Annotated in this window: 49 protein-coding genes, 9 tRNA genes and 1 pseudogene (1 of these 59 only partly in view); 44 read left to right on the forward strand and 15 right to left on the reverse strand. The window is 59.5% G+C overall.

Annotated elements, in window-relative coordinates:
- On the forward strand, positions 1-1,209 hold a 1,209-nt coding region (locus KGB27_RS04645), incomplete at its 5' end, for a nucleobase:cation symporter-2 family protein (protein ID WP_223553333.1).
- A gap of 212 nt (positions 1,210-1,421) precedes the next feature.
- Here KGB27_RS04645 and KGB27_RS04650 read toward each other — a convergent pair.
- A tRNA-Asn gene (locus tag KGB27_RS04650) sits at positions 1,422-1,497 on the reverse strand.
- 227 nt (positions 1,498-1,724) lie between these two features.
- Between KGB27_RS04650 and KGB27_RS04655 the strand changes: the two genes are divergently transcribed.
- Entirely contained in the window at positions 1,725-1,955 is a 231-nt protein-coding gene (locus KGB27_RS04655) for a hypothetical protein (protein WP_008007186.1), read from the forward strand.
- Here KGB27_RS04655 and KGB27_RS04660 read toward each other — a convergent pair.
- Both KGB27_RS04660 and KGB27_RS04665 read right to left on the reverse strand, forming a co-directional pair.
- A complete protein-coding gene (locus tag KGB27_RS04660; RefSeq protein ID WP_008028325.1) occupies positions 1,952-2,161 on the reverse strand; it encodes a hypothetical protein in 210 nt (69 codons plus the stop codon). The two genes, KGB27_RS04655 and KGB27_RS04660, sit on opposite strands and share 4 nt — an antisense overlap.
- A 236-nt stretch (positions 2,162-2,397) precedes the next feature.
- The gene (locus tag KGB27_RS04665; protein WP_008028323.1) at positions 2,398-3,594 is read right to left on the reverse strand and encodes an amino acid aminotransferase; all 1,197 of its coding nucleotides are present in this window, start codon (positions 3,592-3,594) and stop codon (positions 2,398-2,400) included.
- A gap of 338 nt (positions 3,595-3,932) precedes the next feature.
- Here KGB27_RS04665 and uvrB point away from each other — a divergent pair, with 338 nt between their 5' ends.
- Complete coding sequence (gene uvrB / locus KGB27_RS04670; RefSeq protein WP_223553334.1) at positions 3,933-5,948, forward strand: excinuclease ABC subunit UvrB; 2,016 nt, start codon at positions 3,933-3,935, stop codon at positions 5,946-5,948.
- Positions 5,949-6,090: 142 nt separating this feature from the next.
- Here uvrB and KGB27_RS04675 read toward each other — a convergent pair whose 3' ends face one another.
- Both KGB27_RS04675 and KGB27_RS04680 read right to left on the reverse strand, forming a co-directional pair.
- Positions 6,091-7,581, reverse strand: coding sequence for an MDR family MFS transporter (locus KGB27_RS04675; protein ID WP_192226583.1), 1,491 nt, complete (start codon positions 7,579-7,581; stop codon positions 6,091-6,093).
- Positions 7,582-7,630: 49 nt separating this feature from the next.
- The gene (locus KGB27_RS04680) at positions 7,631-8,680 is read right to left on the reverse strand and encodes an HlyD family secretion protein (RefSeq protein ID WP_192416862.1); all 1,050 of its coding nucleotides are present in this window, start codon (positions 8,678-8,680) and stop codon (positions 7,631-7,633) included.
- A 220-nt stretch (positions 8,681-8,900) separates the two neighbouring features.
- On the opposite strand from KGB27_RS04680, the gene gltX reads away from it, so the two are divergent.
- From gltX to KGB27_RS04730, 10 genes are all read left to right on the forward strand, one after another.
- Positions 8,901-10,382, forward strand: coding sequence for a glutamate--tRNA ligase (gene gltX, locus KGB27_RS04685; RefSeq protein ID WP_223553335.1), 1,482 nt, complete (start codon positions 8,901-8,903; stop codon positions 10,380-10,382).
- 239 nt (positions 10,383-10,621) lie between these two features.
- Positions 10,622-10,697, forward strand: a tRNA-Ala gene (locus KGB27_RS04690).
- 79 nt (positions 10,698-10,776) lie between these two features.
- A tRNA-Glu gene (locus KGB27_RS04695) sits at positions 10,777-10,852 on the forward strand.
- A gap of 53 nt (positions 10,853-10,905) precedes the next feature.
- Positions 10,906-10,981, forward strand: a tRNA-Ala gene (locus KGB27_RS04700).
- A gap of 80 nt (positions 10,982-11,061) precedes the next feature.
- Positions 11,062-11,137 (forward strand) — tRNA-Glu (locus tag KGB27_RS04705).
- A gap of 183 nt (positions 11,138-11,320) precedes the next feature.
- The gene (locus KGB27_RS04710; RefSeq protein ID WP_008037648.1) at positions 11,321-11,860 is read left to right on the forward strand and encodes a TetR/AcrR family transcriptional regulator; all 540 of its coding nucleotides are present in this window, start codon (positions 11,321-11,323) and stop codon (positions 11,858-11,860) included.
- A gap of 31 nt (positions 11,861-11,891) precedes the next feature.
- On the forward strand, positions 11,892-12,725 hold the full coding sequence (locus KGB27_RS04715) for an alpha/beta fold hydrolase (RefSeq protein WP_008037646.1): 834 nt from the start codon (positions 11,892-11,894) through the stop codon (positions 12,723-12,725).
- Positions 12,726-12,773: 48 nt separating this feature from the next.
- Positions 12,774-13,211: an acyl-CoA thioesterase gene (locus KGB27_RS04720; protein WP_008037643.1), complete on the forward strand. Its 438-nt coding sequence runs from the start codon at positions 12,774-12,776 to the stop codon at positions 13,209-13,211.
- A 195-nt stretch (positions 13,212-13,406) separates the two neighbouring features.
- A complete protein-coding gene (locus KGB27_RS04725) occupies positions 13,407-14,366 on the forward strand; it encodes a tRNA dihydrouridine synthase (RefSeq protein WP_223553338.1) in 960 nt (319 codons plus the stop codon).
- 119 nt (positions 14,367-14,485) lie between these two features.
- Positions 14,486-14,932: an Hsp20 family protein gene (locus KGB27_RS04730; protein WP_008028306.1), complete on the forward strand. Its 447-nt coding sequence runs from the start codon at positions 14,486-14,488 to the stop codon at positions 14,930-14,932.
- Positions 14,933-15,097: 165 nt separating this feature from the next.
- Here KGB27_RS04730 and KGB27_RS04735 read toward each other — a convergent pair whose 3' ends face one another.
- Both KGB27_RS04735 and KGB27_RS04740 read right to left on the reverse strand, forming a co-directional pair.
- On the reverse strand, positions 15,098-18,376 hold the full coding sequence (locus KGB27_RS04735) for a PAS domain S-box protein (protein WP_008028304.1): 3,279 nt from the start codon (positions 18,374-18,376) through the stop codon (positions 15,098-15,100).
- 66 nt (positions 18,377-18,442) lie between these two features.
- On the reverse strand, positions 18,443-19,333 hold the full coding sequence (locus KGB27_RS04740) for a LysR family transcriptional regulator (RefSeq protein ID WP_008028303.1): 891 nt from the start codon (positions 19,331-19,333) through the stop codon (positions 18,443-18,445).
- Between the two features lie 146 nt (positions 19,334-19,479).
- Here KGB27_RS04740 and leuC point away from each other — a divergent pair, with 146 nt between their 5' ends.
- The 7 genes from leuC to KGB27_RS04775 all read left to right on the forward strand — a co-directional run bounded on the left by leuC (position 19,480) and on the right by KGB27_RS04775 (position 28,910).
- Positions 19,480-20,898: a 3-isopropylmalate dehydratase large subunit gene (gene leuC, locus KGB27_RS04745; protein WP_008028300.1), complete on the forward strand. Its 1,419-nt coding sequence runs from the start codon at positions 19,480-19,482 to the stop codon at positions 20,896-20,898.
- 10 nt (positions 20,899-20,908) lie between these two features.
- A complete protein-coding gene (leuD, locus tag KGB27_RS04750) occupies positions 20,909-21,553 on the forward strand; it encodes a 3-isopropylmalate dehydratase small subunit (RefSeq protein WP_008028298.1) in 645 nt (214 codons plus the stop codon).
- Positions 21,554-21,701: 148 nt separating this feature from the next.
- Entirely contained in the window at positions 21,702-22,469 is a 768-nt protein-coding gene (locus KGB27_RS04755) for a class I SAM-dependent methyltransferase (RefSeq protein ID WP_008037641.1), read from the forward strand.
- Positions 22,470-22,548: 79 nt separating this feature from the next.
- Positions 22,549-23,631, forward strand: coding sequence for a 3-isopropylmalate dehydrogenase (gene leuB, locus KGB27_RS04760; protein WP_192226354.1), 1,083 nt, complete (start codon positions 22,549-22,551; stop codon positions 23,629-23,631).
- A gap of 68 nt (positions 23,632-23,699) precedes the next feature.
- On the forward strand, positions 23,700-24,812 hold the full coding sequence (gene asd / locus KGB27_RS04765; RefSeq protein ID WP_008037636.1) for an aspartate-semialdehyde dehydrogenase: 1,113 nt from the start codon (positions 23,700-23,702) through the stop codon (positions 24,810-24,812).
- Between the two features lie 245 nt (positions 24,813-25,057).
- A complete protein-coding gene (locus KGB27_RS04770) occupies positions 25,058-26,068 on the forward strand; it encodes an aspartate-semialdehyde dehydrogenase (protein WP_223553341.1) in 1,011 nt (336 codons plus the stop codon).
- 208 nt (positions 26,069-26,276) lie between these two features.
- Positions 26,277-28,910, forward strand: coding sequence for a FimV/HubP family polar landmark protein (locus tag KGB27_RS04775; RefSeq protein ID WP_223553343.1), 2,634 nt, complete (start codon positions 26,277-26,279; stop codon positions 28,908-28,910).
- Between the two features lie 162 nt (positions 28,911-29,072).
- On the opposite strand, the gene KGB27_RS04780 is transcribed toward KGB27_RS04775, so the two are convergent.
- Complete coding sequence (locus KGB27_RS04780) at positions 29,073-29,732, reverse strand: M24 family metallopeptidase (protein WP_223553472.1); 660 nt, start codon at positions 29,730-29,732, stop codon at positions 29,073-29,075.
- A gap of 190 nt (positions 29,733-29,922) precedes the next feature.
- Here KGB27_RS04780 and truA point away from each other — a divergent pair, with 190 nt between their 5' ends.
- The 15 genes from truA to KGB27_RS04855 all read left to right on the forward strand — a co-directional run bounded on the left by truA (position 29,923) and on the right by KGB27_RS04855 (position 43,648).
- Positions 29,923-30,747 (forward strand): tRNA pseudouridine(38-40) synthase TruA, encoded by an 825-nt coding sequence (gene truA, locus KGB27_RS04785; RefSeq protein WP_032828713.1) that lies wholly within the window; start codon positions 29,923-29,925, stop codon positions 30,745-30,747.
- 63 nt (positions 30,748-30,810) lie between these two features.
- Positions 30,811-31,434 carry a phosphoribosylanthranilate isomerase gene (locus KGB27_RS04790; RefSeq protein WP_223553346.1) on the forward strand — a complete coding sequence of 208 codons (624 nt, stop codon included), beginning with the start codon at positions 30,811-30,813 and terminating at the stop codon, positions 31,432-31,434.
- Between the two features lie 209 nt (positions 31,435-31,643).
- The gene (gene accD / locus KGB27_RS04795) at positions 31,644-32,564 is read left to right on the forward strand and encodes an acetyl-CoA carboxylase, carboxyltransferase subunit beta (protein WP_008028281.1); all 921 of its coding nucleotides are present in this window, start codon (positions 31,644-31,646) and stop codon (positions 32,562-32,564) included.
- Entirely contained in the window at positions 32,561-33,868 is a 1,308-nt protein-coding gene (gene folC, locus KGB27_RS04800; protein ID WP_223553348.1) for a bifunctional tetrahydrofolate synthase/dihydrofolate synthase, read from the forward strand. The genes accD and folC overlap by 4 nt, the downstream gene beginning before the upstream one ends.
- Positions 33,852-34,517, forward strand: coding sequence for an SPOR domain-containing protein (locus KGB27_RS04805; RefSeq protein ID WP_008037624.1), 666 nt, complete (start codon positions 33,852-33,854; stop codon positions 34,515-34,517). Before folC ends, KGB27_RS04805 begins: the two co-directional genes overlap by 17 nt.
- 99 nt (positions 34,518-34,616) lie before the next feature.
- Complete coding sequence (locus KGB27_RS04810; protein ID WP_008028275.1) at positions 34,617-35,177, forward strand: CvpA family protein; 561 nt, start codon at positions 34,617-34,619, stop codon at positions 35,175-35,177.
- A gap of 41 nt (positions 35,178-35,218) precedes the next feature.
- Positions 35,219-36,724, forward strand: coding sequence for an amidophosphoribosyltransferase (purF, locus tag KGB27_RS04815; RefSeq protein WP_007935163.1), 1,506 nt, complete (start codon positions 35,219-35,221; stop codon positions 36,722-36,724).
- A gap of 147 nt (positions 36,725-36,871) precedes the next feature.
- On the forward strand, positions 36,872-38,083 hold the full coding sequence (locus KGB27_RS04820; protein ID WP_192416852.1) for an O-succinylhomoserine sulfhydrylase: 1,212 nt from the start codon (positions 36,872-36,874) through the stop codon (positions 38,081-38,083).
- Complete coding sequence (locus KGB27_RS04825; RefSeq protein WP_008037619.1) at positions 38,080-38,856, forward strand: SDR family oxidoreductase; 777 nt, start codon at positions 38,080-38,082, stop codon at positions 38,854-38,856. The genes KGB27_RS04820 and KGB27_RS04825 overlap by 4 nt, the downstream gene beginning before the upstream one ends.
- 234 nt (positions 38,857-39,090) lie before the next feature.
- Positions 39,091-39,166: transfer RNA gene (locus tag KGB27_RS04830), tRNA-Val, on the forward strand.
- A 54-nt stretch (positions 39,167-39,220) separates the two neighbouring features.
- Positions 39,221-39,297: transfer RNA gene (locus tag KGB27_RS04835), tRNA-Asp, on the forward strand.
- A 102-nt stretch (positions 39,298-39,399) separates the two neighbouring features.
- Positions 39,400-39,476, forward strand: a tRNA-Asp gene (locus KGB27_RS04840).
- Between the two features lie 248 nt (positions 39,477-39,724).
- On the forward strand, positions 39,725-40,234 hold the full coding sequence (locus tag KGB27_RS04845) for a sigma-70 family RNA polymerase sigma factor (protein ID WP_223553350.1): 510 nt from the start codon (positions 39,725-39,727) through the stop codon (positions 40,232-40,234).
- Positions 40,231-41,178, forward strand: a complete 948-nt coding sequence (locus KGB27_RS04850; protein WP_223553352.1) for a FecR domain-containing protein — start codon at positions 40,231-40,233, stop codon at positions 41,176-41,178. The genes KGB27_RS04845 and KGB27_RS04850 overlap by 4 nt, the downstream gene beginning before the upstream one ends.
- A 67-nt stretch (positions 41,179-41,245) precedes the next feature.
- Positions 41,246-43,648 carry a TonB-dependent receptor gene (locus tag KGB27_RS04855; RefSeq protein WP_223553354.1) on the forward strand — a complete coding sequence of 801 codons (2,403 nt, stop codon included), beginning with the start codon at positions 41,246-41,248 and terminating at the stop codon, positions 43,646-43,648.
- Positions 43,649-43,701: 53 nt separating this feature from the next.
- On the opposite strand, the gene KGB27_RS04860 is transcribed toward KGB27_RS04855, so the two are convergent.
- Positions 43,702-44,985, reverse strand: coding sequence for an NAD(P)/FAD-dependent oxidoreductase (locus KGB27_RS04860; RefSeq protein WP_223434820.1), 1,284 nt, complete (start codon positions 44,983-44,985; stop codon positions 43,702-43,704).
- A 183-nt stretch (positions 44,986-45,168) separates the two neighbouring features.
- On the opposite strand from KGB27_RS04860, the gene KGB27_RS04865 reads away from it, so the two are divergent.
- Positions 45,169-45,245: transfer RNA gene (locus KGB27_RS04865), tRNA-Val, on the forward strand.
- A 543-nt stretch (positions 45,246-45,788) separates the two neighbouring features.
- Here KGB27_RS04865 and KGB27_RS04870 read toward each other — a convergent pair.
- Positions 45,789-46,811 (reverse strand): acyltransferase family protein, encoded by a 1,023-nt coding sequence (locus tag KGB27_RS04870; protein WP_223553356.1) that lies wholly within the window; start codon positions 46,809-46,811, stop codon positions 45,789-45,791.
- A gap of 75 nt (positions 46,812-46,886) precedes the next feature.
- On the opposite strand from KGB27_RS04870, the pseudogene KGB27_RS31520 reads away from it, so the two are divergent.
- Positions 46,887-46,994 (forward strand): annotated as a pseudogene (locus tag KGB27_RS31520) (glycoside hydrolase family 19 protein); the annotation flags it as partial.
- Positions 46,995-47,241: 247 nt separating this feature from the next.
- On the opposite strand, the gene KGB27_RS04875 reads toward KGB27_RS31520, so the two are convergent.
- Positions 47,242-48,189 (reverse strand): SGNH/GDSL hydrolase family protein, encoded by a 948-nt coding sequence (locus KGB27_RS04875; RefSeq protein WP_223553358.1) that lies wholly within the window; start codon positions 48,187-48,189, stop codon positions 47,242-47,244.
- 239 nt (positions 48,190-48,428) lie between these two features.
- Here KGB27_RS04875 and KGB27_RS04880 point away from each other — a divergent pair, with 239 nt between their 5' ends.
- Positions 48,429-48,884: a DUF2214 family protein gene (locus KGB27_RS04880; RefSeq protein ID WP_192226585.1), complete on the forward strand. Its 456-nt coding sequence runs from the start codon at positions 48,429-48,431 to the stop codon at positions 48,882-48,884.
- Between the two features lie 182 nt (positions 48,885-49,066).
- Here the strand turns inward: KGB27_RS04880 and csrA are convergent, their stop codons facing one another.
- On the reverse strand, positions 49,067-49,258 hold the full coding sequence (gene csrA / locus KGB27_RS04885) for a carbon storage regulator CsrA (RefSeq protein ID WP_008028241.1): 192 nt from the start codon (positions 49,256-49,258) through the stop codon (positions 49,067-49,069).
- A gap of 250 nt (positions 49,259-49,508) precedes the next feature.
- Here csrA and KGB27_RS04890 point away from each other — a divergent pair, with 250 nt between their 5' ends.
- The gene (locus KGB27_RS04890; protein WP_223434824.1) at positions 49,509-49,874 is read left to right on the forward strand and encodes an SPOR domain-containing protein; all 366 of its coding nucleotides are present in this window, start codon (positions 49,509-49,511) and stop codon (positions 49,872-49,874) included.
- 101 nt (positions 49,875-49,975) lie between these two features.
- On the opposite strand, the gene KGB27_RS04895 is transcribed toward KGB27_RS04890, so the two are convergent.
- The 3 genes from KGB27_RS04895 to KGB27_RS04905 form a co-directional block, all read right to left on the reverse strand.
- Complete coding sequence (locus KGB27_RS04895; protein WP_008028239.1) at positions 49,976-50,665, reverse strand: endonuclease; 690 nt, start codon at positions 50,663-50,665, stop codon at positions 49,976-49,978.
- A 4-nt stretch (positions 50,666-50,669) separates the two neighbouring features.
- Entirely contained in the window at positions 50,670-50,960 is a 291-nt protein-coding gene (locus KGB27_RS04900) for a DUF1654 domain-containing protein (protein ID WP_008037577.1), read from the reverse strand.
- A gap of 157 nt (positions 50,961-51,117) precedes the next feature.
- Entirely contained in the window at positions 51,118-52,206 is a 1,089-nt protein-coding gene (locus KGB27_RS04905) for an asparaginase (protein ID WP_008037575.1), read from the reverse strand.
- Between the two features lie 354 nt (positions 52,207-52,560).
- On the opposite strand from KGB27_RS04905, the gene KGB27_RS04910 reads away from it, so the two are divergent.
- From KGB27_RS04910 to KGB27_RS04930, 5 genes are all read left to right on the forward strand, one after another.
- Positions 52,561-53,019: a hypothetical protein gene (locus KGB27_RS04910; RefSeq protein WP_008037574.1), complete on the forward strand. Its 459-nt coding sequence runs from the start codon at positions 52,561-52,563 to the stop codon at positions 53,017-53,019.
- Between the two features lie 186 nt (positions 53,020-53,205).
- On the forward strand, positions 53,206-54,159 hold the full coding sequence (locus KGB27_RS04915) for a sugar ABC transporter substrate-binding protein (RefSeq protein ID WP_008028234.1): 954 nt from the start codon (positions 53,206-53,208) through the stop codon (positions 54,157-54,159).
- A gap of 56 nt (positions 54,160-54,215) precedes the next feature.
- A complete protein-coding gene (locus KGB27_RS04920; protein WP_223553360.1) occupies positions 54,216-55,769 on the forward strand; it encodes a sugar ABC transporter ATP-binding protein in 1,554 nt (517 codons plus the stop codon).
- Complete coding sequence (locus KGB27_RS04925) at positions 55,766-56,743, forward strand: ABC transporter permease (protein ID WP_008037572.1); 978 nt, start codon at positions 55,766-55,768, stop codon at positions 56,741-56,743. Before KGB27_RS04920 ends, KGB27_RS04925 begins: the two co-directional genes overlap by 4 nt.
- 3 nt (positions 56,744-56,746) lie before the next feature.
- Positions 56,747-57,387: the 5' portion of a LacI family DNA-binding transcriptional regulator gene (locus KGB27_RS04930; protein ID WP_223553362.1), read on the forward strand. Its footprint extends 379 nt past the window's final position; only the first 641 of its 1,020 coding nucleotides appear in the window; it begins with the start codon at positions 56,747-56,749; its stop codon lies beyond the right edge, outside the window.

Below are 57,387 nucleotides of genomic sequence, written 5' to 3' on the forward strand. Positions count from 1 at the left end.
GGCGGGGAGGGCGGGTTTCAGTCGATTCTGGGTGCGGTGATTGCCGCGTCGTTGATCGGTTTGCTGATCACGCCGGTGTTCTCGCGAATTACCAAGTTCTTCCCGCCGTTGGTGACGGGCATCGTGATCACCACCATCGGCCTGACGCTGATGCCGGTGGCCGCGCGCTGGGCCATGGGTGGCAACAGCCATGCGCCGGATTTCGGCAGCATGGCGAACATCGGCCTGGCGGCGGTAACGCTGGTGCTGGTGTTGTTGCTGAGCAAGATCGGCAGCGCGACCATCTCCCGGTTGTCGATTCTGCTGGCCATGGTCATCGGCACGCTCATCGCGGTATTCCTCGGCATGGCGGACTTCTCGTCCGTTGCCCAGGGCCCGATGTTCGGCTTCCCCACGCCATTCCACTTCGGCATGCCGACCTTCCACTTCGCTGCGATCCTGTCGATGTGCATCGTGGTCATGGTGACGCTGGTCGAAACCTCGGCGGACATCCTCGCGGTCGGTGAAATCATCGACACCAAAGTCGACTCCAAGCGTCTGGGCAACGGTCTGCGCGCCGACATGCTGTCGAGCATGATCGCGCCGATCTTCGGTTCTTTCACCCAGAGTGCGTTCGCCCAGAACGTCGGGCTGGTGGCGGTGACCGGGATCAAGAGCCGTTATGTGGTGGCTACCGGCGGCTTGTTTCTGGTGATCCTCGGCCTGCTGCCCTTCATGGGGCGGGTTATCGCCGCGGTACCGACCTCCGTGCTCGGCGGCGCCGGGATCGTGCTGTTCGGCACCGTGGCGGCCAGCGGAATTCGTACGCTGTCCAAGGTCGACTACCGCAACAACGTCAATCTGATCATCGTCGCCACGTCCATCGGTTTCGGCATGATCCCCATTGCCGCGCCGAACTTTTACGACCACTTCCCAAGCTGGTTCGCGACGATCTTCCACTCGGGCATCAGCTCCTCGGCAATCATGGCCATCGTGCTGAACCTGGCCTTCAACCACCTCACTGCCGGCAACTCGGATCAGCAGTCGGTGTTTGCTGCCGGTACTGAGCGAGTCCTGCGCTATCAGGATCTGGCAGCGCTGCGCGAAGGGGATTACTTCAGCGAAGGCAAGTTGCATGACTGCGACGGGAAGGAGATCCCGGTGATAGAGACGGATCATGGGCATGGCGAGCCGAAGGCGGTGCATGTCAAAAGCAGTGAACATGTCTGAATAAAAAAGGCGCCCCCAGGGGCGCCTTTTTACATGACATGACCCCGTACTGTAGGAGCCGGCTTGCCGGCGATGGCGGCCTTGAGAACGATGCATTATTCAAGGCCCTCATCGCCGGCAAGCCGGCTCCTACAGGTCTTAAGTCATCTTTTCCACCGCCCACAAAAAAGCCCCTGAACCTTTCGATTCAGGGGCTTTTCGATCTTGCTGTCTGGCTCCACGACCTGGACTCGAACCAGGGACCCAGTGATTAACAGTCACTTGCTCTACCAACTGAGCTATCGCGGAATGGCGTGTATGTTACTGATTCAAAAAGAGAAGTCAAGCACCTGTTGGCAATTTGAGCGATTCGTCGGGACGGACGGCGGTTTATCGGCGATTGGCGGTTACCAGAATCGCACCAGAGGTCTACCATGGCCGCCCGGAAGTGGTGACACGCGCTGCCGGCCATTCGCCGAAAAGGTACGCGCCATGAATCACCCAACCCTCACACTTCGCCACAACGAGGTGTTCGCATGAGCATCGCTCAGATCAGCCTGCCCAAAGGGGTCGGTCCGCACGCCGAAAAACTGTTCGACGCAATCACTCAGGCCAGCACCGCTGACGAATTGAATCGCGCTGGCGGCAAGGCCGAAGGTTTTGTCCTGGGCCTGGAAAGTACCAAGGCCATCAAAAGCCAGGTCGCCGAGTCGCTGTACGTCGCTTATGACGATGCAGCCAGCCAACGCGCGACCGAACTGGCTTAACCGCCGAACGTAATGGTGGCGAGCATCAGTTTGGCGTACAGCAGTGTCGCGCCCAGTTGAACCAGCCACAGCGCCAGGCCGCCAAGAAAGACCCCCGCAGCCACTTGCAGCACCAGGTTGTTGCCGCGTTTGGCCGGGGTGCGGGGGATGAAGTCATTCAGGTCATCCAGGTCATCGCGCTCAGCGCGCAGGTCATCGTTTTTCATATCGGCTCACATCGAATCCGGTGGTGTACACAAACACTGTAGGAGCTGGCTTGCCGGCGATAGCGGTGGGTCAGCCAGCCTGTTTATTGACGGGACGGACGCCATCGCCAGCAAGCTGGCTCCTACAAAGTAGATGTGTGCAGTCTAGAGGGCTTGGTTGTCGGGTTGAGAATAATCTGCGGTCAATAAAAAACGGGAAGCCCAAGGGCTTCCCGTTTTTCGTATCACCGCACGACTCAGATCACCGCAACGATGGCCTTGGTCACCACGTCGATGTTGCTCTGGTTCAGTGCGGCAACGCAGATGCGGCCGGTGTCCAGGGCGTAGATGCCGAACTCGCTGCGCAGACGGGTCACTTGCTCAACCGTCAGGCCGGAGTAGGAGAACATGCCGCGCTGACGACCGACAAAGCTGAAATCGCGCTGAGGAGCCTGTTTCGCCAGCAGGTCAACCATCTGGGTGCGCATGCCGCGAATCCGCAGGCGCATCTCTGCCAGTTCTTCTTCCCACTGGGCGCGCAGTTCCGGGCTGTTCAATACAGCGGCAACGATGCTTGCACCGTGGGTCGGCGGGTTGGAGTAGTTGGTGCGGATCACGCGCTTGACCTGCGACAGCACGCGCGCGCTTTCTTCTTTCGATTCGCTGACGATCGACAGGGCGCCAACGCGCTCGCCGTACAGCGAGAACGATTTGGAGAACGAGCTGGAGACGAAGAAAGTCAGGCCCGACTCAGCGAACAGACGCACGGCTGCGGCGTCTTCGTCGATGCCATCGCCAAAGCCCTGGTAGGCCATGTCGAGGAACGGCACGTGACCTTTGGCTTTCACCACCTCCAGAACGTTTTTCCAGTCCGCCGGGCTCAGGTCAACACCGGTCGGGTTGTGGCAGCAGGCGTGCAGCACAACGATCGAGCCGGACGGCAGGGCGTTCAGGTCTTCCAGCAGGCCGGTACGGTTAACGTCGTGGGTCGCGGCGTCGTAGTAACGATAGTTCTGCACCGGGAAACCAGCGGTTTCGAACAGCGCGCGGTGGTTTTCCCAGCTCGGGTCACTGATCGCCACGACGGCGTTCGGCAGCAGTTGCTTGAGGAAGTCGGCACCGATTTTCAGTGCGCCAGTACCGCCAACGGCCTGAGTGGTGATGACGCGGCCAGCAGCGATCAGCGGCGAGTCATTGCCAAACAGCAGTTTTTGCACGGCCTGGTCGTAGGCAGCGATGCCGTCGATCGGCAAGTAGCCACGGGAAGCGTGTTGAGCGACGCGAATCGTCTCGGCTTCGACAACGGCGCGCAGGAGTGGAATTCGCCCCTCCTCGTTGCAGTAAACACCGACCCCCAGGTTGACCTTGTTGGTACGGGTATCGGCGTTGAATGCTTCGTTGAGGCCCAGGATTGGATCGCGTGGTGCCATTTCGACAGCGGAGAACAGGCTCATTTTTGCGGCGGCTCTGAATGGAGTGTGGAGGGACGTGTCGCGCTCCAGCCGAATGCACTAGAGCGGTGCACAAACGGGGAGCTAGTATAGAGGTCATCCGCGATTGATGGCGACAGTCGATTCGGCTTTTACCGTAAGTTTTTCCGATTATTTTTCGACCGTTAGTCGATTGATCGCGTCAGAGGCTTCAAGGGATGTAGGACGTTTGCCTTGAAAGCGAGGGCAATCGACTCCACATTGAGCACAATCCAGTTTTTTCCTCGGGCGACGTCGGTCGTTTGCGGTCTTTCTCGTTCCTGTCCGGTTTGACCGCGTACGGGTGAACCCAGAGGTATTTCATGTCTGAATTCCAGCTAGTCACCCGCTTCGAGCCCGCCGGCGACCAGCCGGAAGCCATCCGCCTGATGGTCGAGGGCATCGAGGCCGGGCTGGCGCACCAGACGTTGCTCGGTGTGACCGGTTCGGGCAAAACGTTCAGCATCGCCAATGTCATCGCCCAGGTTCAGCGCCCGACGCTGGTACTGGCGCCAAACAAGACCCTGGCCGCGCAGTTGTACGGCGAATTCAAGGCGTTTTTCCCGAACAACGCTGTCGAGTATTTCGTTTCCTACTACGACTACTACCAGCCTGAAGCGTATGTGCCTTCCTCGGACACCTTCATCGAGAAAGACGCCTCGATCAACGATCACATCGAGCAAATGCGACTCTCGGCGACCAAAGCGCTGCTGGAGCGCAAGGACGCGATCATCGTCACCACGGTGTCGTGCATCTACGGTCTGGGCAGTCCGGAAACCTATTTGAAAATGGTGTTGCACGTGGATCGTGGTGACAAGCTCGATCAGCGCGCCTTGCTGCGCCGTCTCGCCGATTTGCAATACACCCGCAACGACATGGATTTCGCCCGTGCGACCTTCCGCGTGCGCGGTGATGTGATCGATATCCACCCGGCAGAATCCGATTTCGAAGCGATCCGTATCGAGCTGTTCGACGACGAAGTCGAGAGCCTGTCGGCCTTCGATCCGCTGACGGGGGAGGTGATCCGCAAGCTGCCGCGTTTCACCTTCTACCCGAAAAGCCACTACGTGACGCCGCGAGAAACCCTGCTCGACGCCATCGAGGGGATCAAGGTCGAATTGCAGGAGCGCCTGGAATACCTGCGCTCCAACAACAAACTGGTGGAGGCGCAGCGCCTCGAACAACGTACCCGTTTCGACCTGGAGATGATTCTCGAACTGGGCTACTGCAACGGCATCGAAAACTATTCCCGCTACCTCTCGGGGCGCGATCCAGGTCAGGCGCCGCCGACCTTGTTCGATTACTTGCCGGCCGACGCCTTGCTGGTGATCGACGAATCCCACGTCAGCGTGCCGCAAGTCGGCGCCATGTATAAGGGCGACCGCTCACGCAAGGAAACGCTGGTGGAATACGGTTTCCGCCTGCCGTCGGCGCTGGACAACCGGCCAATGCGCTTCGACGAGTTCGAAGGCATCAGCCCGCAAACGATTTTTGTCTCGGCCACGCCGGGCAACTACGAGGCGGAACACGCCGGGCGTGTCATTGATATGGTGGTGCGTCCGACCGGCCTGGTGGACCCGCAAATCGAAATCCGTCCGGCGTTGACCCAGGTCGACGATCTGCTTTCGGAAATCACCAAGCGCGCTGCAGTGGATGAGCGGGTATTGGTCACGACGCTGACCAAGCGCATGGCCGAAGACTTGACCGATTACCTGGCCGACCATGGCGTGCGCGTACGTTATCTGCACTCGGACATCGACACTGTGGAGCGCGTGGAAATCATCCGCGATTTGCGCCTTGGCACGTTTGATGTGCTGGTGGGGATCAACCTGTTGCGTGAAGGCCTGGACATGCCGGAAGTGTCCTTGGTGGCGATTCTCGATGCGGACAAGGAAGGCTTCCTGCGTTCCGAGCGCTCGCTGATTCAGACCATCGGTCGCGCGGCGCGTAACCTCAACGGTCGGGCGATTCTGTATGCGGATCGCATCACCGGTTCCATGGAGCGGGCGATCGGTGAAACCGAGCGTCGTCGCGACAAGCAGGTCGCCTTCAACCTGGCCAACGGCATTACGCCGAAGGGTGTGTTCAAGGACGTCGCCGACATCATGGAAGGCGCCACCGTGCCGGGTTCGCGCAGCAAGAAGCGCAAAGGCATGGCCAAGGCTGCCGAGGAGAACGCCAGGTACGAAGCGGAATTGCGTTCGCCGGGCGAAGTCGCCAAGCGGATCAAGGCGCTGGAAGAGAAGATGTACCAACTGGCCCGCGACCTGGAATTCGAGGCGGCGGCGCAGATGCGCGACGAGATTGCCAAGCTGCGGGAGCGGTTGATCGCGGTTTGAGATTTGTGGTGAATATGCGGGCCTCTTCGCGGGCAAGCCTCGCTCCTACAGGTTTTGTGTCGTTCGCATAATTGAAAAACGACTCAAAACCTGTAGGAGCGAGGCTTGCCCGCGAAGAGGCCAGTAAAAGCACCACAAAAACTCAATGTGCTTCGCCAGCCTTCAGCCCCGCCGGCAACTGCTTGGTCAACAACACCGCAATCATGCTGATCCCCAGCGCAATCCCGACAAAATGAAACGCATCGTTGTAAGCCATGATCGACGCCTGTTGATGGGCAATCTCACTGAGCTTGCCCAGCGCCGCTGCTTCACTGCCTAACCGGTCCGTCAGCGACGCCATGCGCTCGGCGACCTGCGGGTTGCTCGGCACAATCGATTCACGCAAATAATCAAAGTAGGTCTTGGTTCGCGCATCCAGCAACGTGGCGAGGAGGGCGATGCCAATGGCGCCGCCGAGGTTGCGCAGGATGTTGAACAGGCTCGACGCCGAGCCCGCGTCCTGCGGCAGGATATACGCGGTGGCGATCAGCGAGATGGTCACCATGATCAGGGGCTGGCCGAGTGCGCGGATGATCTGGATCTGGTTGAACTGCGGCCCGGCGAAATCCGGGTTCAGCACCCCCGAGGAAAAACTCGCCAGGCCGAACAAGCCGAAGCCCAGGGTGCACAGCCATTTCGGCGAGATGACCTTCATCAGCTTCGGTACCAGCGGAATCAGGAACAGCTGCGGCACGCCCATCCACATGATCACTTCGCCGATCTGCAGGGCGTTGTAGTTCTGGATCTGCGCCAGGTACAGCGGCAACAGAAAGATCGAACCGTACAGCCCGACCCCCATTCCCAGGCTGGAAATACTCGATAAGCCGAAGTTGCGATTGCCCAGGATCCCGAGGTTGATCAGCGGATTGGGTTTGGAAAACTGCACGATCACAAAGGTGATCAGGCTGATCAGCGCGATGCTGCCCAGGGTCACGATCAGGTTTGATTCCAGCCAGTCCTTGCGATGGCCTTCCTCCAGAAAAACCTGCAGGCAGCCAAGGCCGATACCGAGCGTAAGAATCCCCATGTAGTCGGTGCTTTTCAGCAGTTCCCAGTGCGCTTCTTTTTTCTCCAGGCCATACATCAGGCCGGCGATCATGATCAGGCCCGGCGGGATGTTGATGTAGAAGATGTATTCCCAGCCCCAGTTTTCCGTCAGCCAGCCGCCAAGCGTCGGGCCGATGGAGGGCGCGAACGTTGCGGTCATGGCGAACATGGCCATGCCTTTGGCGCGATGGTGTTCGGGAAGCTTGATCAGCGTCAGGGTGAACGCCAGCGGGATCAGCGCGCCGCCGGTGAAGCCTTGCAGCGCGCGGAAAATGATCATGCTTTCCAGGCTCCACGCCATCGAGCAGAGCAGGGACGAGGCAAGAAATCCAAGCGAAACCCACACCGCCAGGCGGCGTGCGGACAGCAGCTGCACCAGCCACGCCGTCAGCGGAATCATGATGATTTCCGCGACCAGGTACGACGTGGAAATCCATGAGCCTTCTTCAAGCGTCGCCGACAGCGCGCCTTGAATGTCCTTGAGCGACGAGTTGGTGATCTGGATATCGAGCACCGCCATGAAGGCGCCGAGCATCACGCTCATCACGGCGATCCAGTCCCGCCGGGTCGGTTCGCCGGCCGGGCGGATCAGTTGATCACCGGCCATCGTCAGGGGTGTCTTTGATGTTCACTTTGGCGGTGACCGACATGCCCGGACGAATCTTGCCGTGCAGCGGGTTGTCCGCGGCGAAGGTCAGTTTTACCGGAATCCGTTGTACGACTTTGGTGAAATTGCCCGTGGCATTGTCCGGCGGCAACAGGCTGAACTGTGCGCCCGAGGCAGCGAACAGGCTGTCGACCCGCGCTTCGATTGGCGTATCGCCGTAGGCGTCGAAGGTCAGTTCGGCTTTCTGGCCAGGCTGCATGTGGCCGATCTGGGTTTCCTTGAAGTTGGCCTGAATCCAGATGTCCTGATCCGGGACGATCGACAGCAAATAAGCGCCGGCCTGCACGTATTGGCCTTCGCGGGCGGCACGCTGGCCGATCATGCCGCTGATGGGCGCGTGGATTTCACTGCGGGTCAGGTTCAATTCCGCCTGCGCCAGATCGGTCTTGGCGTTGGCGATCATCGCGTCGAGGCGCTTGATCTCGGCGCTGAGGGAGTTGACTTGCTGGCGCTGACTTTGTGCGTCTGCCTGGGCCTTGGTCACCTGCGAGCGGGCGATGTGGGTATCGGCGGAAAGGGTCGTCACGCGTTCTTCCGACACGTAGCCGGGTTTGCGCAGGGTTTGCGCGCGGGACAGGTCGATCTGCGAGCGACCGAGGCTGGCCTGGCTGGATGCGACTTGCGCTTCGCTGGAGGCGATCAGGCTGGCTTGTTGCGTCAGTTTGCTCTGGGCTTGCAGGCGTTCGGCCTGGCGGGTGGCGAGGGCGGCGTTGGCGCGGTCGACAGCGAGGTGGAAGTCATCGCCTTCGAGCTTGATCAGCAACTGGCCCTTTTCGACGTGCTGGTTGTCCTGCACCAGCACCTGATCGATGCGTGCGCCCAGCTGGCTCGACACACGGGTGATCTCGCCCTGGACATAGGCGTTATCGGTGCTTTCATAAAACCGTCCTTTGAAGAACCACTGGGCAAACAAGGCCCCGGCAATCAGCAGGACGATCAGCAGGAAAAAAGACAGGCGACGCTTGAGTTGGGCAGGCATGGGGCAAACTGTAGTCGAGAAATTGTAAGGAAAGTTATCAGCAGGCGAATTTGTCATACAGTCGATAGTGGGTAAATGCCATCGGCTGATAATCCACCATTCATCCCGGCCCAGGCCCGTTGTAGACGCAAACTTGGCTTAAATGCCCTGCTCACTGGAGCCGGGCGGGCAACGCCTGTTACCATTCGCCCTTTGTTTTATCTTCATTTCGAGACTTGCCATGACCACCGTCCGCACGCGCATCGCGCCATCGCCTACCGGGGACCCCCACGTAGGTACCGCTTACATCGCTTTGTTCAACTACTGCTTTGCCAAGCAGCACGGCGGTGAGTTCATCCTGCGGATCGAAGACACCGATCAGTTGCGTTCGACCCGCGAGTCCGAACAGCAGATTTTCGACGCCCTGCGCTGGTTGGGCATCGACTGGAGCGAAGGCCCGGACGTCGGCGGCCCGCACGGTCCTTACCGTCAAAGCGAGCGCGGCGATATCTATCAGAAGTATTGCCAGCAATTGGTCGAGATGGGCCATGCCTTCCCGTGCTTCTGCACCGCTGAAGAGCTGGACCAGATGCGCGCCGAGCAAATGTCTCGCGGCGAAACTCCGCGTTACGACGGTCGTGCGCTGCTGCTGTCCAAGGAAGAAGTTGCACGTCGCCTGGCCGCTGGCGAACCGCACGTGATCCGCATGAAGGTGCCGAGCGAAGGCGTGTGCGTGGTGCCGGACATGCTGCGTGGCGACGTCGAGATCCCGTGGGATCGCATGGACATGCAAGTCCTGATGAAGACCGACGGCCTGCCGACGTACTTCCTGGCCAACGTGGTCGATGACCACCTGATGGGCATCACCCACGTGCTGCGTGGCGAAGAATGGCTGCCTTCGGCGCCAAAACTGATTCTTCTGTACGAATACTTCGGCTGGGAACAGCCGGAGCTGTGCTACATGCCGCTGCTGCGTAACCCGGACAAGAGCAAGCTGTCCAAGCGCAAGAACCCGACCTCGGTGACGTTCTACGAGCGCATGGGCTTCATGCCGGAAGCGATGCTCAACTACCTGGGGCGCATGGGCTGGTCGATGCCGGACGAGCGCGAGAAGTTCTCGCTGCAGGAAATGGTCGATAACTTCGACCTGAGCCGCGTCTCCCTCGGTGGGCCGATTTTCGACATCGAGAAACTGTCGTGGCTCAACGGCCAGTGGTTGCGTGACCTGCCGGTGGAAGAGTTCGCCAGCCGTTTGCAGACCTGGGCGCTGAACCCCGAGTACATGATGAAGATCGCGCCGCACGTGCAGGGCCGCGTTGAAACCTTCAGCCAGGTCGCACCGCTGGCCGGGTTCTTCTTCGCCGGTGGCGTGAACCCGGATGCCAAGCTGTTTGAATCGAAAAAGCTGTCGGGCGATCAGGTTCGTCAGTTGATGCAGTTGATTCTGTGGAAACTGGAAAGCCTGCGTCAGTGGGAGAAGGACAGCATCACCGCGACCATTCAAGCGGTGGTCGAGTCCCTGGAATTGAAGCTGCGTGACGCCATGCCGCTGATGTTCGCAGCGATCACTGGTCAGGCGAGTTCGGTGTCGGTGCTGGATGCGATGGAAATCCTCGGCCCGGACCTGACGCGTTTCCGTCTGCGCCAGGCCATCGACCTGCTCGGTGGCGTGTCGAAGAAGGAAAACAAGGAGTGGGAAAAACTCCTGGGCAACATCGCCTGATGAACACCGTCCTGTAGGAGCGTTGCTTGCTCGCGAAGAACGATGACGCGGTGTGCCAGACACACCGAGGCGTCCCGTTCGCCGGCAAGCCTGGCTCCTACAGATCGATGTATACCCCGGATTTACGGGGGGAGGGCGGTAAGTGATTGTTATGTCGGCAAAAAACTTTGGAAATTGTTAAAAATAAATTTGACACGTTTCCGAAGCGCCATTAAGATTCGCCCCGTCCTCAGCGATGAGGGGCTATAGCTCAGCTGGGAGAGCGCTTGCATGGCATGCAAGAGGTCGACGGTTCGATCCCGTCTAGCTCCACCAATTTACACTTCAAGGTTTGGCCACACCGGCCTTGAAGCGATCAACACTCAGCGTTGATCTGTTGTATAGAAGGGTTTGCGTCCCCTTCGTCTAGTGGCCTAGGACACCGCCCTTTCACGGCGGTAACAGGGGTTCGAGTCCCCTAGGGGACGCCAGTTTTACAGAAGCGATGTCGCAAGATGTCGCTCCGCCGCGAGGCGAAAAATCCGGGGCTATAGCTCAGCTGGGAGAGCGCTTGCATGGCATGCAAGAGGTCGACGGTTCGATCCCGTCTAGCTCCACCAATTTTACAGTTCAAGGTCTGGCCACACCGGCCTTGAATCGATCAGCTCTCAGCACTGATCAGTTGTATAGAAGGTTTTGCGTCCCCTTCGTCTAGTGGCCTAGGACACCGCCCTTTCACGGCGGTAACAGGGGTTCGAGTCCCCTAGGGGACGCCACGATTACCCGCTCTGCGGGATTTTATAAGGGTCATTCAATTATTGAATGGCCCTTTTGTTTGTCTGGCGTTTGGCCAAATCCCCCATTTCTCTCAAACTGTTCTTCAGACCAGCGGTCACATCTACGACTTGCGGAAAATTATTATGAGAATAATATTCTAGTCGTAATATTCGGAGGCAACGATGAACGATAAAAAAGCTCAAACCCGCGAACGCATTCTCAAGGCCGCCAGCGCAGCGCTGATTCAGCGTGGCCCGGCCGAACCGAGCGTGGGCGAAGTGATGGGCGCAGCCGGCCTGACGGTTGGCGGCTTCTATGCGCACTTCGAAAGCAAGGACGCGATGATGCTGGAAGCGTTCAAGCAACTGCTCGGTCACCGCCGTAGCTTGATCGCTGACATGGACGCCGAATTGACCGGCGAAGAGCGTCGCGCGTTGGTGGCGGCGTTTTACCTGTCACGCAAACACCGGGATTCCTCTGAATCCGCGTGCCCGATCCCGGCCTCCGTCGGCGAGCTGGGACGCCTGCCGGACGCATTTCGGGTGGCGTTGAATGAACACGTGGAAATGATGGTCGCGCAGTTGGCGGCCAGCCCGGAAGACACCGACAAAGCCCTGGCCGACATGGCCTTGATGGTCGGTGGATTGGCTCTGGCGCGGGCGCTGGGGCCGGGAGAGTTGTCTGATCGATTGCTGCGTGCCGCCAAGTCGGCGGTGCAATGACCTGAAGGCAATGGCCTGAGGAGTGAGAGCGATGAGCACGTTAAAGTGGGTTCGTGGCGTTAATGGCACCTTGGGCTGGTTTGCACCGAAACTGGTCGCGAGCAAAATGCGACTGGCGTTCATGACGCCGCGGGATCTGCCGCCGCGTGATTGGGAATTGCCGTTATTGGCGAAATCCGAGCGCATCACACTTCGTTTCGGCCTCTCGGCGTTGCGCTGGGGGCAAGGCCCGGCGGTATTGCTGATGCACGGTTGGGAAGGTCGGCCAACGCAGTTTGCCAGCCTGATCACCGCGCTGGTTGACGCCGGCTATACCGTAGTCGCCCTGGACGGTCCGGCTCACGGTCGTTCGCCGGGCAACGAAGCCAACGTCGTGCTGTTCGCCCGGGCCATGCTTGAGGCCGCTGCCGAGTTGCCGCCGCTGCAAGCGGTCATCGGTCACTCGATGGGCGGTGCCAGCGCCATGCTCGCCGTTCAGTTGGGCCTGCGCACCGAAACCCTGGTGACCATTGGCGCTCCGGCGCGGATTCTCGGGGTTCTGAGAGGTTTTGCCCGCTATGTGCGGCTACCGCCAAAAGCCCGTTCGGCGTTCATTCGCCAAGTCGAAAAAGACGTCGGCATGCGCGCGGCTGCATTGGATGTCTCGCGTTATCAGCTCGACATGCCTGGCCTGATCGTTCATGCCGAAGACGACAACTTCGTCCCGGTCAAGGAGTCCCAGTTGATCCACGAGGCCTGGTTCGACAGTCGCTTGCTGCGGCTGGAGGAGGGCGGTCATCAACGGGTGCTTGCCGACCCGCGGGTGATTGATGGCGTGTTATCACTGCTGGCCGGTCGCAGCCTGCAATCGCGCCAATCGGCCTGAGCATCCGTTACACTGCCCCGGTCGACATCATCTGACCGGGAGTGGGGCATGGGCTGGGATCGGGCAACGCCATTTATCATTGATCTTGCGGTGGACGCCGAGGACATCGACGGGTTGGGGCACGCGAATAACGCGGTATACGTGACCTGGCTCGAACGCTGCGCCTGGCGCCACTCGCAGCGGCTCGGCCTCGATCTGGTCGAGTACCGGCGGCTGGATCGGGCGATGGCGGTGGTGCGGCACGAAATCGATTACCTGGCGGCAGCCTATGAAGGCGATGAGTTGCAATTGGCGACCTGGATCGTCGATTGGGACCAGCGCCTGAAAATGACTCGACACTTCCAGCTCAAGCGCCCGAGCGACAACACCACGTTACTGCGCGCGCAAACCACGTTTGTCTGCATTGAGCTGTCCACGGGCAAACCCAAGCGCATGCCGGCGGAGTTCATCGAAGGTTACGGCCCGGCGTTGCAAGTCGCGATTTAATTGAACCCTTCGCGGGCAAGCCTCGCTCCTACAGGTTTTGTGTCGTTCGCATAATGGCGGAACGACACAAAACCTGTAGGAGCGTGGCTTGCCCGCGAAGGCGTCCGCACAATCAACACCGCCCGGTCTGACGAAATACCTTCTAACCGCCGAAACCAGTAAACTGCCGCACGTTTTTCGTCGAGTGTGTTTTTCATGCAAATTGCTTTGGCGCCCATGGAGGGGTTGGTCGACAACATCCTGCGGGACGTGCTGACCCGTGTGGGCGGTATCGATTGGTGTGTGACCGAGTTCATCCGGATCAACGACCAACTGCTCACCCCTGCCTATTTCCACAGGTTCGGTCCTGAACTGCTGACGGATGCGCGCACCGCTTCCGGCGTGCCATTGCGCGTGCAGCTGTTGGGTTCCGACCCGGTGTGCCTGGCAGAAAACGCCGCGCTGGCCTGTGAGCTGGGTTCCGAAGTCATCGACCTGAACTTCGGCTGCCCGGCCAAGACCGTCAATAAGTCCCGTGGCGGCGCGGTATTGCTCAAAGAGCCCGAGCTGCTGAACCAGATCGTCGAGCAAGTCCGTCGCGCCGTTCCGGCGCACATTCCGGTCACCGCGAAAATGCGTCTCGGCTTCGACAGCCCTGACAGTTCGCTGGTCTGCGCCACGGCCCTGGCCGAAGGCGGCGCGGAGCACATCGTGGTGCATGCGCGGACCAAGATGGACGGCTACAAGCCGCCGGCGCATTGGGAGTGGATCCCTCGCGTGCAGGAAGTGGTCAAGGTGCCGGTATTCGCCAACGGTGATATCTGGAGCGTCGAAGACTGGCGCCGCTGCCGCGAAATCAGCGGCGTGGAAGACATCATGCTCGGTCGCGGGCTGGTGTCGCGTCCGGATCTGGCCCGACAGATCGCCGCCGCCCGTGCCGGTGAAGAGGTGGTCGAGATGACTTGGGCCGAGCTGCTGCCGCTGATTCAGGACTTCTGGCTGCAAGCCAAAGCCCAGATGACGCCACGCCAATCGCCCGGTCGCCTGAAGCAGTGGCTGGCGATGCTGACCCGCAATTATCCCGAGGCGGTTGAGCTGTTCACCCTGCTTCGCCGTGAAACCGAACTGGATCAGGTTTCGCGTTTACTGGGGTTGCAGGTAGCCGAAGCGGCCTGAAAAAATCTCGAAATAATCTCTTGAAATGCAATCAGCGGTCCCTATCTAAGGATTACGCGATGCCGAATTCGGGTCGCGGAGACAAAAAACTTGCTGATTGTTTTCAGGAGATTTGAACCATGACTACTGCATTTTCCTTGGCCCCACTGTTCCGTTCCTCGGTAGGCTTCGACCGTTTCAACGACCTGTTCGAAACCGCCCTGCGCAACGAGCCAGGCAGCACCTATCCACCTTACAACGTGGAAAAACACGGTGACGATCAATACCGCATCGTTGTAGCGGCCGCCGGTTTCCAGGAAGAAGACCTGGACCTGCAAGTCGAGAAAGGTGTGCTGACCATCAGTGGCGGCAAACGCGACGCAACTGAAGGCGTGACCTTCCTGCATCAAGGCATCGCCCAGCGCGCGTTCAAACTGTCGTTCCGCCTGGCGGACCATATCGAGATCAAGGCCGCCGACCTGAGCAACGGTCTGTTGAGCATCGACCTGCTGCGTGTCATTCCGGAAGAGGCGAAAGCCAAACGCATCCCAATCAACGGGACGCAAAAACCCGCTTTGCAGCACTAAGGCGGGGCAATGAAAAAGGGCGCCAATGGCGCCCTTTTTTGTGCCCGCAATCCACCTGTAGGAGCGAGCTTGCTCGCGATGGACTTCTGGGCGACGCGTTTATCCAGACAGTGCGCGTCATCGTTGACGACCATCGCGAGCAGGCTCGCTCCTACAGGGTGCGGGTTATTTCAGGAGTTTCTGGAACGCTTCCACCGGCAGCGGCTGGCTGTGCAGATAGCCCTGATAAAAATGGCAGCCCAGCCCCTGCAAAAACTCCAACTGTTCCGGCGTCTCCACCCCTTCGGCAATCACTTTCAACTCCAGACTGCGGGCCATGGCGACGATGGCGCGGATGATCTCGGCGTCGTTCGGGTCGGTAGTCGCATCGCGAATGAACGACTGGTCGATTTTCAGGGTGTCGACCGGCAATCGCTTGAGGTAAGTCAGCGAGGAATAACCGGTGCCGAAGTCGTCCATGGCGAAGCTGATGCCGAGTTTTTTCAGGCGGCGCATTTTGCTGATGGTGTCTTCCAGATTCTGGATGACGATGCCTTCGGTGATTTCCAGTTTCAGCAGCGAGCAGGGCAGGCCGTGGGTGGCGAGGCTGAGCTCGATGCGCTCGACGAAGTCGTTCTGGCGGAATTGTCGTGGGCTGATGTTCACGCACAGGCTGAAGTCGAGTGGGTCGATCAGGCCCTTGGCGATCAACTGTTTAAAGGCGTCGCAGGCTTCGTCGACGATCCAGGTGCCGACTTCCAGAATCAGTCCGCTGTCTTCCAGGACCTTGATGAATTCAGTCGGCGATTGCGCGCCCAATTCCGGATGGTTCCAGCGCACCAGCGCTTCGGCGCCGACGATGCGATTGTCGCGGGCGTCCACCTGCGGCTGGTAATGCACGTCGAATTCGCCCCGGGAAAGGGCCAGGCGCAGGTCGGTCTCCATGCGCAGGCGTTCACTGGCGGCCTTCTGCATGGTGTTGTGATACATCTGGGTGGTGTTGCGTCCCGAGTCCTTGGCCCGATACAGCGCGATGTCGGCGCGTTTGAGCAGGTCGGTCGGGGTCGAACCATGATCGGGAATCAGCGCGATACCGATACTCGGTGTCACTTGCAGGCGCTGGCCGTCGAGGAACATCGGTTCCGACAGCAGTTCGCGCAAGGTGTCCGCCAGCTCGCGGACCTGCTCGCTGACTTCATTGCGCGAACCTTCCAGGCCGCTGAGCAGCACCACGAATTCGTCACCGCCCAGGCGTGCCACGGTGTCTTCCATGCGCACGCTGGCTTCGAGGCGCGCAGTGATGATCTTCAGCACCGTGTCGCCCACCGGGTGGCCGAGCGAATCGTTGATGTGCTTGAAGTGGTCGAGGTCCAGAAACATCAGGGCGCCGCGCAGGTTGTGGCGTTTGAGCAGGGCGATCTGCTGGCTCAGGCGATCCATCAGCAGTGCGCGGTTCGGCAGGTTGGTCAGCGGGTCGTGGTAGGCCAGGTGGCGGATCTGTGCTTCGGCGTTTTTCAACAGGCTGACGTCCCGCGCGGTCAGCAGCAGGCACGCGGTTTCATTGAGGGTGATCGGTTCTACCGAGACTTCGACGGTCAGCAAGTCGCCATGCTTGTTGCGCCCAAGCATTTCCTGATGATGCACGCGGCCCTTGATCTGCAGCTCGGCCAGCAGCGCCGAGCGTTGTTTTTCTTCGGCCCAGATGCCGACCTGGTACACCGTGCGGCCGACGACTTCATCGGCGCGGTAGCCGGTCAGGCGGCAGAAACCGTCGTTGACCTCCAGATAGCGCCCGGTGTCGCGTTCGGTGATGGTGATGGCGTCGGGGCTGGAGTGGAAGGCCTTGGCGAACTTCTCCTCGCTGGCCTTGAGCGCCGCTTCCGAACGTTGTTGCTGGGTGATATCACGCAAAGTGGTAACGATGCACGGCTGGTCGCCGACACTGATCTGGCGGCTGGAAATCACGCAGGTCAGCGACTGGCCGTCCTTGTGCTGGACGATGATGGCGACGTTGTTCAGGCCTTGTTCGCGGATGACTTGTTCGATCCGGCGCAGGCTTTTCGCCGAGGCGTCCCACAGGCCGATTTCGTCGGCGCTGCGACCAATCACCTCGGCGGTGCTCCAGCCGAAGGTCTGGGTGAAACTGGAGTTGATCTCGATGAACTGGCCGGTGTCCTGGCGAGTAACGCAGATCGGGTCCGGGCTGACCTGGAACAGGGTGGCAAATTTCTCTTCGGAGGCGACCAGCTTCTGTTCGCGTTCGACCTGATCGGTAATGTCCAGCAAGGTCCCCGCCATGCGTAGCGGTGCGCCGTTTTCATCGCGGTAGAGGCGGGCGCGGCTTTCCAGGTAACGCGAAGTGCCGTCCTCCAGCTGCACGCGGTAGGTCAACTGATAGTTGCCGGCCGGGCCTTCGCGCAGGCTGCGATAGGCATCGCGCATGCTGTCGCGCTCCTCGCCGGGCACGCCTTCGAAAAACTCGTCGAAGGATTCATGGAACGGTATGGGGTCCAGTCCGTGCAACTGCGCGGCGCGGGCCGAGCCATACAACATACCGCTGGGAATGTGCCAGTCCCAGGTGCCGAGCTGCGCCGAGTCCAGCGCCAGATCGAGGCGCTCCTGGCTGTCTTTCAAGGCGAGTTCGGCAGCCTTGCGTTCAGTGGTGTCGAGGAAAGTGCTGAGCAGATAGGGCTGGCCCTCGAGCTCGACTTTTTGCGCGCTGAGAATACCGTCGTGGACCTGGCCATTACTGGCGCGGAACTGCACCTCCATGCTGACCAGCTCACCTTTGGCCTTGGTCGCCTTGACCAGTTTCTCCCGTTGCTCCGGGTGCACCCAAAGGCCCAGTTCCAGCGTGGTGCGGCCAATCGCGTTTTGCACCGGCCAGCCGAACAGGCTTTCGAAATACTGGTTGGCTTCGGTGATCAGGCCGTCTTCCTGGCGAGTCAGCAACACCATGTTCGGGCACAGGTGAAACAGCGTCGCGAAGCGTTTTTCCGAGCTGCTCAACGCCTGTTCGCGCTGACGCTGGTGGGTGATCTCGCGGATTACCCCGATCATGCGTGGTCGCCCGTGTTTGTCCGGCAGCAGGCTGCCGTTGATCTCCAGCCAGTGCAGGCTGCCGTCGGGCCAGCGAATGCGGTGATGCATCGCCTGTTCCAGTGGCGCGCCGGCGATTACCGCGTGGAAGGCACGGAGGGTTTTCGCTCGATCCTCCGGGGGCAACAGGTCGAGGTATTCCAGATCCGCCGGCAAGGGTTGCCGGGGGTCGAAACCGAACAGCGCCTGCGTACCCCGCGACCAACTGATCTGCCCGCGCTCGATGTCCCAATACCAGGCGCCCAAACGTGCGCCGTTGAGGGCGGCCAGCAGCTGCGGCGCACTCTCCCAGCTCTGCTCGGATCGTTTCGGGTCAAGCGCCTGAATACGTGGCATCGGCGGAATACGGTCAACAGATTTCGGCATTGGCAGGCCTTGGGCTGAATGGGGCGTTAGGCGCAGGTATTTGAGGCTCTATAGGAGTAGCACAAATTAGCCTTGAGTCCCTGGCAGATCGAGTTGTGCATCCAGCAAGGCCATAAAAGCCCGTGCTGCGTTCGACAGCGTCCGTTCGGTGTGCAAGATATAGCCTAGCTGGCGAGTCAGTTGTATGCCGGGCAAAGGTATTCGCGCAACCTGATCGTCAAGCATTGTGCGCGGCAACACGCTCCAGGCCAGGCCGATCGACACCATCATCTTGATGGTTTCCAGATAATTCGTGCTCATGGCGATGTTCGGCGTCAAGCCTTGGGCTTCGAACAGGCGCCGGACGATATGGTGAGTAAAGGTGTTGCCACCGGGGAACACCGCCGGATGCAGGGCGATGTCCGCCAGGCTGACCGCGCCATTGCTGATCAGTGAATGCTCCGGCGCGGCCACGAAATCCAGCGGGTCGTCCCACACCGGCGTGGCCTTGACCAGGGCATGAGGCTCGGGTGCGAGGGTGATGACGGCCAGCTCGGCGCGACCGTGGAGGATTTCTTCGTAGGCCACTTCCGAATCAAGGAACTGAATATCCAGCGCCACTTGTGGGTAGCGTCGGGTGAATTCCCTTAACAAGGGCGGCAAACGGTGCAGGCCGATGTGGTGACTGGTGGCCAGCGTCAGGCGGCCGGTCACTTCGCCAGTCAGGTTAGTCAGGGCGCGGCGGGTGTCGTCCAGCACGTTCAGAATCTGATAAGCCCGTGGCAGCAGGGCGCGTCCGGCTTCGGTCAGGCCGACTTCGCGGCCCAGTCGATCAAACAGTCGCACCTTCAATTGCTGCTCCAGCCCGGCAATCCGTTTGCTGATCGCCGGTTGCGTCAGGTGCAGCCGTTCGCCGGCACCGGAGAAGCTTCCTGTCTCGGCAATGGCAATAAAGGCATTAAGGTTGGCCAGGTCCATCGTCGTATTCCAGTTGGTTATCCAAAGCATAAAAAATATGAATTTGAGTTATTTAATGTAACCCCCTAGGATCGACCTCACAAGCCAAAGGGTTATTGAAATTCTCAAGACCCAGGGCATAGAAACACGCTGATGAGGACCGTCTGATGGCCGGCAAAACGCTTTACGACAAGCTTTGGGATTCCCATGAAGTGAAACGGCGCGACGATGGGTCGTCGCTGATCTATATCGACCGCCACATCATCCATGAAGTGACTTCGCCCCAAGCTTTCGAAGGCCTGCGCCTGGCCGGGCGCAAGCCTTGGCGCGTCGACTCGATCATCGCCACGCCGGACCACAACGTACCGACCACTCCGGATCGCAAGGGCGGCATCGAAGCGATTACCGACCAGGTCTCGCGTTTGCAGGTTCAGACCCTCGATGACTACTGCGATGAATATGGCATCACCGAATTCAAAATGAATGACGTGCGCCAGGGCATCGTTCACGTGATCGGTCCGGAGCAGGGCGCAACCTTGCCGGGCATGACCGTGGTCTGCGGCGACTCGCACACCTCGACCCACGGTGCATTTGGCGCCCTGGCCCATGGCATCGGCACTTCCGAGGTCGAGCACGTGTTCGCCACGCAGTGCCTGGTCGCCAAGAAAATGAAGAATATGCTGGTGTCGGTCGAAGGCAAACTGCCGTTCGGCGTGACCGCCAAGGACATCGTGCTCGCGGTCATCGGCAAGATCGGCACCGCCGGCGGTAATGGCCACGCCATCGAGTTTGCCGGCAGCGCCATTCGCGACTTGTCTATCGAAGGCCGCATGACCATCTGCAACATGTCCATCGAGGCCGGCGCTCGCGTAGGTCTGGTGGCGGCGGATGAAAAAACCGTGGCGTACGTGAAAGGCCGTCCGTTTGCCCCGAAAGGCGCGGAATGGGACCTCGCTGTCGAAGCCTGGAAAGACCTTGTTTCCGATGCTGATGCGGTGTTCGACACCGTCGTCGAGCTGGACGCCACTCAGATCAAGCCTCAAGTCAGCTGGGGCACTTCGCCCGAGATGGTGTTGGCGGTCGATCAGAACGTGCCGGACCCGGCGAAAGAAATGGACCTGGTCAAGCGCGGTTCCATCGAGCGCGCCCTGAAGTACATGGGTTTGACCGCCAATCAGGCGATCACCGACATTCAGCTGGACCGCGTATTCATTGGCTCCTGCACCAACTCGCGGATCGAAGACCTGCGCGCTGCGGCGGTGATCGCCAAGGGCCGCAAAGTGGCTTCGACCATCAAGCAAGCCATCGTGGTGCCGGGCTCGGGCCTGGTGAAGGCGCAGGCCGAGGCCGAAGGCCTGGACAAGATTTTCCTCGAAGCCGGTTTCGAGTGGCGTGAACCGGGTTGCTCGATGTGCCTGGCGATGAACCCGGACCGTTTGGAGTCGGGCGAGCATTGCGCATCGACCTCCAACCGCAACTTCGAAGGGCGTCAGGGCGCCGGTGGCCGTACGCACCTGGTCAGCCCGGCCATGGCCGCGGCGGCTGCCGTCAACGGTCGTTTCATCGACGTTCGCGAACTGATCTGAGGAACCGCACATGAGAGCTTTTACCCAACACACCGGTTTGGTCGCGCCATTGGATCGTGCCAACGTCGACACCGACCAGATCATTCCGAAGCAGTTCTTGAAGTCGATCAAGCGCACCGGTTTTGGCCCGAACCTGTTTGACGAATGGCGCTACCTGGACGTGGGTTATGCCTACCAGGACAACTCCAAGCGTCCGCTGAACAAGGATTTCGTCCTCAACGCCGAGCGTTACCAGGGCGCCAGCGTCTTGTTGGCCCGCGAGAACTTCGGTTGCGGCTCCAGCCGCGAGCACGCGCCGTGGGCGCTGGAAGAGTACGGTTTCCGCAGCATCATTGCGCCGAGCTATGCCGACATCTTCTACAACAACAGCTTCAAGAACGGCTTGCTGCCGATCATCTTGAGCGACGCTGAAGTGGATGAACTGTTCCAGCAGGTCGAGGCGAATCCTGGCTACGAGTTGAAGATCGACCTGCAAGCCCAGACCGTGACCCGGCCGGACGGCAAGGTCTACAGCTTCGAGCTTGACGAGTTCCGCAAGCATTGCCTGGTCAACGGCCTCGATGACATCGGCCTGACTTTGCAGGATCACGAGGCGATTGCATCGTTTGAAGCCAAGCATCGTGCGAGCCAGCCCTGGTTGTTTCGCGACGCGTAAGTTTGCGTTAGGCGTGATGACGCCTTCGCGGGCAAGCCTCGCTCCTACACAGCGCAATACCTGTAGGAGCGAGCGGTGCGGCGATCCGACTTGCCCGCGAAGAGGCCCGAAAAAACACCCCAAGACTCACCCGAAAAAGGAAGTCCACATGACCAGCACCGCCCAGCACAGCCAGGTAGTCCAAAAGCAATTCGGCGAGCAGGCCTCGGCCTACCTGAGCAGCGCCGTCCACGCTCAAGGCACTGAGTTTGCGCTGCTACAGGCTGAGCTGGCCGGGCAGGGCGATGCCCGCGTGCTGGACCTCGGTTGCGGCGCCGGTCACGTGAGTTTTCACGTGGCGTCGCTGGTCAAGGAAGTGGTGGCTTACGACCTGTCGCAGCAAATGCTCGACGTGGTCGCCGGTGCTGCCGTTGATCGTGGGTTGGGCAACGTGTCCACGGTCCTGGGTGCCGCTGAGCGGTTGCCATTCGCCGATGGCGAATTCGACTTCGTCTTCAGCCGTTATTCGGCGCACCATTGGAGCGATCTCGGCCTGGCCCTGCGTGAAGTCCGGCGGGTGTTGAAGCCGGGCGGCGTGGCGGCGTTCATCGACGTGTTGTCACCGGGCAGCCCGTTGTTCGACACTTACCTGCAAAGTGTCGAAGTGCTGCGCGACACCAGCCATGTGCGCGATTATTCCGCCGGCGAGTGGCTGCGTCAGGTCAGCGAGGCGGGGTTGCACACTCGCAGCACCACGCGTCAGCGCCTGCGTCTGGAGTACACCAGCTGGGTCGAGCGCATGCGCACACCACAAGTGATGCGCGCTGCGATCCTCGAATTGCAGCAGTCGATGGGCAACGAAGTACGCGAATATTTTGAGATTGAGGCCGATGGTTCGTTCAGTACCGATGTACTGGTGCTGATGGCAGAACGATAAGCTCGGAAACATAAGCACCGAGCGATAGAATTTTTCCGGGCGTGCCCAAGGGCACACCGACTGATGACATGAGGAAAGCATGAGCAAGCAGATTCTGATTCTCCCAGGTGACGGTATTGGCCCGGAAATCATGGCCGAAGCGGTCAAGGTGCTGGAACTGGCCAACGACAAGTACAGCCTGGGCTTCGAACTGAGCCACGACGTGATTGGTGGCGCAGCCATCGACAAGCACGGCGTGCCACTGGCCGATGAAACCCTGGAGCGTGCTCGCGCCGCCGATGCTGTTTTGCTGGGCGCCGTGGGCGGCCCGAAATGGGACACCATCGAGCGTGACATCCGCCCTGAGCGTGGTCTGCTGAAGATTCGTGCGCAACTGGGCCTGTTCGGCAACCTGCGTCCGGCGATCCTGTACCCGCAACTGGCCGAAGCTTCCAGCCTGAAAGCCGAAATCGTTTCCGGCCTGGACATCCTGATCGTTCGCGAGCTGACCGGCGGCATCTACTTCGGCGCGCCGCGTGGCACCCGCACCCTGGAAAACGGCGAGCGTCAGTCCTACGACACGCTGCCATACAGCGAAAGCGAAATCCGCCGCATCGCCCGTGTCGGTTTCGACATGGCCATGGTGCGCGGCAAGAAGCTGTGCTCGGTGGACAAGGCCAACGTGTTGGCTTCCAGCCAGCTGTGGCGTGAAATCGTCGAAGAAGTGGCCAAGGATTACCCGGAAGTCGAACTGAGCCACATGTACGTCGACAACGCCGCCATGCAACTGGTGCGCGCACCGAAGCAGTTCGACGTGATCGTCACCGACAACATGTTCGGCGATATCCTGTCCGACCAGGCGTCGATGCTCACCGGTTCCATCGGCATGCTGCCGTCGGCATCGCTGGATACCCATAACAAAGGCATGTACGAGCCGTGCCACGGTTCGGCTCCGGACATCGCGGGCAAGGGCATCGCCAACCCGCTGGCGACCATTTTGTCGGTGTCGATGATGTTGCGTTACAGCTTCAACCAGTCGGATGCAGCGGATGCCATCGAGAAAGCCGTGAGCCTGGTGCTGGATCAGGGCCTGCGGACGGGCGACATCTGGTCGACCGGTTGCACTAAAGTCGGTACGCAGGAAATGGGTGACGCAGTAGTCGCCGCGCTGCGGAATCTGTAATCTCTCGGGCCCGCTGCCACTTTCCACTTCGAAAGCAGCGGCCCACTTTTCAAGAAGGTGTAGTTGCGATGAAACGTGTAGGTCTGATCGGTTGGCGCGGTATGGTCGGTTCCGTGCTCATGCAGCGGATGCTGGAAGAGCAGGATTTCGATCTTATCGAGCCGGTGTTTTTCACCACTTCCAATGTCGGTGGCCAAGGCCCGTCCGTGGGCAAGGACATTGCTCCGCTCAAGGACGCTTACAGCATTGAAGAGCTGAAAACCCTCGACGTGATTCTGACCTGCCAGGGTGGCGACTACACCAGCGAAGTCTTCCCGAAGCTGCGCGAAGCCGGCTGGCAGGGTTACTGGATCGACGCCGCTTCCAGCCTGCGCATGCAGGATGACGCGGTCATCGTGCTGGACCCGGTCAACCGCAAGGTCATCGACCAGCAGCTCGACGCGGGCACCAAGAACTACATCGGCGGCAACTGCACCGTCAGCCTGATGCTGATGGGTCTGGGCGGTCTGTTCGAAGCCGGTCTGGTCGAGTGGATGAGCGCCATGACTTATCAGGCAGCCTCCGGTGGCGGCGCGCAGCACATGCGTGAACTGATCAAGCAAATGGGCGTGACCCACGGCGCTGTCGCCGATCAACTGGCCGACCCGGCCAGCGCCATCCTCGACATCGACCGTCGTGTGGCCGAAGCCATGCGCAGCGACGCGTACCCGACCGAAAACTTCGGCGTACCGCTGGCCGGCAGCCTGATCCCGTGGATCGACAAGGAACTGCCGAACGGTCAGAGCCGCGAAGAGTGGAAGGCCCAGGCCGAGACCAACAAGATCCTCGGTCGCTTCAAGAGCCCGATCCCGGTCGATGGCATCTGCGTGCGTGTCGGCGCCATGCGCTGCCACAGCCAGGCACTGACCATCAAGCTGAACAAAGACGTGCCGATCGCCGACATCGAAGGGTTGATCAGCCAGCACAACCCTTGGGTCAAGCTGGTGCCGAACAACCGTGACATCAGCATGCAGGAGCTGAGCCCTACCAAGGTCACCGGCACCCTGAATGTTCCGGTTGGCCGTCTGCGCAAGTTGAACATGGGTTCGCAGTTCGTCGGCGCATTCACCGTTGGCGACCAGCTGCTGTGGGGCGCGGCCGAGCCGCTGCGTCGCATGCTGCGGATTCTGCTTGAGCGTTGATCGATTGAAGCAATGAAAGAACCCGTGCCTTGAAAGGGGCGCGGGTTTTTTTATGGAAGTTGTGTCGCCAGAAAGGGCCTCTTCGCGGGCAAGCCTCGCTCCTACATGGGATCGCGCCGCACCTGTAGGAGCGAGGCTTGCCCGCGAAGGGGCCGGTACAGGCGCCGCAAATCCCCGGCAGAAATTGCCTGCACACCCTCCACCCGGTAAAGTGCCGCTCCCCCCGTTTCGCCAGAGGTACAACCATGAGCCAGTCCTTTGATATTGCCGTGATCGGCGCCACCGGTACTGTCGGCGAAACGCTCGTGCAGATTCTCGAAGAACGCGACTTTCCGGTCGGTAACCTGCACCTGCTGGCCAGCAGCGAGTCCGCCGGTCATTCGGTGCCGTTTCGCGGCAAGAACGTGCGGGTGCGGGAGGTCGATGAGTTCGACTTCAGCAAAGTACAGCTGGTGTTCTTCGCCGCAGGTCCGGCGGTGACCTTGAGTTTCGCCTCGCGTGCCACGGCGGCCGGTTGCTCGCTGATCGATCTGTCCGGCGCCTTGCCTGCCGATCAGGCGCCGCACGTGGTGCCGGAAGCCAATGCTCAGGTTCTGGCCGGTCTGAAAAAGCCATTCCAGGTCAGCAGCCCAAGCCCGTCGGCCACCACCTTGGCCGTGGTACTCGCACCCTTGCTCGGTCTGCTCGATCTGCAGCGCGTCAATGTGACCGCCAGCCTGGCCGTTTCTGCCCAGGGCCGCGAAGCCGTTACAGAGCTGGCCCGGCAAACCGCCGAGCTGCTCAATGTGCGTCCGCTGGAGCCGAGTTTTTTCGATCGGCAGATGGCCTTCAACCTGCTGGCGCAAGTCGGCAAGCCGGATGAAAACGGCCATACGCTGCTGGAAAAGCGTCTGGTGCGTGAGCTGCGTCAGGTCATGGCCTTGCCTTCATTAAAGATTTCCGTCACTTGCATTCAAGCCCCGGTGTTTTTTGGCGATAGCTTTAACGTGACCCTGCAGTCTGCAAGCGTCGTGGACCTGGTAAAAGTCAACGCGGCGCTGGAAGACGCTCCGGGTATCGAGCTGGTGGAAGCCGGCGATTACCCGACGCCGGTCGGCGATGCGGTAGGGCAGGATGTGGTCTACGTCGGTCGGGTTCGCGCTGGAATCGACGACCCGTCGGAACTTAATGTGTGGCTGACGTCAGATAACGTACGCAAAGGCGCGGCGCTCAATGCTGTGCAGGTGGCTGAATTGTTGATAAAAGACCTGCTGTAAAAGATACTTGGCAACAATTTGCAGAATGATTCTGGTCGGGCGTCATGCTCGACCGGATTGCTGAAGGCAAGCCACCCTGCGAGGCTTTCCGGGGCATGAAAGAAATGATCGCGCGCGACGACCCTTCGCCGCCGCGCGCAATGCCTTACGGCAGCGACTATCAACACCTTCTCGCTGGCCGAGGAATGTTCAAACAAAGGATGAGGCTATGGTTCAAGTTCGCAAACTGGTGTTAGCAATAGCGGCCGCCTCGGCGCTGTCCTCCGGTATGGCGCATGCGCTCGGGCTCGGGGAATTGACCCTGAAGTCGTCGCTGAACCAGCCGCTGGTGGCGGAAATCGAATTGCTCGACGTCAAGGAACTCACGGCCGCCGAATTGGTGCCGAGCCTGGCGTCGCCCGAAGATTTCGCCAAGGCCGGTGTCGACCGTCAGGCATTCCTCAATGACCTGAGCTTCACCCCGGTGCTCAACGCCAGTGGCAAAAGCATCTTGCGCGTGACCTCCAGCAAGCCGCTGTCCGAACCGATGGTGAAATTCCTGGTTCAGGTGATGTGGCCCAACGGTCGCCTGCTGCGCGATTACAGCGTGCTGCTCGATCCGTCCAAATTCTCGCCGCAAACCGCTGAAGCGGCTGCGCAGCCGGCGCCGACCCAGACTGTCGCTGCACCGGTGACCGGCGCTACCAAGCCGACCCAATACACCACCACGCCGCGCGATACCCTCTGGGAAATCGCTGCGAAGGCGCGCAATGGCGGCTCGGTTCAGCAAACCATGCTGGCCATCCAGGCGCTGAACCCGGATGCCTTCATCAACGGCAACATCAACTTGCTGAAAACCGGTCAGGTGCTGCGCCTGCCGGATCAGACGCAAGTCGCCAGCGTGCCGCAACCCAAAGCCATTGCCGAAGTCGCTGCGCAGAACACTGCGTGGCGTCAGGGGCGTCGCTATGTGGCGAAGCCTGGAGCAGGGCAGCAGCAACTCGACGCGACCAAGCGCCCTCGCGCTGAAGGCGCTCCTGTGCAGCCTGCCAAGGACAAACTGAGCCTGGTGTCTGCCGAGTCCGGCAAGACCGGTGGCAAAGGTGCTGCAGGTGATGCGAAGGCCTTGAGCAACAAACTGGCCCTGGCCCAGGAAAGCCTCGACACGACCCGCCGTGACAACGCTGAACTGAAAAGCCGCATGACCGATCTGCAAAGTCAGCTGGACAAGCTGCAACGCCTGATCGAGCTGAAGAACAATCAACTGGCCAAGATGCAGGCCGAAGGTGCTGCGGGTGCGCCGGCTGCTGCTGTCGCGGCGGCCCCGGCGATCTCGGCCGAATTGACGCCGAGCCCTGCGCCTGTAATGCCAGCCCCGGTGGCGGCCGCTCCTGAGGCCGCGCCAACTCCGGCTGAAGCGCCTGTCGAGCCAGCGCCAGCCGCGTCTGACGATCAGAAATTCAACGACCTGCTGACCAATCCGGTGCTGCTGGGTCTGGTCGGCGGTGGGGCAGTGGTTCTGCTGCTGTTGCTGCTGTTGCTGGCCCGTCGCCGCAAAGCCCAGCAGGAAGCCGAGAAACACCTGCGGATGGCCCGTGCCTTGTCCGAGGAGCAGGATTTCTCCGCTGATCTGGATTTGCCTGAAAGCAGCTTCGAAGGTCTGGAAGTGCCGCCGCCAAGCGTGAAGCTCGCGACCGCGCCAGCTCCTGCACCCGCGCCAACCCCGGCTCCCGCTCCGGCTCCGGTCATTGAGCCAGTGGTGGTCATGCCGCCGATCGCCGCGCCACTGGTCGCGCCTGCCGCTGATCGTGATGACGACGTGCTGGCCAAGGCGCAGTCGCACATGGCCGCCGGTCGCCTGAATCAGGCGGCTGCGTTGCTGGAAGATGGCATCAAACAAGAGCCTCAGCGCAGTGACCTGCGTCTGAAGCTGATGGAAGTCTATGGCCAGCAGGGCGACCGCGACGCGTTCGTGGCCCAGGAGCGTCAGCTCGTGGCCAACGGCGAAAACTTCGCCCGTGTCGAAGAGCTGAAAAGCCGCTTCCCGGCCATGGCGGTCGTCGTGGCGGGTGGTCTGGCTGCTGCGGCCGTCGCTGCCGAGCTGGACGCCGAATACGTCAAAGAGCTGTTGATGGACGAGTCCGAAGAGCCGGCGCCGGCACTGGCCGATGACGACTTCGACAGCGCGTTTGATCTGAGTCTGGATGATCTGGAAAACGTCGTTCCTGTGGTGGCTGCGCCTGAGCCGACGCCTGAGCCAGAACCAGAGGCTTTGGCCGAACTGGATGAATTCCCGCTGGACGACGACCTGAGCTTTGAGTCGGTGTTGCAGCAACAGACTGAAATCAAGGAAAACCTCGACGACCTGTCGGACTTCGATCTGGACATGGACCTCGGTGCCGATCCGTCGCCAGGGATCCTCGATGAAGACGATTTCCTGTTGAGCCTGGATGACGACGTCAAGGACTTGCCTGCCGTTGAAGTACCTGCCGCCGCTCCTGAGGTCGCGCTGGATGATCTGGAGCTGCCGGCGGATTTCGATCTGTCGCTGGCCGATGAAATGGACGCTCCGGATGCATTTGCCGCTGAGCTGGATGACGTCAACGCCGAGCTGGATCGTCTGTCGCAGAGCATTGGCGAACCGACCTTCACTGCCGAAGACGCATTGGCTTCCGCCGCTGATGAGCCGGAATTCGATTTCCTCTCCGGCACCGACGAAGTCGCCACCAAGCTCGACCTGGCCCAGGCCTACATCGACATGGGCGACGCCGACGGCGCGCGGGACATCCTCAATGAGGTGGTCAGCGAAGGTGACGCGGGTCAGAAGAGCGAAGCCAAGGAAATGCTTTCGCGTCTGGCTTGAATGACCGGTAAGGCATAAACAAAACGGCAGCCCATTGAGGCTGCCGTTTTTGTTTTATCGATAATGCGATGGAGTCTGTTGAGGTGTCTTCGCGGGCAAGCCTCGCTCCTACAGGTTTGGTGATTCGCGTAGGAGCGAGGCTTGCCCGCGAAGCTTTTTGGTTCAGGCCAGCAAATCCTCATAAAACGCACCAAACGGCCGGGTAGGGTGGGCGATCTGAATTTCCAGAATCCATAACCCCACATTCGGACATTCCTCGAAATTCCCCAGATCCCCGGCACGATAAATCGCATGGGGGAAATCACTGACCCGGTGTCCCTTGATTTCCAGGTTCAGCTTCCAGCCCATCGCCATCGCCTGTTCGTCGGCGTAGCGATACAGCTCGGGACCGGCCACCTGCCGGGTTCGCCAGTAATCGTGAACCTGATCGAACAAGGTCTTCGCGGCCGTCGCGCACGCCTTCATCTCGGAGTCGTCACCGACGACGAACGTTGCGCCGGAGTCGCCTTCATGGCGATCCCAGACCACGCCGAGGTCGATAAAGAAAATGTCGTTCTCGGCCAGTACCGGATCGCCTTCGGAGCGCTGCTTGAAGGTTTTCAGGGTGTTTTCGCCAAAGCGGATCTTTGACGGGTGCCAGATGCGGTCCATTCCCAGTTCGTTTAATACCTCAAGGCTCATGGCCAGCGCTTCGGATTCACGCATGCCGGGTTTGATGCGTCTGGCCATTTCGTCGATGGCTTCCCACGTCTTGCGTTTGGCGTGCAGCATGCCTTCCAGGCTGTACGCCAGGCCGACGGCTTCTTTGAGAGGTGCATTCATCATCAGGTCTCGGTGGTGTACTGTTTTTTTCGTTGTGTAGTTATCTATATAGCGAAGTCTGTGTGGACACTGCAACGGCACAAACGACACACGCCTCTGGCGTCCCGGTCCGGCGGCCTTATAATGCCCGCCTTTGCGTAGATCAGCAGGCTGTCACTCCTTGGCAAATATAGATAACCCGGCCGCCGAAATGGCGGCCGACGGCTTTTTCCGCATCGCGTTGGGCGTTGAATACAAAGGCTCTCGCTATCGCGGCTGGCAGCGTCAGGCCTCCGGCGTGCTCACGGTGCAGGAAACCCTGGAAAACGCCTTGTCCAAAGTTGCCGACTCACCCGTGTCGCTGCTGTGCGCCGGGCGCACGGACGCCGGCGTGCATGCGTGCGGGCAGGTGGTGCATTTCGACACACAGGTCGAGCGGTCGATGAAAGCCTGGGTCATGGGTGCCAACATCAACTTGCCCCACGACGTCAGCGTCAGTTGGGCCAAGGTCATGCCGGCGCATTTCCATGCGCGGTTCAAGGCCATCGCCCGGCGCTATCGCTACGTGATCTACAACGATCAGATCCGTCCGGCGCACCTGAACGAAGAAATTACCTGGAATCACCGTCCGCTCGACGTCGAGCGCATGGCCGAGGCTGCGCAATACCTGGTCGGCACCCACGACTTCAGCGCTTTTCGCGCCGGCCAGTGCCAGGCCAAATCGCCGGTCAAGGAGCTGCATCACCTGCGCGTCACGCGTCACGGCAAGATGATCGTGCTGGATATCCGCGCCAGCGCCTTCCTGCACCACATGGTGCGTAACATTGCCGGTGTATTGATGACCATCGGCGCAGGTGAGCGTCCGGTGGAGTGGATGAAGGAAGTGCTGGAGAGCCGCATTCGCCGTTCCGGCGGGGTAACGGCGCATCCATTCGGCCTGTATCTGGTGCAGGTCGAGTACCGCGACGAGTTCGAATTGCCTGAACGTTACATTGGCCCACACTTCCTGACCGGTTTCACCGAACTTGACGGCTGACGCCCTCGAACGCATTTGTTACCATCCGGGACTTTCTCGGATTTACCCTGAGGTTTTATCGACATGTCAGCCGTTCGCAGCAAGATTTGCGGGATTACCCGCATAGAAGATGCGTTGGCGGCGGTCGAGGCCGGGGCTGATGCCATCGGGTTTGTGTTTTACGCCAAGAGCCCGCGGGCTGTGACGTTCCAGCAAGCGCGCGACATCATCAAGGCGCTGCCGCCGTTCGTGACGACCGTGGGTTTGTTCGTCAACGCCAGCCGTTGCGAGTTGGGAGAGTTGCTCGACGCCGTGCCGCTGGACCTGTTGCAGTTCCATGGCGACGAAACCGCTGCCGACTGTGAAGGCTGGCATCGACCGTACATCAAGGCGCTGCGGGTCAAGGCCGGCGACGATATCGCGGCGGCATGCAATGCGTTTCCAAGTGCCAGCGGTATCCTGCTCGATGCTTATGTTGAAGGCGTCCCTGGTGGAACCGGCGAAGCGTTCGACTGGTCTCTGATACCGCAAGGCTTGAGCAAGCCGATCATCCTGGCGGGCGGTTTGACGCCGGACAACGTCGGCGAAGCGATTGCCCGGGTTCGGCCTTACGCCGTGGACGTCAGTGGGGGAGTAGAGGCGAGCAAGAGCATCAAGGATCACGCAAAGATTCAGGCATTCATTAACGCGGTACGCAGCAGCAAGTAGTTGATGTGACGGCTGGCAGACTGCCGCCGTCCCAAAATGCACTGCGCTGCACAAAGCAGGCACGGCTGAGGATTGATGGGTTGTACGCAGGTCACGCTTCACTGACCCGGCCACCCACCGATCATCGCCACACACATGAATTTAGCTCAAGGGCATACGCGGGGCTGCGAACCAGAGCGTTCGGGCCGCCGGTACTGGAGAAAGAAAGCATGAGCAACTGGTTAGTAGACAAACTGATCCCTTCGATCATGCGTTCCGAGGTCAAGAAGAGCTCGGTGCCTGAAGGTCTGTGGCACAAATGCCCGTCTTGCGAGGCTGTGCTGTATCGTCCGGAGCTGGAAAAGACCCTGGACGTTTGCCCGAAGTGCAACCACCACATGCGTATCGGCGCCCGCGCCCGTATCGACATCTTCCTCGACGCCGAAGGCCGCAGCGAGCTGGGTGCGGACCTGGAGCCAGTCGACCGTCTGAAATTCCGCGACGGCAAGAAGTACAAGGACCGCCTGACCGCTGCGCAAAAGCAGACTGGCGAGAAAGACGCGCTGATCTCCATGAGTGGCACCCTGCTGGGCATGCCGGTGGTGGTTTCGGCCTTCGAATTCTCCTTCATGGGCGGTTCCATGGGTGCGATCGTCGGTGAGCGCTTCGTACGCGCCGCCAACTACGCCCTGGAAAACAAATGCCCGATGATCTGCTTCGCCGCTTCCGGCGGTGCGCGGATGCAGGAAGCCCTGATTTCCCTGATGCAAATGGCCAAGACCTCTGCGGTGCTGGCGCGTCTGCGTGAAGAGGGCATTCCGTTCATCTCCGTGCTGACCGATCCGGTCTACGGCGGCGTCTCCGCCAGCCTGGCGATGCTTGGCGACGTGATCGTCGGCGAGCCGAAAGCCCTGATCGGCTTCGCCGGTCCACGCGTGATCGAGCAAACCGTTCGCGAAAAACTGCCGGAAGGCTTCCAGCGCAGCGAATTCCTGCTGGAGCACGGTGCGATCGACATGATCATTCACCGTCAGGAACTGCGTCCGCGCCTGGGTAACCTGCTGGCGCAACTGACCGGCAAGCCGACGCCGAAATTCGTCGCCGCGCCAATCGAGCCGATCGTCGTTCCGCCGGTGCCTGCAAACATATGACCCAACGCACCCTTGGCGAGTGGCTCGCCTACCTTGAGCAGTTGCACCCTTCGGCCATCGACATGGGCCTTGAGCGCTCGCAACAGGTAGCGTCCCGCATGGGGCTGGGCAAGCCGGCGCCTCGGGTGATCACGGTCACCGGCACCAACGGCAAGGGTTCCACCTGCGCATTCGTGGCTTCATTGCTGCGGGCGCAGGGTCTGAAGGTTGGTGTCTACAATTCTCCGCACCTGCTGCGTTACAACGAGCGGGTGCAGGTCAACGGCGTCGAAGCGACGGATGCCGAGCTGTGCGAAGCCTTTGCTGCGGTGGAGGCGGGGCGTGGCGAAACTTCCCTGACTTACTTCGAAATGGGCACCCTGGCGGCGTTCTGGCTGTTTCAACGGTCAGCGCTGGATGCCGTGGTGCTGGAAGTCGGTCTGGGCGGGCGACTGGACACGGTCAACGTGGTGGATGCCGACATGGCGCTGGTGACCAGCATCGGCGTGGATCACGCGGATTATCTGGGCGACACCCGTGAGTCAGTGGCCTATGAAAAGGCCGGCATCTTCCGCCAGGGCGCGCCTGCGCTCTGTGGCGACCTGAATCCTCCTCAACCTCTGCTGGACAAGGCGCGCGAGCTGGCTTGCCCGTTTTTCCTGCGGGGACGCGATTTTGACCTCGGTGTCACCGATCACAACTGGCAATGGCGCGGTCTTGACGCTCAAGGGCGTGTAGTCGAGTTGCATGATCTGCCGTTGCTCGATCTGCCGATGGAAAACGCCGCGCTGGCGTTGCAGGCGTACCTGTTGCTTGGTTTGCCTTGGGTCGATGCGCAGATTATTGATGCGCTGAAAGCCACGCGGGTGGTTGGTCGTCTCGACCGCCGCCAGTTCGACTGGCAGGGCAAGCGTCTGAACCTGTTGCTGGATGTGGGGCATAACCCTCACGCCGCCGAATACCTGGCCCGTCGTTTGGCGAGCCGACCGCCGGCCGGCAAGCGTCTGGCGGTGTTTGGATTGCTGGCGGACAAGGATCTGGATGGTGTTGTCGGCGAATTGAATGCTAGTGTCCAGCACTGGGCTGTTGCGCCGCTGGATTCGCCGCGGGCACGGCCGGTCGCCGATTTGCACGGGGTGTTGCACAACCTTGGTGCTTCAGTCGCGTCCTATGGCAGCGTGGCCGCAGCCCTGGAAGGGCAGTGCGCGCTGGCGACGAGCGACGACGAAATTCTGTTGTTCGGATCATTTTATTGTGTTGCCGAGGCCCTTGAATGGCTGGCCCGGCGCTCCACGGAGGAAGCGGCAAATGGCATTGCTGGATAAGGCTTACAAACAGCGCATGGTCGGCGCCCTGGTGCTGGTGGCGCTGGCGGTGATTTTCCTGCCGATGCTGTTTTCCCGTCAGGATGAGCAGCGTCAGGTAACGGTCGAAGCGCCAGCCGCCCCGCAAGCGCCTTCGGTGCCGCAGGTGCAGGTCGAGCCGGTGGCGGTACCTGAGCCGCAAGTCTTGCCGCAGGAGCCTGTGCCGAGTGATGACGACATCGCGCAGCAGGAAGAGCCCGTAATGCCGATCGCGCCGACTGCACCCGTCGCGCCTGCGCCTGCCGCAAAACCGGTAACGCCGCCTCCGGCACCGGCTCCGGTCAACAAACCGACGACTGCGCCGAGCCAGCCGATTACCGCCGCACCGGGTAAGCCGGATACTACTCAAAGCCGCGTCGACGCCAATGGCCTGTCGGTCAGCTGGTCGGTGCAACTGGCCAGCCTGTCGAGCCGTGCCAGTGCAGAAAACCTGCAAAAAACCCTGCGCAGCCAAGGCTACAATGCCTACATTCGCACGGCTGACGGCAAGAATCGGGTGTTCGTCGGGCCGCTGATCGAGCGTGCGGAAGCCGATCGTCTGCGCGACTTATTGAACCGCCAGCAGAACCTCAAGGGTTTTGTGGTGCGCTTCCAGCCTGAGCGCGGTTGAAAACTATCGACCCGATTTGAAATGCACTGACAATCGCAGCTTACCGATAAGCATGGGCTCTGCTAAAATGCGCCGCCTTATCCGTCTGTAGGCTGCACTGTGCCATTTACCTGGGTTGACTGGGCGATCGTTGCAATCGTCGCCATCTCCGCATTGATCAGTCTGAGCCGCGGCTTCGTCAAAGAAGCATTATCGCTGGTGACCTGGATCATCGCAGGAGTCGTCGCCTGGATGTTCGGTGGTGCATTGTCCGAATACCTCGCCGGATACATCGAAACGCCATCGGCACGTGTGATCACGGGCTGCGCAATAATGTTTGTCGCCACGCTGATCGTAGGCGCAATGATCAATTATCTTATCGGCGAATTGGTTCGCGTCACCGGGTTGTCCGGGACCGATCGATTCCTCGGCATGGCCTTCGGCGCCGCGCGTGGCGTGTTGCTGGTGGTCGTGGCGGTCGGGCTGTTGAGCCTGGGGCCGGTACAGCAGGACGGGTGGTGGCAACAGTCGCAACTCGTGCCAAAATTTCTATTGGTCGCAGACTGGTCCAAAAACCTGATTCTCGGGTGGAGCAGTCAGTGGCTTGCCAGCGGTATCAGCGTACCCGCTGAAATACCGTTCAAGGAGCACCTCTTGCCGACGGCCAAAACGCCTCAGTGAGTTGTGTTCAGTTCAGATCCATTAAGTAGGGGTTGCGTCGCATGTGTGGCATCGTCGGTATCGTCGGTAAGTCGAACGTCAATCAGGCGCTGTATGACGCGCTAACCGTCCTCCAGCACCGCGGCCAGGACGCTGCCGGTATCGTGACCAGCCATGACGGCCGGTTATTCCTGCGCAAGGACAATGGCCTGGTGCGTGACGTGTTCCATCAGCGTCACATGCAGCGTCTGGTCGGTCACATGGGCATTGGCCATGTGCGTTACCCGACCGCGGGCAGCTCGACCTCGGCCGAAGCTCAACCGTTCTACGTCAACTCGCCTTACGGCATCACCCTGGCGCACAACGGTAACCTGACCAACGTTGAACAGCTGGCCAAGGAGATTTACGAATCTGACCTGCGCCACGTCAACACCAATTCCGATTCGGAAGTGCTGCTCAACGTGTTCGCGCACGAACTGGCCCAGCGTGGCAAGTTGCAGCCTACTGAAGAAGACGTGTTCGCTGCCGTCACTGACGTGCACAACCGTTGCGTCGGTGGTTACGCTGTCGTGGCGATGGTGACCGGTTACGGCATCGTCGGTTTCCGCGACCCGCACGGCATCCGCCCGATCGTTTTCGGTCAGCGTCACACCGACGAAGGCGTGGAGTACATGATCGCCTCCGAAAGCGTGTCCCTGGACGTGCTCGGTTTCACCCTGATTCGCGACCTGGCACCGGGCGAAGCGGTCTACATCACTGAAGACGGCAAGCTGCACACCCGTCAGTGCGCGACCAACCCGTCCCTGACTCCGTGCATCTTCGAACACGTCTACCTGGCGCGTCCGGACTCGATCATCGACGGTGTCTCGGTTTATAAGGCCCGTCTGCGCATGGGTGAGAAGCTCGCCGAGAAGATCCTGCGCGAGCGTCCGGATCACGACATCGACGTGGTCATCCCGATTCCGGACACCAGCCGTACCGCCGCGCTGGAGCTGGCGAACCACCTGGGCGTCAAGTTCCGCGAAGGCTTCGTGAAGAACCGTTATATCGGCCGGACCTTCATCATGCCGGGCCAGGCCGCACGGAAAAAATCCGTACGCCAGAAGCTCAACGCCATCGAACTGGAATTCCGCGGCAAGAACGTGATGCTGGTGGATGACTCGATCGTTCGCGGCACCACTTGCAAGCAAATCATCCAGATGGCCCGCGAAGCTGGCGCCAAAAACGTCTACTTCTGCTCCGCGGCACCGGCCGTTCGCTACCCGAACGTCTACGGCATCGACATGCCGAGCGCCCACGAGCTGATCGCCCATAACCGTTCGACCCAGGACGTCGCGGATCTGATCGGCGCAGACTGGCTGATCTATCAGGACTTGCCTGACTTGATCGAAGCGGTCGGTGGCGGCAAGATCAAGATCGACAAGTTCGATTGCGCGGTGTTCGACGGCCAGTACGTGACCGGCGACGTCGACGAGGCTTACCTGAACAAGATCGAGCAGGCACGCAACGATGCCTCCAAGGTCAAGACGCAGGCAGTCAGCGCGATCATTGATCTGTACAACAACTGAGTAAACGCGCGGCCTGTAGGAGCGAGCGGTGCGGCGACCCGACTTGCCCGCGAAGCTTTTGGTGTTCCCAAAGGCCCCTTCGCGGGCAAGCCATGCTCCTACAGGCCGTTTTTGTATCTATTAGCGAGTAGGGCAAGGAGTGACAGCATGAGTCAGGATTGGGATGCCGGTCGGCTGGACAGCGACCTCGAAGGCGTAGCGTTCGATACCCTGGCCGTACGCGCCGGTCAGCACCGCACGCCGGAAGGCGAACACGGTGATCCGATGTTCTTCACTTCCAGCTATGTGTTCCGTACCGCCGCCGACGCGGCCGCACGTTTTGCCGGGGAAGTGCCGGGCAACGTTTACTCGCGCTACACCAACCCGACCGTGCGCGCGTTCGAAGAGCGCATTGCCGCCCTGGAAAGCGCCGAGCAAGCCGTGGCCACCGCCACTGGCATGGCCGCCATCATGGCGGTGGTGATGAGTCTGTGCAGCGCCGGCGATCATGTGCTGGTATCGCGCAGCGTGTTCGGTTCGACCATCAGCCTGTTCGAGAAGTACTTCAAGCGCTTCGGCATCGAAGTCGATTACGTGCCTCTGGCGGATCTGTCCGGCTGGGACGAGGCGATCAAGGCCAACACCAAGTTGCTGTTTGTCGAGTCGCCGTCCAATCCACTGGCCGAGCTGGTGGATATCGCCGAACTGGCGAAAATCGCTCACGCCAAAGGCGCGATGCTGGTGGTCGACAACTGCTTCTGCACACCTGCGCTGCAGCAGCCGCTGAAGATGGGCGCGGACATCGTCGTGCACTCGGCGACCAAGTTCATCGATGGCCAGGGCCGTTGCATGGGCGGCGTAGTGGCCGGTCGCAGCGAGCAGATGAAAGAAGTGGTCGGCTTCCTGCGTACCGCCGGGCCAACCTTGAGCCCGTTCAACGCGTGGATCTTCCTCAAAGGCCTGGAAACCCTGAACCTGCGCATGAAGGCGCACTGTGCCAACGCGCAGCAACTGGCCGAGTGGCTGGAGCAGCAGGACGGTATCGAGAAAGTCCATTACGCCGGCCTGAAAAGCCATCCGCAACACGCGTTGGCACAGCGTCAGCAGAAAGGTTTCGGCGCCGTGGTGAGTTTCGAGGTCAAGGGCGGTAAAGAGGGCGCGTGGCGCTTTATCGATGCAACCCGATTGATTTCGATCACCGCCAACCTTGGCGACAGCAAGACCACCATCACCCACCCGAGCACCACCTCCCACGGCCGTCTGGCGCCGCAAGAGCGTGAAGCAGCGGGCATTCGTGACAGCCTGATCCGCATTGCGGTCGGTCTGGAAGACGTGGCCGACCTGCAGGCTGATCTGGCGCGCGGGTTGGCTGCCTTGTGATCGAGTTGTCCACGCCGACTACCAGTTCTAATGGCCGCGTCGCACTGGTGACCGGTGCTGCGCGGGGCATTGGTCTGGGGATTGCGGCCTGGCTGATCAGCGAAGGCTGGCAGGTGGTGCTGACGGACCTGGATCGGGTGCGTGGTTCGAAGGTGGCGAAGGTGCTGGGCGACAACGCCTGGTTCATCGCCATGGACGTCTCGAACGAAGGGCAGGTGGCGTTGGGTGTTGCCGAAGTGCTGGGGCAGTTCGGGCGTCTGGATGCGCTGGTGTGCAACGCGGCAGTGGCCGATCCGCACAACATCACCCTGGAAAGCCTCGATCTGGCTTACTGGAATCGGGTACTGGCGGTAAACCTCAGCGGGCCGATGCTGTTGGCCAAGCACTGTGCGCCGTACCTGCGTGCTCACAGCGGTGCGATCGTCAACCTGGCCTCGACCCGCGCCGGGCAGTCAGAACCCGACACGGAGGCCTATGCGGCGAGCAAGGGCGGTCTGCTGGCCTTGACTCACGCCTTGGCGATCAGCCTCGGGCCGGAAATTCGCGTCAACGCCGTCAGCCCTGGCTGGATCGATGCGCGAGACCCTGGGGTGCGGCGTGCCGAACCACTGACCGAAGCTGACCATGCGCAGCATCCGGCGGGCAGGGTAGGGACGGTCGAGGACGTGGCGGCGATGGTTGCCTGGTTGCTGTCGAAGAATGCGGGTTTCGTCACGGGCCAGGAGTTTGTGGTCGATGGCGGCATGACCAAGAAGATGATTTACAGCGAATAGCAGTGCGGGGGCGGTCTTCTGCATTGATGCCGAATGTGCCGGCCTCTTCGCGAGCAGGCTCGCTCCCACATTAAAAACGCGGCCCACTGTGGGAGCGAGCCTGCTCGCGAAGCGGTCTAACGGCTGCGGACATCCCCAGGGATGACACGATTTTGTCTTTTTCAGAAAAACTTCAATCCTGCTATTGACTTAGCTTCGTTAGGTGCGTAAATTTCGCGGCCTCAGAGAAGCAAAGGGTGATTAGCTCAGCTGGGAGAGCGTCTGCCTTACAAGCAGAATGTCGGCGGTTCGATCCCGTCATCACCCACCACTTCTTGAGACTCTTGCGAAAGCAGGAGGGAAGCTGAAAAGCCTCCACCGACGCGCAGCGGTAGTTCAGTCGGTTAGAATACCGGCCTGTCACGCCGGGGGTCGCGGGTTCGAGTCCCGTCCGCTGCGCCATATTTTCCAAGTCAGGTTTATCCCTGATTTGAGATTGAAAGAGAGATTGAAAAGTCTCTGAGCTTCAATCAGACGAGTTAGGACGCAAGTCCAAAGCGATACGCAGCGGTAGTTCAGTCGGTTAGAATACCGGCCTGTCACGCCGGGGGTCGCGGGTTCGAGTCCCGTCCGCTGCGCCATATCTGCCTCAAGGCCCACTGAACGCCTTGGAGCTACGAAGAAGCCTCTGGTGATCTTCGAGTCGATAGCAAAGACCCTGGTCGAAAGACCGGGGTTTTTTGTGTCTGAAATTTGGCTTTTATACCACTTCACGCTTACCCATATGACCTTTCTGCACGTCCGCTGCATAAAGGGCTTCCTTCGTAGCTCTGACATTAATTAGAATCACTCTCATTTACGATAACTCCTTGGCACAGGGCTTCTTGAGATGAGTGATGCAGCGATGCCGAAGGAGCAAACCCTCCGCGACCTGTACCGCGATCACCGTGGCTGGCTGGAAGGCTGGTTGAGAAGGCGCATGGGCAACGGCTGTGATGCGGCGGATTTGAGCCAGGATACGTTTCTGCGTGTGCTCGCCAGCTCTCAGCGCATCGCTGACTTGCAAGAGCCCCGTGCCTATCTGCTGACCGTCGGCAAACGCCTGCTGAGCAACTTCTATCAGCGTCGCAGCCTTGAGCAAGCCTATCTGGCTGCGTTGGCGTCGATGCCTGAAGACTGTGCGCCATCACCCGAACAGCGCTGGCTGCTGCTGGAAACCCTGCAAGCACTGGATGAGCTGCTCGACGGACTGCCAAGGGCGGTGCGCCGAGCGTTTCTCTGGAGTCAGCTTGAAGGCTTGAACTACCAGCAAATCGCCGAGCGCCTGCGGGTGTCGGAGCGCACGATCAAACGTTACATGGCGCAAGCCTACGAGCATTGCCTGTTGGTGGAACTGTGAACAGTCAGTCTTCATCCGATCCCCGTCAGGCCGTCCGGGCTGCGGCACAATGGCTTGCGTTGCTCGAATCTGGTGGCGCCAATGAGCAGGACCGCGCGAACTTGCAGCGTTGGCGCGACACCTGCGCCAGTCACGAGCAGGCCTGGCAGAAGGCCCAGGCCTTGCGTCAGCGTTTCGCCGATCTGCCGTCGGCGCTGGCGCTGAGCAGCCTGGACCGCCCTGATCCTGGCCGACGCGCAGTGCTGAAGCGCGCATTGGGCGCCGTGGCGTTGGTGCCGGCGGCCTGGCTGATCAGTCGACAATTGCCTCTGGACGTCTGGCGTGCCGACCTGCACACCGCCACTGGCGAGCGCAAAAAGGTGCAGCTCGCCGATGGCAGTTCCTTGCAGCTCAATACCGCCAGTGCCGTCGATGTGGATGTGCAGAACCGCCGCGTGAAGCTGATAGAAGGCGAGCTGTCGCTGAAGGTGCCGGGCACGGCGCCGCTGACGATCCAGACGAAGTTCGGCAACGTAATCCTCAGCCAAAGCGAAGTCTGCGTACGCCAGGAGGCGCGCGGCTGTCGGGTGTCGGTGTTCAACGGTAGCGTGCAGTTGCAGCCCCTGCATGGGCCGGCACTGGCGTTGCGCGAGGGGCAGCAGGTCAGCCTTGAAGCGGCGGGTGTCGGCGCGATCACGCCATTCGATGCGCTTGCACCAGGTTGGCGTGAAGGCGTGCTGATGGCGAAGAACCAGCCGCTGGGGGATTTCCTGCGCGAACTCGGCACTTACCGACCGGGCGTTCTGCGCTGGGAGCCTGAACTGGAAACCCTGCGTGTCACCGGCAGTTTCCGTCTAGACGATACGGATCGCGTCCTCGCGCTGCTTGCGGCCAGCCTGCCGCTGGAGGTGCATTCCCGAACCCGCTACTGGGTCACGTTGCTGCCGCGCAAAAATAGTGTGTAAAGCCTGTCCCCTTTTTTCGACTCGCTTGTCATTCAAGGCATGTGAACGAATCAAGAGAGCAAATTCAATGCCTGCACCTTGTTATCCGCGTCTGCGTCCGTTGTTGCACCTGAGCCTGTTGTTGGGCCTGAGTGCCAGTCCATTGTTCATAACCGCAAGCTGGGCCGAAGACAGTGCCCGACGCAGTTATCAGGTGCCTGCCGGCAGCCTGAGTGATGCGCTGACCCGTTTCGCCGGGTTGTCCGGGGTCAATCTCTCGATTGACTCCGCGCTGGTCAGCGGTCGCAACAGTACCGGCCTGTCTGGCGATTACGCGGTCGAGGAGGGCTTTGCGCGACTGTTGCAGGGTTCCGGTCTGCAGTTGCAAGCGGTGGGCGAGCAGGCGTACATCCTGACCCCGGCGCCAGAAGGCAGCAGCCTGCAACTGGCCCCGACCTCGATTCTCGGTGCCGCCGGCGGAGCGGATGGCGAGGTGTATGCCGGCGGTCAGGTTGCGCGTCGCGGCTCGCAAGGTTTGCTGGGGTCGAAAGACTTCATGGAAACGCCGTTCAGCATGACCACCTACACCAGCGAGGCGGTCAAGAACTTGCAGGCGCGCACCCTGGGCGAGCTGATCGCCAGCGATCCTTCCGTTCGCGCCACCAACCCGGCCGGTGGGCGCTATGAGCAATTCACCATTCGCGGGTTCAGCCTGTTCAACAGTGATGTCGCCTACAACGGCCTCTACGGCGTTTTGCCGACCTATACGATCGACATGGAGATGGCCGACCGCGTCGACATTCTCAAAGGCCCGAGCCAGCTCATCAACGGCATCTCGCCGCGAGGTGCCGTGGGGGGCGGGATCAACGTGGTGCCCAAACGCGCGACCGACAAGCCGATCACTTCGTTTACCGGCAACTACGCGTCCGACAGCCAGACCGGCGGTGCCGTGGATATCGGCAGGCGCTTCGGTGAAGACAACAAGTTCGGCATTCGTTTCAACGGCGTAAAACAGTCCGGCGACACCGAATGGGATCACCAGAATGTCGACCGCGAGATGGCCGTGCTGGGGCTGGATTTTCGCGGTGAGCGCCTGCGACTTTCGACCGACCTGGGGCGCACCGAGCGCGATACCGACGCCCCGCAGGAGCGCGTGCAAGTCGGCGCTACCGCACAGGTTCCGCATGCCAGCGATGTCCGCCACAACTATGCGCAGCCCTGGAGCAAGGCGAGTACCAACGACACGTTCGGCACGGTGAACGGCGAATTCGATGTCAGCGATAACGTGATGCTGTACGGCGGTGTGGGCGCGCGCGAAAGCAATCATGACTTCCTCCGTCATGCCGTTGCGGTCACCAACAACCGGGGCGACTTTAGCGTTCAACCCCGTGACTTCACCCGAGACGAAAGTGTCCGGACGGCTACTGCCGGGGTGCGCAACTGGTTCCATACCGGGCCCGTGAGCCACGAGGTCAACCTGGCGGCCAGCTACTTCTACATGGATTTCGAAAATGGCGGCGCCCGTTATGCCACGGCCAACAGCAACCTCTATAACCCGGTGGTAACAGCGACACCTGTCAGGCCCACTCGACTCGATTCGAAGGTCTACACCGAGAACCGCTTCAGCGGTCTGGCGCTGTCCGACACGCTGGGGTTCTTCGATGATCGCCTGTTGCTGACCCTCGGCGCCCGCTGGCAGCGGGTGAAAGTTGATGACTGGACTGACAATGTCAAAGGCGACACGGCCTACGATGAAGAAAAGGTTTCGCCGTCGGGCGGCATCCTGTTCAAGGCAACCGACAAGCTGTCGCTGTACGCCAACTACATGGAAGGCTTGAGCCAGGGCAAGATCGCGCCATCGACTTCAGTGAACGAGGACGAAATCTTCCCGCCGTTCATCAGCCGGCAGGTCGAGGTCGGCGCAAAATATGACGCAGGTGCGTTCGCCGTGACCGCTGCGGTGTTCCGGATCAAGCAGCCGGCCTATGAAACCAACGCCACGACGCGCGTCTTCGGCCCGAACGGCAAGCGTCAAAACGAGGGCGTGGAACTGAGCGTGTTCGGTGAACCGCTCAAGGGTTTCCGTCTGCTCGGCGGTGTCATGTACATCGACAGCGAGTTGACTAACACCGCCAACGGCACGTTCGACGGTAACCGCGCGCCAGCGACGCCGGAATACAACGTCAACCTCGGCGCCGAGTGGGATGTGCCGACCATGCAGGGGCTGACCCTGACCAGCCGGGGCATCTATTCCAGCTCGCAGTATCTGGACCAGTCCAACGTCAAGGAAATCGATTCGTGGGAGCGTTTTGATGTAGGCGCCCGCTACGCGTTCAAGGTCGAGGAAAAGAACATCACCTTGCGCGCCAACATCGAGAACGTGGCGGGCAAGCGCTACTGGAGTTCGGCCGGTGCTTCGGATGACAGCGAGCCGGGATTGACGCTGTCGACGCCGCGCACGTACTTGCTTTCGGCGACTGTCGATTTCTGAATCGGACCTGTGGGAGCGAGCAGGCTCGCTCCCACAAAGTAGTGCGGTGTTGCTCAGTAGCCGAACCTGTCTCGCAATCCGTAGTACCAGGCGCCCAGCGCCGCAAACGGTGTGCGCAGCAATTGCCCGCCGGGGAAAGGGTAGTGCGGTAGGTCAGCAAACGCGTCAAAACGCTCAGCCTGACCGCGCAACGCTTCGGCCAACACTTTGCCCGCCAGGTGCGTGTACGTCACGCCGTGACCACTGCAACCCTGGGAGTAGTAGATGTTGTCGCCCAGGCGTCCGACCTGCGGAAGACGCGACAGGGTCAGCAGGAAATTGCCGGTCCAGGCGTAATCAATCTTCACGTCCTTGAGCTGCGGGAAAGCCTTGAGCATCTTCGGTCGGATGATCGCTTCAATATTCGCCGGGTCCCGCGCGCCGTACACCACGCCACCGCCGAAAACCAGGCGCTTGTCGCCGGTCAGACGGTAATAGTCGAGCAGGTAGTTGCAGTCTTCGACACAGTAATCCTGCGGCAACAGGCTCTTGGCCAACGCTTCGCCCAATGGCTCGGTGGTAATCACCTGCGTTCCACACGGCATCGACTTGGCTGCCAATTCCGGCACCAGATTACCGAGGTACGCGTTGCCCGCCACGATGATGAACCTGGCCCTGACCCTGCCTTGAGGCGTGTGCACTATCGGGGTTGCGCCGCGCTCGATGCGCACCGCCGGGGACTGCTCATAGATAGTGCCGCCCAACGACTCGACCGCCGCGGCTTCGCCGAGTACCAGGTTCAGCGGATGAATGTGCCCGCCGCTCATGTCGAGCATACCGCCAACGTATTGCTCGCAGTTCACTACTTCACGAATGCGGCGTTGATCCAGCAGCTCAAGCTGCGTGTGACCAAAACGCTCCCACAGACGCTTTTGCGATTCCAGATGGCCCATCTGCTTGCCGGTGAGCGCGGCGAACACTCCGCCGTCCTTCAGGTCGCACTGAATATTATATTTGGCGACCCGCTCACGAATGATCCGTCCACCCTCGAACGCCATCTGCCCCAACAACTGCGCCTGCTTGGGGCCAACGCTACGCTCGATCACATCGATGTCGCGGCTATAACTGTTAACGATCTGGCCACCGTTACGACCCGATGCACCAAAACCCACCTTGGCGGCTTCCAGCACCGTGACCTTGAAACCGTTTTCCAACAGAAACAGGGCAGAGGACAGACCGGTGTAACCGGCACCGATCACACAGACATCAGTCTCTACGTCACCCTGCAAGGCCGGGCGCGGCGGAACCGCATTGGCCGATGCGGCGTAGTAGGACTCTGGGTAGGGTGTGTTCGCCATCCTGCTGCCTCTGTTTAATATATTTTACGAGTGCATCGATCCTACCCGAGTTAAAAATCGACCGCCAGCCACCGCAAAATCTTCCTTGCAGCCGCGAAATTAAATATTTTGCATATTCATAGGGTTAGCTCGAAAAAAGGTGTTGACACCCCTCCGGAATTCCGTAGAATGCCGCCTCACAGCAGGCACGTAGCTCAGTTGGTTAGAGCACCACCTTGACATGGTGGGGGTCGTTGGTTCGAGTCCAATCGCGCCTACCAAACAAAATCCGCTCTGCTGGGCGGTCTAGAAGGGCTCACCGAAAGGTGGGCCCTTTTTTGTTGTATGCGATTTGAAAAACTCCCAGCTCAGAACGCCAATTCGGCACTTGCCTCCAGGTACTCGATCTTCTTTTCGTCGTGCCCCTCCTGATAGTGCTTCGTCATCCTCTCGTTCGCATGCCCCATCAACGCCTGAATGTACTCCTGTGGGAAGCTTGCTGCTCGTACAGCCATCTGAAGTGCGGATCTCGTGAAAAGAGGGGAGGCTCGCCGGCTGGCATATGGTCGTAGGCGCGCGCTGCATCCGGGGCCTTGCTGAGCTCCTTGGTCAGGTAGTGCGGGGTTGCCGACGCCCGGTGGTCCTTTGCGTCGATCTGTTCTCGGCGCCGCGCCTAGGGCTTGTAGTGGATCAGGTGTGGCGGCACCAGTGGCGACCGCTCCGTGAGCTGGAGCAGGCCAGGCAGCCTCTGAGGCTGGAGGGGAGGGGAGGCACACATTTTTCAAGGGTGTGCCTTGGCCGGAGATTGGTATGGATTCCTGTGGCTACGTTGGACTTGTAGCCTGTCTGGCGCTTTCCAATACCCTTTTTTTAGTAAGCTTCGAAATCGGCAGCTCGATGAAGGCAAAACTCCACCAAGAAAGCACCATAATCAAAGAGCAAGTAATTATTAGTGTAAGCGTCAGGTTTAAATCAAAGTGATTTTTTGCGCTCAGCATGTACCAAATCACTATCGGATGGATGAGGTATGTGGAGTACGAAAAATCACCTAATTTGGTAAGTATTGAAAGTTTAGGAAGATATCTTTCTTGCGATATGATCGCGATCACGATTATTGCGCTCGGAATCCCAAGCCGCATTGGGTCATGAGTGTCGGTGTCTGGCATTAATGCTACTGCTGCAATCGATATTGCTACCAGAGGAATGGCAGCCATCGGGTTGATTCGTTTAAGTAGCCCAAGCTGGTAAATGATGGATATTATTATCCCCAGCAAGAATTCATATACTATTGGGGCCCCGTAGAATAAGAACGATCCACCCATTTTTGGCAATATGTAAGTCGATATGATAACCCCGAAAAATATCGTAGGAGCTAGAAGAGCGCGGGGCAGGAAAAGAGATAAAAAGAATATCGCATAAAAAAGCACTTCGTAATTTAGCGTCCATCCTACTGTGAGGATCGGATATATTCCTATGCCAGACGGATTTGGGGTGGGAATGAAAAAAAGACTTTTTAGCAGGGATATGCTATCGACGCCCAATAAGGGCATTATGGATGGAGCCCAGTAAATCGTCGCAGCGGTAATAAGGGTGAAAATCCAGTATGCCGGTACTATTCGAGCGGCTCTTTGTATGAAAAACTCTCCAGGTGTCAACGGTCTCTGGGAGGCAGAAGTAAAAATGACAAAGCCACTGATTACGAAAAAAATATCAACCCCGATAGATCCGTATAGCGCGATGATATTTGATACTTCATTACTTTTTCCATAACCGAAAATCTGAATGTAGTGGTGGAATACTACAATCCATGCGGCGAGAGCTCTAAGAATCTGAACTGAATTTAGCATTACGATTTCATTCGAAAAAATTGAGTATACCGATAAGCGATCAAGTCCGCCTCTTCTCTGGTGGTCCCCACGGTCAATCGTCTGCTGCGGACGCCTGAGCTGCTGGAACAGACCGAGTGGGCGGCGAAGTCGGCGGCGTGGTTCTGGAATTCGAGAAGCCGGAACGTGCCGGCCGATCCCGGAATTTGAGGCGCGAGCGGCGAACGAAGCCGGGGAGCGCGAAAAAGGAACAATCCCTCAACAGTCAATCAACAAAGCGATTCAAGATGGTGTCTAGTCCTGAATAAGGTTTACACCTGTTTCAGGACTAGACACTGCGATTTGCAAAGCCCTCGCCGCGCTACATCATCAGGTCGGCTCTAGCCTTCATGTAAGCCGTGGGCTTACATTTGTCGGAACACCAAATGCCGGGACCTGGATCCGCCGATGGTTACTGAGCGACTTGATTAAAAGTTTTACGGATGTCGGTGCCGAGTATTTCGGTGATCTTTTGATAGCCTTCAAAGTTCGGATGGACTGTGTTATCCCAGAAATAGCTTTGGCTGTTTGGAAGCTTCCTGAACTCGGAGCCCAAGTCGATTATTTTGCAGTCGCATCCCTCGCCATTCCACGCAAGTAACAATCTGTTCACTTCTTCATTGTGTGCATCATGTTCGTCAAGCCGAGGAAGCAGGGTAGAGATGATGACCTGTCCGCCTTTTTCGTTCAGTGCCTTCGCGATCTCTTTCAGGTTTTCAATCGTTTTCGGTGGTGCCCAAAAATTCCAATCGTTTGTTCCTGCAAGCACAAAGTAATAATTGGATGGTTTGATTTTGTCCAGGCGGTCAATGACTTGCTGGGTATTGTTGCCACCTTCACCGGCATGTCCATAACCAACCACATCGGTGTGAGGACCTACAAACTGCACTCCAGGCAACTCTGGGGCGAGTAGGCAACGGAAATAACGGCCGTAGCTCCACCAGGTAATCGAGTCGCCTACCATCGTCAGGGTTTTAGCGTTTTTCACGGGTTCTGTTTTAAGGGCGTAAAACTCGTAGATCCCGGTTTTTTTCGGAGCTTTTCCGGATTCCCACTCAACGTTCCCGACATAAGAAACCCCGTCAATCAGGAAAGCCTCACCCACACGGAATCTCGCAGATGATTTGCCGGAATCCATTTCATAAAGAGTGTCAAAGTCGAACACTGCATTCTTGCCAGTGATGTCGCCGGTCTCCGGCGAGAATTTGATCGCGTCGGATTTCAGCCTTTTCGTCTCAAAAGACCCAATCAGGGTTTTCCCGACGATGGTCGTGGGTTGCATCTCGCAGGCTGCTTGCGCTGTAGAGGCGCACAGCATGAGGAAAAATATTATTTTGCGCATTGGAGCGATCAGATTCATGCCGAATGATGAGCAGGAGTCTACAAGGAGAATGATCGGGTGTCTGTCACATGGCCATCATTGCAAACAAGCGCAGCGCCGGCCTGAGTGAGGATCTTCTTTGCACCTGCTTGCAGCTCGCGAATGACTTTGTTTTCTGTTCTTCGTTTGCGTCTCCCGCGTGGGGGAGGGGGCAATCCCCGATTTTATGGGCTACTACTGACAGGCTGATCCAACTCAAGCCTGACTGGAGTATCTCGATGCTTGCCCACTGGTTTTTTGCGGCGATTCATCTCTTGGCTTACGCCCTGGGTTTCTGGGCCGTACTGACCCGCGGCAGCGCTTTTCGGCGGTTGGCCGCGGGGCTGGGTGAGGCGCGCAGCGTCTTGATTGCAGATAATCTGTGGGGCATTTCAGCGGTCATTCTGCTGGTCACCGGTGGGATGCGAGCCTTTGCCGGGTACGAAAAGGGCACTGACTACTATCTTCACCAGCCATTGTTTCATCTGAAGATGACACTTTTCGTACTGATTCTGCTACTTGAAATCGCGCCGATGATCACCCTGATCAAATGGCGGATTGCGCAGGCGCGTGGCGCAGCCATTGATGCCAGTCGTGCGAAGCTGTTCGCGCGGATCAGCCATATCGAAGCGCTGCTGGTGATGTTGATGGTCGTGGCGGCCACGGGCATGGCGCGGGGAGTGACGTTTGGTTAGCCGAGTACGAATGCATACTTCCCCAGGCTTAATCCGAAACGTCCGACAGCCATGACGTGAGGCATGCCGGTAGTATCGGCTTCACGTTCGGGGGTGGAGGATGCAGGAGTGATCGCTGTGCGTGAATCTTTAGCCAGCCGTGGTTCGGGGACGAACAGGCTGGCTACTGACTGCAGCAGGATTCAGGATTGCGGCTTGTCCGGGGCGGTCAGGCCTGCCTGAATGCGCTGATAGATTTCTTCGCGGTGTACCGCAACGTCTTTCGGGGCGTTGATGCCAATTCTGACTTGCTGGCCGCTTACGCCCAGAATGGTGATCGTAATGTCATCGCCAATATTTATGCTTTCACCGACTTTGCGGGTGAGTATCAGCATGGTCTTCTCCTTGATTGCTTTGTAGGGCACCTGATTCGGACAGTGCAGAGGTCGGTGGTATCTATAGATTAGTGCGAAGTTTCACGGTTTGGGTGCCTCTTTCTGACGCGCAGATGCTGCATTGATTCCCAAGGCGTAACTATACAGAGGCCGCCTCCATGATTCTCGTTGTTTTGCGCCCATTTTGCGGCACTCGAGAAGTATTCATGGGTGTTAAAATCTCCGCTTTCAGCATTCAGAGGGAAGCGTTGTGCGCAAAATGGCTTTGGTAATCGCAGTACTGGCATTGGCGGGATGCGGTGAGGATAAGCGCGCTGATGCGCCAAAGCCGCAGCCAGCCGTGGCGGCAGCACCGGCGGCGGTATCTGCGCCGCAGTGGGATCTGGAAGTGCGAGGTGAAATAACCCAGGCTGTCAGCGACCTGAGTGGCTGGCTGATCGAGCACAGTTTCGTTTCCAGCGTGATCAAGGAAAATGGCAAGACCCGCATCCTGATGGGGCCATTCAATTCCAAAGCCGAAGCTGAAGCCAAGCAGGAAGAAGTGCGCGCGGCACTGACCCGGGCGAAAAAACAGAACATCGAACTGCTGGTCATCGAGCATCCGGTGACTCAGTAAGGCGTCATCGGTCACCCAAACGCTTGGGTGCCAGCAGCACGATTGAAAACGAAAAAGGCCTGGGGCATTCAACCCCAGGCCTTTTTGTTTTCAACAAGCGCTTAACCGCAAGCTTTCATGTCCACCGGCCCGACAAACTCGTTGCCGCGCCCCATCACGCACGCCACGCTCTGGTTGCGCTGACGCTCCCAGGCCTGTACCGGATAGGTTTTGTTCCATGCTTCGTACAGTTGCCGATCCTGTTTCGACAGGCGCAAACCGTACTGCTTGCTCATGTAAAAGTAGGTCCGGGCGATCATTCCGCGAATGGAAGGGCGGGGCATGACCTTTTTGGCCTTGAAGTCGACCTGGGTCAGGCACGAACCGTATTGACCCGATTGCTCCGGCAGCCAGCCAAAACTGAAATTGCTGCGATCGCCATTCACCTCGCCGATGCTCGGCACCAGATTATGCAAGTCGGCCTCGGCCTTCTGGTAAGTCGGGTCGTAGCGAGTGCAGTTCTTGCGTCCGCCTTCCTGCCAGCACTGACGCTGATGGCCGATCTGCCAGGCGGGGACGATGTGTTCCCACTCGATGCGCGAAGCGCGCTTGGCATTTTTGCGTGGCACATATCCGCAGGCCGACAGGTCCACCTTGTTGCCGGTGTATTTACAGCCGCAATAGAACTCGGTGGATTGTGGGGCGTACAGCTTCCAGGCGACTTTCTTGGCTTCGTTGAAGGTGCGCGGGGCGTCAGCTTGCGCGCCCATCGCGAAGAGCAAAAACAGCAAAGCAAAAAAACGGACACTCATTGACTCAATCTTCCTTCGGCACAACCCAGAAAATCTGCACACCGCCATCGTCGCGGTAGGCGAGGGTGACGTTGTCGTTTTCGTCGATTTCTTCGAGTAGTTGCTCCCACTCATCCACTGGCTCGTCCGGAAGTCGGAAGATCAGGGCCGCCTTGGCTTTCTGGGCGGTGGGGGAGTTGATGATTTTCTGAACGCGCATACCCATGCGTACATAGGCATCAGGAGAGGCAGAGGTGGTGGCCACGGAATTGTCCTTATTAAGCTGTACGTGCATACAGTATTTAACTGTAGGCATTTTCGCAACTGCTTAAAATTCAAGAAAATCCTCTGACAGCAGTTTTTCCCGATTGGTGTAGGACGAAGGAGATTTTTTTATCAGATAGGAGGCCACTCGCCGCAGTGGGCGAGTGGTGAAAGCGGTGCCCGACCGGAACCGGTCGGGCGAGGGCGAATCAGTATTCCCAGAACATCCGTTGCAGCTCTTTGCTGTCGTTGGTCTTGGTCAGCGCGACCATGGCCAGGATGCGAGCCTTCTGTGGGTTCAGGTCATGGGCCACAACCCAGTCGTACTTGTCGTCAGGTTGTTCGGCGTTACGCAATACGAAGCCACCGGCGTTGACGTGGGAGGAGCGAATGATTTGCACGCCATCCTTGCGCAGGGCTTGCAGGGCTGGAACTACGCGCGAAGACACCGAACCGTTGCCGGTGCCCGCGTGGATGATGGCTTTGGCGCCGGATTGAGCCAGCGCTTTGTAGGCGGTATCACTCACGTTGCCGTAGGAATAGGCGATTTCGACGTCAGGCAGGCTCTTGATGTTCTTGATGTCGAACTCCGAGTCCATGGTGTGACGCTTGGCCGGAAGGCGGAACCAGTAGGATTTGCCTTCGACCACCATGCCGAGAGGACCCCAGGCACTTTTAAACGCCTCGGTCTTGATGTTGATCATCTTGCTGACGTCGCGACCCGACTGGATTTCATCGTTCATGGTCACCAGTACGCCTTTGCCGCGCGCGTCTTTGCTACCGGCCACGGCCACTGCGTTGTACAGGTTCAGCATGCCGTCTGCGGACATTGCGGTGCCTGGGCGCATGGAGCCCACGACGATGATCGGCTTGTCGGTTTTTTCCACCAGGTTCAGGAAGTAGGCAGTTTCTTCCAGGGTGTCGGTGCCGTGGGTGATGACGATGCCATCGACGTCTTTGCTGTCAGCCAGTTCGGCCACGCGGCGACCCAGTTGCAGCAGGTTGTCGTTGGTAATGCTTTCTGAGGCGATCTGCATGACCTGTTCGCCGCGAACATTGGCCAATTGGCTCAGTTCCGGAACGCCGGCGATCAACTGTTCGATGCCGACTTTCGCCGCTTGATACGTCGCGCTGTTGGCGGCGCTGGCGCCCGCGCCGGCAATGGTGCCGCCGGTGGCCAGGATCACCACGTTCGCCAGTTTCTGTTTGGTTTCGACTTCTTTCGCCTGAAGGGCTGTCGGAAGGAGTAGCAGGAGGGCCAAGGCGCCCGGAACAAAAGTCTTGAAAGCAGATGTCATTATTTTTCTCTCTAGTAGTGAGACGGTGCGGATGCAGGTTCATCTAGATGCGCCCCGGACAGATCTGAATGCCTGGGGTGAATGAGAGGGAGCAGGATCTGTACCAGTCATAACTGGAAATGAAAAATAGCTTTAACCCAATGATTTGTATCAATTATTCGGACTGTGTTGAGCGAGGTTTAAACGCTCTGTTGTCCGGTTTTCCGAATATGTTTGTCATTTGCGTTCGGCTCTCCGAAAAGGGCTACGGCTTCTGTTGAACAGGCCTTCTTGCCAGGCGGCAAATCATTGCTAAAGAAACCTGCGCGCAGGTCGATGCCTCTCTGAGGGATCTTTTTTTTTTCAGGAGTTCACATGTCGTTTTCGATAGGCTTTCCCAATGCAGGCGCAATCACCATCGGTGGCAAATCCACCGCAACGATCAAAGCCTTGAGCGAATCAACTTCCGAGGCTTCGACACTGGCGTTGGGTACCGAGGAGGAGGGTGGCGCCACCAAGGTCCGGACCGGCGGCGCGGTGATCGAAACGAAAACGGAGAGCGATAGCGAAAGCGGCAGCGACCAAAGCGTCGTGGTGAAGATGTTGCTCAAGCGTATGCAGGAGCTGCAGCAGCAACTGCGCGAACAACAGCAACAATTGGCGGCGGCTCAAGTGGCGAATTACCCGACACCGGAAGCCAAGACCGATGTCGTCATGTCGATTCAGGGGCAAATTGCCAACACCAGCGGGGCGCTGGCGGAAGTCACAGGCAATCTGGTCAAGGAGCTGGCCAAGAGCTCCGGCTCGGGCGGTGTGATCAGCACCACGGCATAAGCGGTTTTGTTACCGCAAGCACAAACCGTGTTTTTCGGCCGTTGACAAATAGCGGCAGGGTTCGCATAGTTCGGTCTACGCAAACGTTTGCGCGGCACTGCCGATGGCTTGTTCCATCGGTTTACGCGGTGAAACTTATGCCAGCGCAAGCGTTGCTCAGAATAATCATAAGATCGGAGTGAACCCATGAAGCTGCCATTCGCTGGACGTCTTCTCGCTGTCGCTATGCTGGCTGCCGCATCCGCCGCGTTGCCTGTCTCCTCGGCCTTCGCCGACACTGAAAAACCCAAAGTCGCACTGGTCATGAAATCCCTGGCCAACGAATTCTTCCTGACCATGGAAGACGGCGCCAAGGCCTACCAGAAAGATCACTCCGCCGATTTCGACCTGATCTCCAATGGCATCAAGGACGAAACGGACACTGCGGGCCAGACACGTATCGTCGAGCAAATGATTCTGGCCAAGGTCAATGCACTGGTGATCGCACCTGCTGACTCGAAGGCCATGGTCCCGGTGATCAAGAAAGCCATCGATGCCGGTATCACCGTGGTCAACATCGATAACCAGCTGGATCCAGCGGTCGTCAAAAGCAAAAACATCAATGTTCCATTCGTAGGCCCGGACAACCGCAAGGGTGCGCGTCTGGTGGGGGAGTACCTGGCCAAGCAGCTGAAGGCCGGTGACGAAGTCGGCATCATCGAAGGTGTGTCCACCACCACCAACGCCCAGGCTCGCACTGCAGGTTTCAAGGATGCGATGGAAGCGGCGCAGATCAAGGTCGTGTCCCTGCAATCCGGTGATTGGGAAATCGATAAAGGCAACAAGGTCGCCGCGTCGATCCTCAGCGAATACCCGCAAGTCAAAGCCCTGCTGGCCGGCAACGACAGCATGGCTGTCGGCGCAGTGTCTGCCGTGCGTGCCGCGGGCAAGGCCGGCAAGGTGCAAGTGGTCGGCTACGACAACATCAACGCCATCAAGCCGATGCTCAAGGATGGCCGTGTCCTGGCCACCGCTGACCAGTTCGCTGCCAGGCAAGCCGTGTTCGGCATCGAGACGGCGCTGAAGATCGTCAAGGGTGAGAAAGTCGACAGCGGCACCAACGGCGTAATCGAAACTCCGGTAGAGCTGGTTACCAAGTAGTCCTTCTGGCGACACAACGGTGCTCGCCCGTCCGGGCGAGCGCATGGAGAGTTTTTATGTCTGTTTGCGCTCCGAACGCTGTCCTCTCGGTCAGCGGTATCGGCAAGACCTACGCGCAGCCTGTTCTCACCGGTATCGACCTGACGCTGATACGCGGCGAAGTGTTGGCGCTGACCGGCGAGAACGGCGCCGGCAAAAGCACGCTGTCGAAGATCATTGGTGGATTGGTCACGCCGACCACCGGCCAGATGCAATTCCAGGGGCAGGATTACCGCCCCGGCAGCCGTACCCAGGCTGAAGACCTGGGTATTCGCATGGTCATGCAGGAACTCAATCTGTTGCCGACCCTGTCGGTGGCGGAAAACCTGTTTCTCGATAACCTGCCCAGCAACGGCGGCTGGATCAGTCGCAAGCAATTGCGCAAGGCCGCGATCGAAGCCATGGCACAGGTCGGGCTCGATGCGATCGACCCGGACACCCTCGTCGGCGAACTGGGCATCGGTCACCAGCAAATGGTCGAGATCGCCCGCAACCTGATCGGCGATTGCCATGTGCTGATCCTCGACGAACCGACCGCGATGCTGACGGCCCGTGAAGTCGAAATGCTGTTCGAGCAAATCACGCGCCTGCAGGCTCGTGGCGTGTCGATCATCTATATCTCCCATCGCCTCGAAGAGCTGGCGCGGGTGGCTCAGCGCATTGCGGTGTTACGCGACGGCAATCTGGTTTGCGTCGAGCCGATGGCCAACTACAACAGTGAGCAATTGGTGACCTTGATGGTTGGCCGTGAGCTCGGTGAACACATCGACATGGGCCCGCGCAACATCGGCGCGCCGGCGTTGACGGTCAAGGGGCTGACCCGCTCCGACAAAGTGCGCGACGTCTCCTTTGAAGTGCGCTCCGGCGAGATCTACGGGATCTCCGGTTTGATCGGGGCAGGGCGCACCGAGTTGCTACGCCTGATCTTCGGCGCCGACACAGCGGACAGCGGCACGGTTGCGCTGGGTTCGCCGGCACAGGTCGTGAGCATTCGTTCGCCGGCGGACGCGGTCGGTCATGGCATTGCCCTGATCACCGAAGACCGCAAGGGTGAGGGCTTGCTGCTGACGCAATCGATCAGCGCGAATATTGCCCTGGGTAACATGCCGGAGATTTCCCGCGGCGGTTTCGTCAACAACGGTGACGAGATGTCGTTGGCCCAGCGTCAGATCGACGCCATGCGCATCCGCAGTTCCAGCCCGACGCAATTGGTCTCGGAGTTGTCCGGCGGCAATCAGCAGAAAGTCGTGATCGGCCGTTGGCTGGAACGCGATTGTTCGGTGTTGCTGTTCGACGAGCCGACTCGCGGCATCGACGTCGGCGCCAAATTCGACATCTATGCACTGCTCGGTGAGCTGACTCGTCAGGGCAAGGCGCTGGTGGTGGTGTCCAGCGACCTGCGTGAATTGATGCTGATCTGCGACCGCATCGGCGTGCTGTCGGCGGGGCGCCTGATCGAGACATTCGAGCGCGACAGCTGGACCCAGGATGACTTGCTTGCCGCTGCTTTTGCCGGCTATCAAAAACGTGATGCGCTGCTCAACGAAGCAGCGCCTAGGGATCTTTCATGAAAACTGCAGCATCTGCCGGTAAACGTAGTGGCAATTTTTACGGCCTCGGCACCTATCTGGGCCTGGCCGGTGCCTTGCTGGCGATGGTCGCGCTGTTCTCGGTCCTGAGCAGCCATTTTCTGTCTTACGACACGTTCAGCACCCTGGCCAACCAGATTCCGGACTTGATGGTGCTGGCGGTCGGCATGACGTTCGTGTTGATCATCGGCGGCATCGACCTGTCGGTGGGCTCGGTGCTGGCACTCGCGGCGTCGACGGTCAGCGTGGCGATTCTCGGCTGGGGCTGGAGCGTATTGCCGGCAGCATTGCTCGGTATGGCGGCGGCCGCATTGGCAGGGACGATCACCGGTTCGATCACCGTGGCGTGGCGGATTCCTTCGTTCATCGTCTCCCTCGGCGTGCTGGAAATGGCGCGTGGTGTGGCGTATCAGATGACCGGCTCGCGCACTGCCTATATCGGTGATGCCTTTGCCTGGCTGTCCAACCCGATCGCCTTCGGCATTTCGCCGTCGTTCATCATTGCCTTGCTCATCATCTTCATTGCTCAGGCTGTGTTGACCCGCACGGTGTTCGGGCGCTACCTGATCGGTATCGGCACCAACGAAGAAGCCGTGCGTCTGGCAGGGATCAATCCGAAACCCTACAAGATTCTGGTGTTCAGTCTGATGGGGTTGCTGGCCGGTATTGCCGCGCTGTTCCAGATTTCCCGCCTGGAAGCGGCGGACCCGAATGCCGGTTCCGGCCTGGAGCTGCAAGTGATCGCCGCGGTGGTGATTGGCGGCACCAGCCTGATGGGCGGGCGCGGCTCGGTCATCAGCACGTTTTTCGGGGTGTTGATCATCTCGGTACTGGCGGCCGGTCTGGCGCAGATCGGCGCAACCGAGCCGACCAAACGCATCATCACCGGCGCGGTCATCGTGGTGGCGGTGGTGCTTGATACCTATCGCAGTCAGCGCGCAAGCCGGCGGACCTGAGTCATGGCAACAATCAAGGATGTGGCAGCGCTCGCGGGGATTTCCTACACCACGGTTTCCCATGTGGTGAACAAGACCCGGCCCGTCAGCGAAGAAGTGCGGATCAAGGTCGAAGCGGCAATCAAAAGTCTCGACTACGTGCCCAGCGCCGTGGCCCGCTCATTAAAAGCCAAGACCACTGCGACCATCGGTCTGTTGGTGCCCAACAGCCTCAACCCATACTTCGCCGAACTGGCGCGTGGCATCGAGGATTGCTGCGAGCGCAATGGCTATTGCGTGATCCTCTGCAACTCCGATGACAACCCGGACAAGCAACGCAGCTACCTGCGCGTGTTGTTGGAAAAACGCATAGACGGGCTGATCGTGGCATCGGCCGGTGGGGATGCCGTGCTGGCAGAAGGTCTGGCGGGCGTGCGCACGCCGATGGTGATTGTCGACCGTGGGCTGGAAGGGGTTGATGCGGACCTGGTGCGCATCGATCATGAGTACGGCGCTTATCTGGCGACCCGCCATCTTCTGGAATTGGGGCATCGGGACATCGCCACCATTGGCGGGCCGGCCAGTACCAGCGTCGCGCAGATGCGTTTGGCAGGTTATTGCCGCGCCTTGAAAGAGGCGGGCGTCGAAGTGCCTCGCGAACGCAT

It is taken from the genome of Pseudomonas sp. BF-R-01, assembly GCF_019946615.1.
Classification (GTDB): domain Bacteria; phylum Pseudomonadota; class Gammaproteobacteria; order Pseudomonadales; family Pseudomonadaceae; genus Aquipseudomonas; species Aquipseudomonas migulae.

Coding starts and splice junctions, on each gene's coding strand:
- KGB27_RS04655 (WP_008007186.1), top strand. CDS start 1,725: ATGAGCATCGCTCAGATCAGCCTGCCCAAAGGGGTCGGTCCGCACGCC.
- KGB27_RS04660 (WP_008028325.1), bottom strand. CDS start 2,161: ATGAAAAACGATGACCTGCGCGCTGAGCGCGATGACCTGGATGACCTG.
- KGB27_RS04665 (WP_008028323.1), bottom strand. CDS start 3,594: ATGAGCCTGTTCTCCGCTGTCGAAATGGCACCACGCGATCCAATCCTG.
- uvrB (WP_223553334.1), top strand. CDS start 3,933: ATGTCTGAATTCCAGCTAGTCACCCGCTTCGAGCCCGCCGGCGACCAG.
- KGB27_RS04680 (WP_192416862.1), bottom strand. CDS start 8,680: ATGCCTGCCCAACTCAAGCGTCGCCTGTCTTTTTTCCTGCTGATCGTC.
- gltX (WP_223553335.1), top strand. CDS start 8,901: ATGACCACCGTCCGCACGCGCATCGCGCCATCGCCTACCGGGGACCCC.
- KGB27_RS04710 (WP_008037648.1), top strand. CDS start 11,321: ATGAACGATAAAAAAGCTCAAACCCGCGAACGCATTCTCAAGGCCGCC.
- KGB27_RS04715 (WP_008037646.1), top strand. CDS start 11,892: ATGAGCACGTTAAAGTGGGTTCGTGGCGTTAATGGCACCTTGGGCTGG.
- KGB27_RS04720 (WP_008037643.1), top strand. CDS start 12,774: ATGGGCTGGGATCGGGCAACGCCATTTATCATTGATCTTGCGGTGGAC.
- KGB27_RS04725 (WP_223553338.1), top strand. CDS start 13,407: ATGCAAATTGCTTTGGCGCCCATGGAGGGGTTGGTCGACAACATCCTG.
- KGB27_RS04730 (WP_008028306.1), top strand. CDS start 14,486: ATGACTACTGCATTTTCCTTGGCCCCACTGTTCCGTTCCTCGGTAGGC.
- KGB27_RS04735 (WP_008028304.1), bottom strand. CDS start 18,376: ATGCCGAAATCTGTTGACCGTATTCCGCCGATGCCACGTATTCAGGCG.
- KGB27_RS04740 (WP_008028303.1), bottom strand. CDS start 19,333: ATGGACCTGGCCAACCTTAATGCCTTTATTGCCATTGCCGAGACAGGA.
- leuC (WP_008028300.1), top strand. CDS start 19,480: ATGGCCGGCAAAACGCTTTACGACAAGCTTTGGGATTCCCATGAAGTG.
- leuD (WP_008028298.1), top strand. CDS start 20,909: ATGAGAGCTTTTACCCAACACACCGGTTTGGTCGCGCCATTGGATCGT.
- KGB27_RS04755 (WP_008037641.1), top strand. CDS start 21,702: ATGACCAGCACCGCCCAGCACAGCCAGGTAGTCCAAAAGCAATTCGGC.
- leuB (WP_192226354.1), top strand. CDS start 22,549: ATGAGCAAGCAGATTCTGATTCTCCCAGGTGACGGTATTGGCCCGGAA.
- asd (WP_008037636.1), top strand. CDS start 23,700: ATGAAACGTGTAGGTCTGATCGGTTGGCGCGGTATGGTCGGTTCCGTG.
- KGB27_RS04770 (WP_223553341.1), top strand. CDS start 25,058: ATGAGCCAGTCCTTTGATATTGCCGTGATCGGCGCCACCGGTACTGTC.
- KGB27_RS04775 (WP_223553343.1), top strand. CDS start 26,277: ATGGTTCAAGTTCGCAAACTGGTGTTAGCAATAGCGGCCGCCTCGGCG.
- KGB27_RS04780 (WP_223553472.1), bottom strand. CDS start 29,732: ATGAATGCACCTCTCAAAGAAGCCGTCGGCCTGGCGTACAGCCTGGAA.
- truA (WP_032828713.1), top strand. CDS start 29,923: ATGGCGGCCGACGGCTTTTTCCGCATCGCGTTGGGCGTTGAATACAAA.
- KGB27_RS04790 (WP_223553346.1), top strand. CDS start 30,811: ATGTCAGCCGTTCGCAGCAAGATTTGCGGGATTACCCGCATAGAAGAT.
- accD (WP_008028281.1), top strand. CDS start 31,644: ATGAGCAACTGGTTAGTAGACAAACTGATCCCTTCGATCATGCGTTCC.
- folC (WP_223553348.1), top strand. CDS start 32,561: ATGACCCAACGCACCCTTGGCGAGTGGCTCGCCTACCTTGAGCAGTTG.
- KGB27_RS04805 (WP_008037624.1), top strand. CDS start 33,852: ATGGCATTGCTGGATAAGGCTTACAAACAGCGCATGGTCGGCGCCCTG.
- purF (WP_007935163.1), top strand. CDS start 35,219: ATGTGTGGCATCGTCGGTATCGTCGGTAAGTCGAACGTCAATCAGGCG.
- KGB27_RS04820 (WP_192416852.1), top strand. CDS start 36,872: ATGAGTCAGGATTGGGATGCCGGTCGGCTGGACAGCGACCTCGAAGGC.
- KGB27_RS04845 (WP_223553350.1), top strand. CDS start 39,725: ATGAGTGATGCAGCGATGCCGAAGGAGCAAACCCTCCGCGACCTGTAC.
- KGB27_RS04855 (WP_223553354.1), top strand. CDS start 41,246: ATGCCTGCACCTTGTTATCCGCGTCTGCGTCCGTTGTTGCACCTGAGC.
- KGB27_RS04860 (WP_223434820.1), bottom strand. CDS start 44,985: ATGGCGAACACACCCTACCCAGAGTCCTACTACGCCGCATCGGCCAAT.
- KGB27_RS04870 (WP_223553356.1), bottom strand. CDS start 46,811: ATGCTAAATTCAGTTCAGATTCTTAGAGCTCTCGCCGCATGGATTGTA.
- KGB27_RS04875 (WP_223553358.1), bottom strand. CDS start 48,189: ATGAATCTGATCGCTCCAATGCGCAAAATAATATTTTTCCTCATGCTG.
- KGB27_RS04880 (WP_192226585.1), top strand. CDS start 48,429: ATGCTTGCCCACTGGTTTTTTGCGGCGATTCATCTCTTGGCTTACGCC.
- csrA (WP_008028241.1), bottom strand. CDS start 49,258: ATGCTGATACTCACCCGCAAAGTCGGTGAAAGCATAAATATTGGCGAT.
- KGB27_RS04895 (WP_008028239.1), bottom strand. CDS start 50,665: ATGAGTGTCCGTTTTTTTGCTTTGCTGTTTTTGCTCTTCGCGATGGGC.
- KGB27_RS04900 (WP_008037577.1), bottom strand. CDS start 50,960: ATGCCTACAGTTAAATACTGTATGCACGTACAGCTTAATAAGGACAAT.
- KGB27_RS04905 (WP_008037575.1), bottom strand. CDS start 52,206: ATGACATCTGCTTTCAAGACTTTTGTTCCGGGCGCCTTGGCCCTCCTG.
- KGB27_RS04910 (WP_008037574.1), top strand. CDS start 52,561: ATGTCGTTTTCGATAGGCTTTCCCAATGCAGGCGCAATCACCATCGGT.
- KGB27_RS04915 (WP_008028234.1), top strand. CDS start 53,206: ATGAAGCTGCCATTCGCTGGACGTCTTCTCGCTGTCGCTATGCTGGCT.
- KGB27_RS04920 (WP_223553360.1), top strand. CDS start 54,216: ATGTCTGTTTGCGCTCCGAACGCTGTCCTCTCGGTCAGCGGTATCGGC.
- KGB27_RS04925 (WP_008037572.1), top strand. CDS start 55,766: ATGAAAACTGCAGCATCTGCCGGTAAACGTAGTGGCAATTTTTACGGC.